Raw genomic sequence first — 53,586 nt, forward strand, 5'->3', positions numbered from 1 at the left:
TGCTGACGGGCGTTTGGTGAATGTGCCGCGGGCGGGGCACATGGTGAGTTTGGACCAGCCGGTGAATTTTTCGCGGATTGTGGCGGATGCGGCTGATGTGGTGTCGGTGCGTGAGGGTGCGTCGGTGCGTGGGCGGCGGTTGGAGCCGGGTGCTGGGGAGTTGTGAAGGTGCGGCCCGGTGCGCGGGCTCTCTTGCCTGGGTGGTGGCGCCTCTCCCCCATTTCTGCCGGGTCAGGTGTGGTCGGGGCGTTGGGGCGGGGTGTTGAGGCTGTAGCCGGGGCGGGGGCGTTGGGGCATGCGGAAGAAGATCATGGGGTTGGTGTTGCTGGTGCGGATGGGTTCGTTCAGGCCCAGTTCGGTTCTGAGGTCGATGAGGTGTTGGTGGGCGCGGGGTGCGCGGGCGGCTGAGGCGGTGAAGTAGTTGGTGGTGTTGTTGGTGAGCCATTTGAGGACGACGGCGCCTTCGGTGAAGGGCAGTGCGTAGCGCTGGTGGAAGACGTCGTGGACGCTGATGGGGATGTGGGGGTCGAGCAGGGGCAGGAGGTGGTTGATGTACCAGCGGGCGAACCAGCCGTTGTGGGCGGCGTCGAGGAAGAGGTAGTCGGTGTGGGTGGGGATGTGGGCGATCTTGGCTCGTACGTCGCCCTTGGTGAAGGTCCAGCGGTCGTGGGCGAGGTCGTCGGGCACGTGGTGGGGGGCGTGGTCGACGATGTCGAAGGAGTGGAGGTGGCCGGTGCCGTTGTGGGACAGGGCGGTGAGGATCCAGGTGGTGGACCAGCCGTAGTAGGTGCCGATCTCGACGACGTTCTGGGGTTGGTGCTGGCGTAGGAGCAGGTAGGTGATCTCTGCTTCGATGTCGTCGAGTTGGGGGGTCATGGTGGGGTCGGCGGCCAGGTGGTGGGCGCGCATGTGTTCGCGTGCTCGGGCGAGGTCGTCGCGGTGGGTGCGGTAGAGGGTGCTGATGTGGTCGAGGGTGATGGTGGGGGCTGGGGCGGTGGTCATGGTGGCCTTTCGTGGTCGGGGTGTGCGTAAACGTGTGCTGAAGGTAGCAGTGTGGTTGCTTTTTGTGGTGGCGTTGGTGGGGTGTGTCGTGGTAGCGGCTCGGGGACGGGTGTTGGTGGGGTGATGGGATGTTGTGTGTGGGGGTGAGGGGCGCGTGGGGGGTGGTGTGCTCTTAGGCTTGTGCGGGTGAGCAGGAGTCGGATGCCGCACCAGGATGCGGCCAACAGTGCAGGGGCGGGTCTGGCGCACAGTCTGCGCCGTCGCCACATGGCCTTGATCGCTATCGGGGGTTCGGTGGGTGCCGGGCTCTTCATCGGGTCGGGGGCGGTGATCCAGACCGCGGGGCCGGCGGCGGTGGTGTCCTACGTGTTGGCGGGGGCGCTGGTTTTCTTCACCTTGCGGGCGTTGGGTGAGATGGTGGTGGCTGTTCCCACCGGGGGGTCTTTCTCCGACCATGCCCGGTTGGCGTTCGGGCCGCGGGGTGGTTTCGCCATCGGGTGGTTGTACTGGTGGATGTATGCGGTGCTGGTGGCGGCCGAGTCGACGGCGGGGGCGGCGATCCTGGCGCAGTGGGTGGCGTTGCCGGGGTGGGCGCTGGCTCTGTTGGTGCTGGTGTCGATGACGGTGGCCAACTTGATCTCGGTGCGGGTGTTTGCTGAGACCGAGTCGTTCTTCTCCCTGGTCAAGGTCGCTACGATCGTGGCGTTCCTGGTGGTGGGTGTGTTGTGGTCGCTGGGGTTGTGGACGGGTTCGGATGCGCCGGGTGTGTCCAATCTGTTTGCTCAGGGCGGGTTCGTGCCCCAGGGGTGGGTGGCGGTCCTGGCGGCGACCGTGGTCGTGCTGTTTTCTTTCGGTGGCGTGGAGATCATCACTGTTGCTGCCGGGGAGAGTGCTGAGCCCGAGCGGGGTGTGGCTTCGGCGGTGACCAACGTGTTGTGGCGGATCGGGTTGTTCTATGTGGCCTCGATCCTGGTCGTGGTGATGGTGCTGCCCTGGCAGAGTGTGGATCCGGGGTACAGTCCTTTCGTTGCGGTGATGGACCGGGTGGGGATCCCGGGTGCGGCGCTGATCATGGAGATCGTGGTCTTCATTGCGGTGCTGAGTGTGTTGAATGCGGCGATGTACACCTCGTCGCGGATGTTGTTCATGCTCACGCGTCAGGGGGATGCTCCGCGGGTGTTGAGTGGTACCAACCGTCGTGGTGTGCCGGTGCGGGCGATTTTGCTGGGCACTGTGGTGGGGTATGTGGCCGTGGTGGTGGAGTATGTGTTCCCCGATCAGGTTTTTCCGTTCCTGGTGTCCTCGATCGGTGCGATTCTACTGGTGTTGTTCATCACCATTTGTGCGTCTCAGTTGGTGTTGGGGGCGCGGGTGCGCCGGTTGCAGCCGCACCGGTTGACGTTGCGGATGTGGGCGTTTCCGTATCTGACGTGGGTGGTGTTGGCCGGGCTGGTGACCATTGGTGTGTCGATGGCTTTCCTGCCGGATCAGCGTCAGGCGTTGTGGGCGACGTTGGGGTCGGTGGCTGTGGTTCTGGTGGCTTATGAGCTGCGGCGTCGTCTGGGGGCGGGCGAGCCCAGTGCGGTGGCGTTGGCGGTGCCTGGGCGGGCCAGTACTGATGTGTTGCGCCTGGGGGCCGACCCTGAGGAGGCCCGTCGGCAGGATCGGCAGGCGGGTGAGGCCGAGCAGGGCGGTGCGGGCTCGGGGTGAGCGTGTTTGTGCAGCGGGGGTGTCCGGTGGGCGCCCCCGTTTTTGTGGCGGGTTATGGAGGGGTGTCGAAGAGGGTGAGGTAGTTGCTTGCTTCGAGCAGGTGGGCGTTCTCGCGGGCGGTGGGGGTTCCGGTGTCGGGGTCGGCGCCGTGGTGGGTGAGCAGGGCCACGATGGTGCTTCGGCCTTGGAAGACGGCGCTGGAGAGGGGGGAGTGGCCGTGGTCGTTGAGGCGGTCCAGGTCGGCGCCGTGGGTGATGAGGGTGGCGACGGTGTCGGGGTGGCCGTGGTGGGCGGCGAGCATGAGCAGGGTGTTGCCCTGGTCGTTGGTGAGGTTGACCGGGAGGCCGGCGCGTAGGTGGGCGTCCAGGGTCTGGGTCTGGCCTTGGCGTGCGTGGTCGAACATGCGGGTGGCCAGTTCGGCGATGTGGGGGGTGTGGTCGGGTTGTTGGTTGCTCACGGGGGTGAGCCTAGCGGGGGTGTTGTGGCGGGGGGGGGGGGTTCGGGGTTGGCTGTTCTGCGGCGTGTGGTGTTCTGCTCGCTTTTGTCGTTAGGGTTCTGCGCAACCCCTGAGAGGAGCTCCCCCGTGCGACATGTTGTCGGCTTCTTGTCCGGTTTGCTGTTGGGTCCGTTGTTGGTCCTGATTGCCGGCTGGGCGTTCTCGCATGTGAGGAATCTGCATGCTGGCGGCGGTTCCGTGTTGGCCGGGTCCGGGCCGTTGGCTCTGGCCGGGTTGGCGGCTGCCGGTCTGATCTTGGCGCTGGTGGCTGTGCCGTCCCGTTTGACGCCCATGGTGGCCTTCGGTGCTGCTTTGACCATGGGTGGGGCCAGTGCTGTGGCGGTGGTGCGGATGCATCTGCTGGAGCGTCTGCCGATGGTGCCTGGTGCCGAGGGCGCGATGGTGCTGTTGCCGCTGGGTGTGTTCGTGCCCGTGGTGGTGGTGTTGTTGGCGCCGTTGTTCGTGGGCACGCGGTGGACGGGCCGGGAGAAGGGCGAGGTCGGTGAGGAGGAGTATTTCGAGGGTCTGTATGAGCAGGATTCCTCGCAGCTGGGGCCCAAGCACCGGTATTGACGGTGGGGTCCGGTCGGGCCCGGGCCTGGTCCCTCTCGGGGGCGGGGTCCGGGCCCGTGGTGTGTCAGTGCCGCCAGGTAGGGCCCCAGGAGTGGCTGCGGGAGACTTCCGGGGGTAGGGGCGGCAGGCCCAGGGCGGGGTGGGCGCGGCGCCGGCCGGGTTCGGTCGGCTGGGGTGCGGGCTCGTCCTGGGGTGCGTGGTCCGTCTGCGGTTGGGGGGCTGTTTCCGGTGCGGGTGTGGTGACGGGCAGGGGGGTGTGCTCGGGCTGGTCCTGGTGGGGCGGGTCCGTTTCGGCCGGGGTGGTGTGTTTCCACCACAGGTCGGCTTCGGTGGGGTCCAGTTCGCTGTCCACGATCAGCCAGCCGTGGACGTGGGGGTGGCGGCGTCCGGCGTTCCAGGAGCGCGGGGAGGGCTGGGGGTCCAGGACCAGGAGGCGTTCGCCTTCGACGGTGGGGATCTCGGCGGGTACGCCTTCGTTCCAGACGCGGGTGCCGTCGTGGGCGATCAGGTTCCACCAGCCCCACACGGTGGGGGCGTCGGGGTCGGTGGGGCCGTCGCGGAAGGAGGTGACCCAGCGGGGATCGGGTTCTGGTCCGTTGAGGCCTTGGCCTTGTTCGCCGAGGAGGGCGTCGGCGAGCAGGGTGTGGAGTTGGAAGTTGTCGCCGATGCCGTCGAAGAGGATGCGGAAGGCGCGGCCGGTGGTCCGGTGCAGGACCAGGGCGGAGGTGGCTTCGCTCATGCGCAGGAGTGCGCGGATGTCGTCGAAGTCGGTCAGGTGGGGGCTGAGTTGGTTGGCCAGGGCCATGAGGTTGGCGTGGAGGGCGGGGTCGCGGCGGATGTGGGCGCGGACGCCGGGTTCGCTGAGCATGGTGCGTGCGGCCAGGGTGTGGCGGCCCAGGGTCCACCAGCTCATGGTGGCGGTGGGGGCGGTGTGGGGGCCCAGGTGGGTGGCGACGCGGGTTTCGGCGTCGGCGGTGGTGTGGTCGGGGGCGGGTGGGGTGCCGCCGCCGGTGTGGTTCCAGGCGTGGAGGAAGGTGAGGGCGTCTTGGCCGACGGTGTGCAGGAGGTGGAGGATGTGGGGGCCGGTGGGGCCGGGGTCGGTGCCGAGTTCGACGAGGGCGCCTGCCAGGACGGTCAGGTCGGCGGTGATGCCGGGGGCCAGGTGTGTGGTGTGGAGCAGGGTGGTGAGGGCTTCGAGGGCGAGTTCGCGTTCGTGGGTGGGGACGTGGGTGGCTTGGGTGTGGACGTGGTGGACGGCGTTGGGGAAGGTGTGGGGGTCTGCTGCTACTGAGGCGTCGATGAGTTGTTGGAATGCGGTGCGGAATTGTTCAACCATGCGTCCGTCCCCTTTCTCCCCTTACTAACTTAATGTGTCGCTGGGGTGGGTTCGCACGGTCTGGTGGCGTTGCTGGTAGTTACAGGCCTAGGCGGGTGACGGCGTTGTCGTCGAGGGGGTCGGCGGTGCGGATGTAGTCGTGGACGGTGCGGGGGTTGGTCCAGCGTCCTTGGCGCATGATTTCGCGGTCGCCTGCTCCGCCGAGGGCGGCTTGGGTGGCGAAGCCGGCGCGTAGGGAGTGGCCGCCGAAGTCGGCGGGGTCCAGGCCGGCGCGGGCGGCGTAGCGTTTGACGAGTTCGGTGACGGCGCGGCCGGACATGGGGCGGGTGCCGATGCGGCCGTGGCGGTCGACGGTGGGCAGCAGGGGTGCGCTGGGTGGGAGTTGGGGTGGGTGGGTGAGCAGGGTGTGGCAGTGGTGGTGGGTGGGTGGGGGTGTGGGGGTGGTGTGTTGGAGGTGGGTGCGCAGGCTGTGGTGGCCGTGGGTGTGGTGGTGGGCGAGTAGGTGGGTCCAGTCGGTGTAGGCGCACAGGCAGCAGGTGTGGGGGTGGCGGCCGCGTGGGAGGGCGATCTGGTGGCCGCGTTGTCCTTCTTGGTCGGTTTTGGTGGCGCCCAGTTCGATGGTGAGGGTGGGGTGGCCGGTGGTGGGGTCGGTGCGCAGGTCCACGTCGGCCAGGTCCAGGGCGGCCAGTTCGCTGCGGCGTAGGGCGCCGGCGAAGCCGGTGAGCAGGAGCAGGGCGTCGCGTCGGCGGGCCACTCCCCCGGGCCAGCCGTCGTCGGGGCGTTGGGTGAGCAGGTGTTCCAGGGTGGTCAGCAGGAGGGGGTTCTTGCGTTGGGGGCGGGTGCGGCGGGTGCGGCGGATGCCGCGCAGGGTGGTGCGGACGACGTCGGTGCGGGTGGGTGAGGGCAGGCCGTGGGCGGCGTGGACGGCGGCGATGGCGGCGGCGCGTCGTTGGAGGGTGGAGGTGGCCAGGGCCCAGGTGCCGGTGGTGGTGCGGGTGTGGGCGCAGGCGGCGAGGTAGACGGCGACGTCGACGGCCTCGGCGGGCAGGCTTTGGCGGTGTTCGGCCAGGCACCAGGTGGTGAAGTGGCTCCAGTCGGTGCGGTAGGCGCGCAGGGTGTTGGGTGATTGGGCTTGGGTGAGGTAGTGGCCCAGGATGTGGGCTTGTTCGGTGTCGAAGCGTTCGCGGACGTCTTGGAGGGCTTGGGGGTCGACCAGGACGCTGTGGGTGGCGCGGTTCAGGCGTTGGGCCACGGGTGCGGGCAGGACTTGGTCGTGGCTGTCGTCGTGGGGTGGGTGCATGGTGGTTTTTCGCTGTTCAGGGGCCGCTGAAGTGGGTGGTCAGGGCGTGCCAGAGTTCTGTGGGCGGCATGAGCAGGAACAGGGGTAGGGCGGTTGCGGTCAGGGCGGCGGCGAAGCCGAAGAAGGCGATCTTGCGGCGTAGGAGGGCGGCCAGGAGGGTGGCGAGCAGGGGGACGGCCAGGGCCAGGGCCAGGAGCCAGATCAGGGCGGTGCCCAGGGCGTTGATGTGGTCGCCGGGCAGGGGGGTGCTGGGGTCGGCTCGGGTGTGGGCGAGGGTGTCCTGCAGGTCCATGAAGGTGAACAGCAGGTGTGCCAGGGCCAGGGGGGTGCCCAGGGCCCACAGCAGGGCCAGGCCGGTCCACAGGGCGGTGATGCGCCGGTCGGGTGGGTCGGGTATGACCACGGGTGCGCGGCCGGGGCGGCGGGTGGGGGCCGTTTCGGTGGTGGTGTCGTGGCCTGGTGTGGGCGGGTGGTGCTTGGGGCGTTTGTGTTTCTTGGGTGACACGCCGTGGAGCTTACCCGCCCAGGGAGAACAGGTGGATGGCCGACACGAACACCAGGGGCCAGGCCAGGAGGGTCAGGCACCACAGGGCGGCTCTGCGGTCGTCGGCGACGGTGGCGACGGCGGCGCCGAGGAAGGGTAGGCCGACGGCGGCGCCGAAGGCGATGGTGAACCATTCGGCGGCTGAGCCGGCGTGGGCGGTGGCTTGCAGGCCCCTGAGGTAGCCGGCGGGTCCCAGGGTCAGGGCCAGGGCGGCCAGGATGGTCAGGACGATGCGGATTCCGGTGGGGTGGCGGGTGTTGTGGCCACCGCCGGTGGTGGAGGGACGGTCAGACACGGGGGCCGTGGTGCCTTTCGGGTTCTGCGGCGCGGGCCATGGCGGTCGGGCTGGTGCGGGTGCCTTCGGCGGGTGGGGCGCTGGTGGGTGCCCTGCTGCTGGTGGGGCAGGTTGTGGCGCCTTGTGTGACCAACGTACTCCACGTGGGTCGGTGCCCGGAACGGCCTGGGGGTGGGGCTTTTTCGGGTGGTGTGGGTGGTGTGGGTGCGGGGTTATTCGAGTACGTGCCATTGGACGGTGCCGACGCCGGATCCGGTGCCGATGACTTGGTCGAAGGCGGCGGTGGACAGGTCCAGGCAGCGGCCGTCGATGTAGGGGCCGCGGTCGTTGATGCGTACGGTCGCGGAGCGGCCGTCGGTGGGGTTGGTGACTTCGACCATGGTGTCGAAGGGCAGGGTTTTGTGGGCGGCGGTCATGGCGTAGGTGTCGAAGGTTTCGCCGTTGGCGGTGGTGGAGCCGTGGAAGCCGTCGCCGTAGAAGGAGGCTTGGCAGGTGCCGCTTTCTCCGGTGGGTCGGCCGCTGGTCTGGTCGGTGTCGGTGGGTTGGGGGGTCTCGGGTTCGGGTTCTTGGGTCACGGTTGGGCCTTGGGCGGAGGTGGTGGGGGGTTCGTGGGGGGGGGGGTGGTCGGTGTCGGGTTCGGTGCCGGTGTCGGTGTGGAGGGGGTTGGTGGTGGCCGGGGGGATGGTTGCGGCTTGGGTGGTGTGTTCGGGTGGGGTTCTGGTGGTGATGACGGCGGCGGTGGCGGTGCCTGCGATCAGGAGTGCGGCGCCGGTGGCCGAGGCTGTGAGTAGGGCGCGTTTCTTGCGGCGGCGGGTTGCGGCTCGGCGGGGGCCGGGTGTGGTGGGTCGGGTGTGGTCGGTGTGGTGTGTGTCCATCGGGTTGTCCTCGGAAGGGGAACAGGGTGTGTGGGTGGCCCTGAGGGCGGTGCGTTCGTGGGTTGTTTGTCCTGTTGGTGTGGTTGTGCGGCAGGTGGGGCCGGGGCCGTGAGGGGGGTGGGTCCGGGCGTTGAGCCTATGGGTAACGCGGGGGTAACGGTAGCTGGAGGGCGGGGGTTGTGGAACTTCTCACGGGCTCTTGCGGATGGGGGTGGTGGGGTGTGTGGCCTGGGAAAACGCTGGGGCAGACCGGGGCTTGGGCGGGGTGGGGGGTGTGCTCCTCCCCCGCTTCTACTGGCCAGTAACATGCGGGGTATGAGCCTGCACCAGACCCGCCACGGGTACCGCTTCGACCGCGACACCGCGGTGCACCAGCACGCCGAGGGCACCTACACCGCCGCCCTGACCGATGCCTGGACGACCTTCACCACCCACCCCAACGGCGGCTATGTGCTGGGCACGGCCCTGGCCGGGCTGGGCCGGGAGCTGTCCCAGCCCGATCCTTTGGCGGTCTCGGCCTTCTTCCTGCGTCCGGCAGCGCCGGGGCAGGCTGTGGTGCGTACCGAAGTGGTGCGCCAGGGGCGGCGTACGGCCACCGGCCAGGTGGTGTTGGAGCAGGGCGGCAAGGAGGTGGTGCGGGCCGGGGCCACTTACGGTGACCTGTCCCCCGATCCCGGGGCGCGGGTGTTGAGTCTGGATCAGCCCCCGCAGTTGCCCGAGCCGGAGCGGTGCCTGGTCCCGGCCGAGTTCGAGGAGCCCGAGGGGGTCTCGATCGCTTCCAGTGTGGAGTACCGGTATGCGCAGCGGCCCGGGTGGTTGGACGGCCGGGTCGGGGGCCCTCCCTACAGCGAGTTCTGGATGCGTTTTGCCGATGGGCGGGAGGCCGATACCCGCTCGTTGGTCTCGATGGTGGATTTCGCTGTGCCGGCGGTGTTGGAGATCGGTGAGTTCTCGACGGTGACGGTGGAGTTGAGTGTGCACGTGCGGGCCCGGCCGGTGGCGGGGTGGCTGGCGTGCCGGGTTCTCACCAAGCATGTCAGTGGCGGGTTGCACGAGGAGGACATGGAGATCTGGGACCGTTCGGGGGTGCTGGTGGCCCAGGCCCGCCAGTTGGCGATGTTGGTGTGAGGGCGCTCGCGGGTTCGAGGGGGCTGCCGACGGGGCCGGCGGTCCCCTCTTGTTGTGGCCTGGTCTCAGGCCAGGGCGCGGAAGTGGGTGGTCAGGCGGTGTTGGTCGTCGAGCAGGTGGAAGGCCACGGCGGGGGGTTGGTCCGTGGCGGCGGTGTGTTCGCTGTCCCAGGGCATGGGGGCGCTGCGGATCAGGGCGGGGGCCAGTAGCAGGGGGCGTCCGGCGAAGGTGGTGGCGCCGCCGGTGTGGGTGTGGCCGACCAGGATGGCGGCCACGCGGGGGTGGGCGCCCAGGAGTCCGGCCAGGTCTTGGGTGTTGTCCAGGCGCAGGTGGTCGGCCAGGGGGTGGTGCAGGCGGATGGGCGGGTGGTGGAAGGCCAGGAGGGCAGGGGTGTTGTGGTCCAGCTCCTGCAGGGTCTGGTTGATCCACATCAGGGTGGTGGGTTGCAGGTGTCCGCCGTCGCGTCCGGGGGTGGTGGAGTCGCACACCAGGATGGCGGTGCCGTTGATGTGGTGGAGCTGGTTGAGGGGGCCGGTGGTGGGGGGCTGGTGGAGCAGGTAGCGGCTCAGGGCGGCGCGGTCGTCGTGGGTGCCGGGGCAGGTCAGGACGGGGAAGGGCAGGTCGAGCAGGTCGGCGGCTTGGCGGTAGCGGGCGGGGGTGGGGGTGTGGGCCAGGTCGCCGGTGATCAGGAGGGCGTCGGGGCGGCGGGAGAGGTGGGTGAGGTGGTTCAGGGTGCGGGTGGCGCGTTCGGTGGCGCGTGGGCCTTGGTCCAGGTGCAGGTCGCTGATGTGGGCCAGGAGTAGTGTCATCGAGGGTTCCTTCGCCGGTGGTCCGGTTGCCGGTCGGGCGGGCTGGTTTTTGCCAGAACGTTATGGGGCGTGGTGGGTGTGGGCAACCGGGGTGGCGAGGGGGTGCGGGTGGTTGGTGGCCTTCTTGCGCTGGTGTTTTGTGTGTTGTGGGTTCAGGTGTGTGCGGGGCGGGTGCGGCGGCGTCGGCGGGCGAGTAGGCCGTGGCGGGGTGAGAGCAGGTAGGCCAGGGCGAAGGCGCCGGCTTGGGCGAGCACGATGGTGCCGCCGGTGGAGATGTTGAGGTGGAAGCTGGTGAGGACTCCCAGTGCGGCGGCCGATGTTGCGATGGCGGCGGAGATGGCGAGCATGTGCTCGAAGCGGTCGGTGAGCAGGTAGGCGGTGGCGCCGGGGGTGATGACCATGGCTACGACCAGGATGATGCCTACTGCTTGCAGGGCCACTACGACGGTCACGGCGAGGAGGCCCAGCAGGAGGGTTTCCAGTCGGCGCGGGTGGAGGCCGAGGGCGTGGGCGTGGGTGGGGTCGAAGGCGTAGAGGGTCAGGTCGCGGTGTTTGTACCAGATCAGGGCCAGGACGAGGGTGGCCAGGGTCAGGATTTGGGCGATGTCGGTGTCGGAGACGCCCAGGACGTTGCCGAAGAGGATGTGGCTCAGGTCGGTTTGGGTGGGTACGCGGGAGATCAGTACCAGGCCCAGGGCGAACATGGCGGTGAAGACCACGCCGATGACGGCGTCTTCTTTGACGCGTGAGGTGCGGTTGACGGTGCCGATGAGGGCGACCGATCCGGCTCCGAAGGCCAGGGCGCCGGCGGCGAAGGGTGCTCCGAGGACGAAGGAGAGGACGACTCCGGGCAGGACGGCGTGGGAGACGGCGTCGCCCATGAGGGACCAGCCCATGAGGGTCATCCAGCAGGAGAGGACGGCGCAGACCAGGCCGGCGACCACGGCGACGAGGAGGGCGCGTTGGACGAAGGCGAATTGCAGGGGTTGGGTGAAGAAGTCGGTCAGGGTGGTCAGGGTGTCCATGTGGGGCCTTTCTGGGGTGTGGGGTTTTCGAAGGCCTGCATGAGTGTTTGGGGGCGTAGGACTTGTTCGGGGGTGCCGTGGGCGATGACGCGGCGTTGTAGGAGGAGGGCTTGGTCGCACAGGGTGGGGACTTGGGTCAGGTCGTGGGTGGAGATGAGCAGGGTGTGGCCTAGGGCGCGCATGTGTAGGAGGAGGTCGATGATGGTGGATTCGGAGTTTTTGTCGACTCCGGCGAAGGGTTCGTCCAGGAGCAGGATGTCGGCGTTTTGGGTCAGGGCGCGGGCGAGGAAGGCGCGTTTGCGTTGTCCGCCGGACAGGGCGCCGATCTGGCGGTGGGCGAGTTGGGTCAGTCCGGTTTGTTCCAGGGCTTGGTCTACGGCTTGGTGGTCGGTGGGGCGGGGGCGGCGGCGTGGGCCCATGTGGCCGTAGCGGCCCATCATGATCACGTCGCGTACGCGTAGGGGGAAGGTCCAGTCGACTTGTTCGGACTGGGGCAGGTAGGTGAGTAGTCCGCTGCGGCGGGCTTTGTTGTGGGTGTGGCCCAGGATGCGTATGTGTCCGTGGTCGGGTCGGGTCAGGCCGAGGATGGTTTTGAACAGGGTGGATTTGCCTGAGCCGTTGGTGCCCAGGAGGGCGCAGGTGGTTCCGGTTTCGACGTGGAGGTCGATGTTGTCCAGGGCCAGGACGTGGCCGTAGTGGACGGTGGTGTTGGTGACGTGGATGGCTGGGGGTGTGTTCATTCTTGGTGGTCCTCCTTCTCGTCCTGGTTGTTCGGGGGCTGGGTGGGGGTGAGGCCTTGGGTGATGGCTTGGGCGTCGTGGCGTAGCAGGTCGAGATAGGTGGGGACGGGGCCCTCGGGTGGGGAGAGGGAGTCGACGTAGAGGGGTTCGCCCATGTGTGCGCCGGTGTCGCGGGCCACGGCTTGTTGGGCGCTGTCGTTGACGGTGGTTTCGCAGAAGACGGTGGGTATGTCGTTGTCTTCGACGAATTGGGTGACTGAGGCGATTTGTTGGGGGGTGCCTTCGTTCTCGGCGTTGGTGGGCCACAGGTAGGTCTCGGTCAGGCCGGTGTCGCGGGCCAGGTAGGAGAAGGCGCCTTCGCAGGTGACCAGGGCGCGGGTGTGTTCGGGTACTTCGGTCAGGGCGTTGTGCAGGTCGGTGCCGACTTGGGTGATGTCGGTCTTGTAGTTCTGGGCGGTTTGTTCGTAGTGGTGGGCGTCTTCGGGGTCGAGTTCGGTCAGGGCTTTTTGGATGTTGTCGACGTAGGTGGGGCCGTTGTCGGGTGACATCCAGGCGTGGGGGTTGGGTTGGCCTTGGTGGTTGCCGGAGGTGATGGGGATGGTGTCGATGCCTTCGGTGAGGGTGTGGGTGGGGGCGTGGATCTGGTCGGTGAATTGGGTGAGCCAGGTTTCCAGGCCCAGGCCGTTCTGGAGGATGAGGTCGGCTTCGTTGCCGCGGACGAGGTCGTCGGGGGTGGGTTCGTAGCCGTGGATCTCGGCGCCGGGGCGGGTGAGGGAGGCGACTTGGAGGCGGTTGCCGGCGATGTTTCGGGTCATGTCGGCCAGGACGGTGAAGGTGGTCAGGACCAGGGGGCGTTCTTCGTCGTGGTGTGGGGTTCTTGGGGTGGAGCAGGCGGTCAGGGTCAGGGCCAGGGTGGTGGCCAGGGCCGTGGCGGTTGTGGCTGCGGTCCGAGGCATTGAACCGGTCCCATCTCTAAAGTTCGGCGTGCCTAACTTTTTATCATAGGCGGGCCGAACCCTGGCGGTCCTGGGCTGCGGCGACGGTGGGCGGGGCGGGCCCGGCTCCCGGGTGTTGGGCGTGTGGCATGGGAGCCGGGCCGGGCGGGGCCTAGACTCCGGTCCATGAGCACCCCTGTTGCGCCTGTGCGCACGACCGTGGAATTGCCCGAGGGGCCGCTCAGCCTCCTGAGCGCGGGAGAGCGGGGCAGCCCGGTGGTGCTGCTGGGCGGGGGCGGTGTGAACAATGCCCTGATCAGCTGGGGCCCTTTGTTGGAGGATCTGGCTGCCACGCACCGGGTGGTGGCCCTGGACTGGCCCAAGCAGGGGCGCAGCCGGCCCTGGAACGGGGTGGCCGACCACGCCGGCCTGATGGAGGTGGTGGATGCGGTCCTGGACCATTGCGGTTTCGAGCGCGCTCACCTGGTGGGTCTGTCCCAGGGCGGAGCGGTGGCGCTGGCCCAGGCCATCGCTCGTCCCGGCCGGGTGGAGCGGGTGGTGGCCCTGGCTCCGGGCGGGGTGGGTTCCTACGCGCCGGGGCTGCACCAGTTGTTGTGGTTGAGCGGGCGCAGTCGGCTGCTGCACACCAGGGTGCCTTCGTTGTTCACGCGCCGGCGTTCGCAGGTGGCGGCGCTGGCCCGCCGTGTGCTGTTCGCCGGGCCGGTGGCCGATTTCGATGAGGTGGTGTCCCTGATGTGGGAGGAGGTGCGGCAGAACGGTGCGGGGCCCTCGGACTGGCAGAAGGCTTCGTTGAACCCGTGGGGGGTGAACGTGGATCTGCGCCCGCACCTGGGCCGTGTCCTCGCGCCCACGTTGTTCTTGCAGGGTGATCGGGACGTGGTCGTCTCGCCCCGGGACACCATCGCGGCGATGCGCCGGGTGCCGGGGGCGCGGCTGCGGATGGTGCGCGGGCACGGGCATTGGTTGCAGCGCCAGTCCCCCGGTCTGGTCAATGCTCTGGTGCGGGATTTCCTGGATCAGCACAGTCCCGGGGCCGGGCCGGGGGTGCGCGGGTGCGAGAGCCCGGTCTGAGTCGGCCTTCTGCAGGGGGTGGGGGCGGTATCCTCGGAGCTGTTTGCCGCTCTTGCCTGCAGGAGGTGCGGGGTGCTCGACACCTGGACCGCGATCGATTTCGAGACCGCCAACAACGACCGTGGTAGTGCGTGCTCGGTGGGGTTGGTGCGGGTCAGTGGCGGGCGGGTGGTCGAGCGTTACAGCACGTTGATCCGTCCGCCGCGGCCGGTGGATTTCTTCAGTGCCCGCAACACGGCTGTGCACGGGATCACGGCCGCTGATGTGGCCGGTGCTCCCGGGTGGGAGCAGGTGCACCGGGACATCGTCGAGTTCTGTGGCCAGAGCCCGTTGGTGGCGCACAATGCCGCGTTCGACGTGGGGGTGTTGCGTCGGGCGTGCGCGCACAGCGGGATGGCCCATCCCGAGTGGGATTATGTGTGCACGTTGGCGTTGGCGCGGCGTACGTGGGGGCAGTTGGCCGACCACAGGTTGCCGACGGTGTGTGCCCATATCGGTCATGTCCTGGGTGCTCACCACCGGGCCGATGCCGATGCCGAGGCTGCTGCGCAGGTGGTGTTGGCGGCCATGGCCCATTACGGCACGAGTTCGTTGTTGGAGTTGTCCGGGGCCAGCGGGCTGGTGTTGTCGCATCTGCCGGCCGGGGCGGCGGTGGCTGTGCCCGAGGCCGTTCCGGTGGAGGGCGGGGACCGGTTCAGTCGTTGGCAGAGCCAGGCCCGGGCCCCGTTGCCCCGGGCCTGGAGCGGGGCCGACCCGGACGGTCCGTTGTTCGGGCAGGTGGTGTGTGTGTCCGGGGAGCTGGAGTCCATGGACAAGACCGAGGCGTGGAAGCGGGTGGCCGAGGCCGGGGGGCATCCGGCCAAGAACGTCACCAAGAAGACCGGTGTGCTGGTGGCCGGGCGCAACGACCACGGCGGTAAGAGCGCCAAGCAGCGCCAGGCCGAGGCCTATGCCGCCCAGGGTCAGCGGATCCGGGTCGTGGACGAGGCGCGGTTCTTGGCGTTGTTGGGGCTGGAGCAGGGTTGAGGCACCCCGGGGGTGCCCGTGTCGGTAGGGGCGGGCACCCCCCTTTTTTTGTGTTCGGGGTCAGTGGTTGTTGCCGGCAAAGCGCAGGAGGGCGCCGTGGTCGCTGCCGGCGGGTGCGGTGTCCTGTTCGAGTAGTTCGGTGAAGGAGGCGCCGGAGGCTGCTGCTGAGCGCAGCATCAGGGCGCTGGCCGGGGCGGTGAACACGTCGTGGTCGACCTGGCCCAGGTCGGCGGGGTCCTGGGCGACCGGGACGGGTTGGGTCAGGCTGGCGTACAGGTGGTTCTCGTTCTGGCGTTGGGCTGTGAGCAGCAGGGTCTGTACGCGTGCTTCGGTGAGCATGTGTGTGGCCTGTTCGGTGCCTTCCACGGCTTGGTCGTGGGCGAGTTTTTGCTGGTAGTCGTTGAGGGCTTGGGTGTGTTCGTCCAGGATGTGCTCGGCCAGGGCCTGTTCGGCGGCCTGGTGCAGGCGTTCCTGGGCGGCCTGTCCCCCGCGTCCGCCCGCGATGATGCGGATGGGGATGCTGAGTTGGCGCGGGCCCAGGTTCTGGCGCAGGTAGGTGATGGCTTCCTCGTCGCCGCCGACCAGGATGATCTTGGCGTCGACGGCGCGTACGGCTTCGCGTACGCGTTCGGCGAAGGCGGCGGTGTTCTCGCGCCACATCTGTTGGGCGGCGTGTTGGGCGCTGCCGCGTCCGCCCAGTCCGCGGCGTTGTCCTGGGCCGCTGCGGCCCAGGGGGCCGTCGAGGTTGTGCATGGTCTGGCCGGTGGGGTGTTCTTGCAGGGCGGGGCCTTGGGTGGGTTGGTCGGTGTAGCCCACGATCTTGGCGTTGACCCGGTCCAGGGCGACCAGGACGTAGGGGATGTGGCGTCCGCGGTCCACGACCAGGGGTAGTGGGTCGGGTACGGGCATCCAGGTGGCGTGGTCGTGTTGGGGGGGTACGGCCAGGGTGTGGGTGTCCAGGAGTTGGCCTTGGGAGGCGAACAGGGACTGGCCGTGGGTGCCGTAGGAGCGTGAGGGGCCCTGGCCCACGGCTTCTTCGAGTGCGTGGAGGGTGGCCTGGTCGGTGCCCAGTCGGGTCAGGTGTTGGCGCAGGTGGCGCCAGCGCAGTTCGATCTCCTTGTCGGAGTCGGTGCTGTGGCGGCTGGTGTCCAGGTGTACCGAGGCCACGGGGGCGTCGGTGCTGTAGAGAGGTCGCAGGAAGCCCAGGTCCATGTGCGTGCAGGGCGTGTGTCCCCCGCCCTGCCCCACCTCCTTCTTGGGGTCGGCCCTGGGGTCCATCCTGGGGTACGGGGCGCGTTGTGGACATAGGTTTGTGCAGGTGAGTGCGCTCTTTGTCCAAGGATTTGCTGTGTGCTGACCCGCCGGGTGGGTGCGGGGCGGCCGGGGCGGGGTGTGTATCGAAGTGGTGACGGGTCGTGGAGTGGGGTTGGTGGCGGGGCTGCGGGGGGTATCTGTTCTGGGTGGATGAGGGGGAAAGCGCCTGTTTGGGTGGTCCTCCTCGTGTTCTCAGTGCCCTGCCCCCAGACGATGAAGGACCCCGATGTCCACCCCTGCCCCGGCAGCTTCCCCTTCGCTGCTGCGCCGTTACCTGAACATTCCCCTGATCTGGAAGATGGCCGTGGCCCTGGTGGCGGGCGCGGTGGCGGGTCTGGTGATCAACGCCGCCGGTGTGCAGGAGCGGGCGCTGGCCGTGTTGGATCCGCTCGGTGAGATCTTCCTGAACCTGCTGCAGATGCTGATCTTCCCGCTGATCATCACCACGCTGGTCGCGGGTGTGTCCTCGATCTCCCCGCAGCGGTTGGGGCGGATCGGTGTGAAGGTGTTCGTGTTCTACCTGGTCACCTCGGCCTTTGCCATCACGGTGGGGTTGGCTCTGGCGTTGGCGGTCTCGCCCGGTGCGGGGTTGAGCATGCCCGGCGGGCAGGGCCAGGAGGGCGCCGAGGTGCCGTCGGTGACCGACACGCTGGTGCAGATCGTGCCGGCCAACCCTTTCCAGGCTCTGGTCGAGGGCAACGTGTTGGCGATCATGTTCTTGGCGTTGGTGTTCGGTCTGGCGTTGACCTTCATGATGAACAGCGACGACGAGCGCGCCCAGGAGTGGGGCCTGTTCCTGCGCAAGGGTACTGATGCCGCCGCCGACCTGGTGTTTCGGGTGGTGCGTGGTGTGCTGGAGTATGCGCCGGTGGGTGTGTTCGCGTTGATCGCGGCGGTGCTGGCCCAGACCGGGGCCGAGGCGATCGGTCCGCTCGTGCAGCTGACCGGTGTGGTCTACGGGTCGATCGTGTTGATGGTCGGGGTTTATGCGTTGATCCTGCTGCTGTTCCGTGCGCCGTTGGGTCGGTTCTTCGCTGCGGCCAAGGATCCGATGGTGACTGCGTTCGTGACCCGTTCCAGTGGCGGCACTCTGCCGGTGTCCACGGCGGCGGCCCGGCGTATGGGTGTGCGTGAGGGTGTGTACGGGTTCAGTCTGCCGTTGGGCGCGACCGTCAACATGGACGGCACTGCGATCTATGTGGGTGCGGCCACGGTGTTCGTGGCCAACATCGCCGGGCAGAGTTTGGGTGTGGTCGAGCTGGCCACGGTGGTGCTGGTGGGGGTGTTGGCTTCTGTCGGTACGGCGGGGGTGCCCGGGGCGGGGCTGGTGATGTTGACGATGGCTACCACGTCGGTGGGGTTGCCGATGGCGCCGGTGGCTCTGGTGGCCGGTATCGACGCGTTGTTGGACATGGCCCGCACGATGTGCAATGTCACCGGTGATCTGGCGGGTACGCGGGTGGTGGCGGCCACGGAGAAGGGGATGTTGCGTGAGCCGGGCCAGGAGGAGGGTCAGGGGCAGGACCTGCAGCGGCGGGGCTCGTCCTCGTCTTCTCCGGGTGTTGAGCCCGGGCAGGGGTAGGCCTTGCGTGCCGGCCGGGGTGTTGAGCCCGGGCAGGTGTTCGGGTGGGGTGCGCCCCCGCGCGGGGGCGCACCCCACAGTCAGGTCGTGTTCCGGGTCCGGGCCGGGGCCAGCACCGTCAGTCCCACCGCGGCGTAGGGCAGCATGAACAGGGTGAAGACGGCCGGGTGGCCCAGCCCGGTGATGAGGCCGGCGTAGCCGGCGTAGGTACCGATGGCCACCGCATCGGTGCCCAGGCCCGCCAGTGAGGTGACGGTGGCGCGGGCGCGGCCGGTGATGGCTTCCTGCAGGCGGGCGTCGGCCACCACGGCCAGGACCTGGTAGATGGCGAAGCCGGCGCCCAGCAGGGCCCAGCCGCCCCAGGTGCCCAGGTGCGCGCCGGTGCCTGCGGCCAGGGTCGCTGCGATCAGGGCCAGGCCCAGGAGGGGGCGGGGCCATCGGGCCGCGCGGGCGGCGGTCAGTCCGCCGATGGTGACGAAGGCCCAGACCAGGAGCATGACCGCGGGCACGGTGGCGGGGGCGACGCCGCTGTCGGAGGCCAGGAGGGGGATGTATTCCTCCAGGCTCTGCCAGAAGACGGTGGCTACCACGAGCAGGAGCAGGGCGGAGCGGACCGGGCGGCTGGTGCGGGCCTGGTGCAGGCCTGCGCGCAGGGTGGCGGTGTAGCCGGGGTCGGGGTGGGGGTTCTGGTCCGGGGTGGTTGTGGGGCGTTGTTCGGGTAGGGCCAGTGCGGTCAGGGCGCCCAGTGCGCACACTGTGACGCTGGCGGCGCCGACCGTGGTGTAGCCGCCGTGGGCCATGGCGGGTACGGCCAGCAGGGTGGCGGTTCCGGCCGAGGCCACTTCCAGGGCGCTGGTGCGTCCCATGAGGCGGGTGTAGTGGTCGGGTGCGCCGCGGTGGTCCAGTTCGGTGTGGACCAGGGCTTCCAGGGTGCCGGAGACCAGGGTGCTGCCGGTGCCCCAGAGCACGAACCCGGCGGCGAAGGCCGGGTAGGAGGGTGCCAGGAGCCACAGGGTGAAGCCGGTTCCGGTCAGTAGTGGGCCCAGGGCCAGGAGGTGGCGGCGTGGGACCAGGTCGGCCCAGGTGCCGGTGGGGAGGGCCAGCAGGACGGAGGTCAGGGACCAGATCACGAACAGGGAGCTGATCTGGGTGGTGGAGAGTCCGTGGTGTGCGAAGAGCAGGGTGTAGACCGGGTACAGGAGGATGAGTTCCTGGCACACGGCGTAGGCGTACAGGGGGCGGGTCAGGCGTTGCAGGCGTGCGTTGTTGGCGTGCGTGTACGGGGTGGGCATGGAGGTCTTTCTGGTCGCCGGCGGGCACGGGTTGGGGTGGCGGGCCCTGGTGGGGGTCCGCGTGCCCGTGGGGGCGATCGACCTCGTGTGGTGGGTTAACGGCGCTTGTGCATGGGTTCAGTGTAGGAGCGGGTGTGGGTCGGGCGCCAGGGTCGGTGCTGCTGGGGTGGCGGGTGGGGTGGGTGGTTCAGGGGGTGTCGGGGCTGATCCACAGGGCTTGGGCGGCTACCAGGCCCAGGGCTTGGGGGCGTGGGTCTGCCTGGGTGTGCACGGTGATCTCCATGGATCCGGCGAAGGGTTGGTGGCGTTCCACGCGCAGGTGCATGCCGATGCCCAGGTCGACTTCGTCGAGGTAGCGCAGCAGGTCGGGGTCGGTGTCGTTGACGCGGACGATGGTGCCGGTGGTGCCTTCGTCGGCTTGGGAGAGCAGCAGGGAGGGGCGTTGGACGATGTCGCCTTCGCGGGTGGGGATGGGGTCGCCGTGGGGGTCGACCAGGGGTTGGCCCAGGTGGTGGGCTATGCGGTCGACGAATTTGTCGGAGACCACGTGTTCGAGGATTTCGGCTTCGTCGTGGACTTCGTCCCAGGAGTAGCCGAGTTCGGCGACCAGGTAGGTCTCCAGGAGGCGGTGGCGGCGCAGGACCGACAGGGCGGCCTTGGTGCCGGCTTCGGTGAGGCTGACGGCGCCGTAGCGTTGGTGTTGGACCAGGCCGAGTTCGTTGAGTTTGCGCAGCATGCCGGAGACGGAGGAGTTGGACACCGACAGTCGTTCGGCCATGCCGGAGATGGTCACCGGTTTGGTGCCTCTTTCCTGGAGGTCGTAGATGACCTTCACGTAGTCCTCGACCGACGTGGACGGTCGTGTCGGTGCGTTGTCCATGGCCGTCACCGTACCGTGTGTGCGGTGGGGCGGCCATGTGGTGTGTGGGGCCTGTCCGGGGCGGGGCGTGGGTGTCAGGGGCGGGTGGGGGTGGCTTGGTGGAAGAAGCAGCGCCAGGTGTGGTCGCTGTCTTGGCGCCAGAGGCTGCTGCGTAGGCTCCGGTGGCCGGTGGTGCTGGTGGTGTAGGTCAGCTGCACGAGGCCGGGGGCGAGTTGGCGGCCGGCCATGTGGTGTACGTGGGGGCGGTGTCGCACCGCTGGTCCGCTGTTGTGGTGTTGGAGCAGGTCCAGGATCGCGGCGCGGTCGTAGACGGTTCCGGAGGAGCCGTATTCGGTGAAGTCCGGGGCCAGGAGGGCGCGTGCGCGGGTGGGGTCGGCGCGCAGGTCGGGTTCGAGCAGGCGCATTTCTGCGGTGATGGCTTCGTGGACGGCGCTGGTGGGGTCCATGGTTCTCGATTCTGCTGGTGCCGGGCGGGCGCGGGGTGTTCTGGTTGCCTGCCGTGGATCTGGGGCGGGGGTGGGGTTGTGCCCTGGGGTTACAGGGCGCTGAGGGGGCCGGTTGCTTTGAGGAGCATTTCTTCGTATTCGGCTTGGGGGTCGGAGTCCAGGACGATCGCTCCGCCGGCGCCGATGGTGAGTTCGCCGCCGGAGCGTACGGCGGTGCGGATGATGATGTTCAGGTCGGCGGCTCCGTTGTCGGACAGGTAGCCCAGGGCGCCGGAGTAGGGGCCGCGGGCGGAGGTTTCCAGGCGGTCGATGATGTCCATGGTGCGGAGTTTGGGGGCTCCGGTCATGGATCCTCCGGGGAAGCAGGCTCGGACGGCGTCGAGGGCGTTGTAGTCCGGGTGCAGGTGTCCGCGCACGGTGGAGACGAGTTGGTGCAGTCCGGCGTAGGTCTCGGTGTACATGAAGGCGGGTACTTCGATGCTGCCTGGTTGGCAGACCCGTCCCAGGTCGTTGCGGAGCAGGTCCACGATCATGAGGTTCTCGGCGCGGGTCTTGGGGTCGGTGGTCAGGGCGTGGGCGGCGGCGCGGTCGGTGCGGGGGTCGGGGTGGCGGGGTGCGGTGCCTTTGATGGGGCGTGATTCGGCTGTGTGGTGGGTGTCCACGCGCAGGAAACGTTCGGGTGAGCAGCTCAGGAGGGTGAGCCCGTCCAGGCGTAGCAGGGCGGCGTAGGGGGCGGGGTTGGTGCGGCGTAGTTTTCGGTAGAGCTGGAGGTCGTCGGTGTGGGGGTCGGGTGTGCGGATCCGGTTGGTCAGGCAGATTTCGTAGCTTTCGCCTTGGGTGAGTTGGGCCAGGCATTCTTTGATGTCGGCCAGGTAGTGGGTGTGGTCGCGTTCCAGGAGTGGGGTGGGGTCGGTCTGGTGGGTGGTGGGGGTGGGTTCGGGTAGGGGGGTCAGGTTGTTCAGGGTGGTGCGGGTGGTGTGGAGCCAGGTGGTGGCTTCGGGGGTGTGGTCGGTGCTGACCAGGTAGGTGCGTTGTTGGTGGTGGTCCACGGCTATGAAGCGGTCGCAGCGCATCCAGACGGCGTCGGGGGTGGTGGCGGTGTGGGTGTTGTCGGTGCCGCAGTGGGCTTTGAGTTCGTAGCCGAAGTAGCCGATGTGGCCGCCGGTGAAGTCGAAGGGAAGGTCGGGGTGGGGGTGGGTGGGGTGGTGGCGGCGTTCGAGTGCGGTGAAGATGGTGCCGTGTTCGTGGTGGGTGGTGCCGTCGGGGCGACGGATGTGTACGTGGTTCTGGTCGAGGTGGTAGGTGAGGATGTCGCCGGTGGCTGCGCCCAGGTAGGAAAAGCGTGCGGGGCCTTGGGGTAGGGAGCTGTCCAGCCAGAAGGCGGGTGTGGTGTGGGCGTAGAGGTGGTGGAAGGCGGCTTCGGTGTCGATTTCCCGGTCCAGGGTCAGGACTTGGGGGTGTGGGGTGGAGGGTTGGTGTTCGTGTGGTGTTGGTGGGGCGGGCGTGGTGGTGCGGGCGCTGCGTGCGCGGGGGCGGGCCAGATCGGCGAAGGTGGTGAGCAGGGTGTGGCCGTGTTCGCCGGCCACGGATTCGGGGTGGAACTGCAGGCCCCAGCGGGGGAGGTCGCGGTGGGTCAGGCCCATCAGGACGCCGTCTTCTGCGTGGGCGGTGGCGTGCAGGTGTTCGGGCAGGGGTTGGGTCACGGCCAGGGAGTGGTAGCGCACGGCGGTGAAGTCCTGGGGCAGGTGCGTGAACAGGCCGGTGCCGGTGTGGCGGATGCGGGAGAGGTGGCCGTGGCGGGGGCGGGGTGCGGAGTGCACGTGGGCGCCGGCCAGGTGGGCGATGGCTTGGTGGCCCAGGCATATGCCCAGGACGGGCAGGTGGGTGCGGGCCAGGAGGTCGGGTACCTGGCCCAGGTCGCGGGGGTTTTGGGGCCGGCCGGGGCCGGGTGAGATGAGTAGGGCGTCGTAGTCGGCGGTGTCCGGTGTCTGGCAGGCGGGGTCGTCGTTGGTCACGATGGTGGGCCAGTGGCCGGTGGCGTCGGCCGTCAGGTGCGCCAGGTTGTAGGTGTAGGAATCAAAGTTGTCCACCAGGAGAACGCGCATCCGGCCCTTTCTGTTGTGCGGGTTCTTCAGGTTACGGCGGTGGGTTGTTGTTCCTGGGTGGGGGCCTGGTCCGGTGCGGGGTGGGCGCTGGGGCCGGGGCGGGGTAGAACGCAAGGGTGTGGCCCTGTGGTGGGGGCTGCGGTGTGGTTGCGAAGGGTGTGTGGTTTCGGTGCTGGTTCTGTTCCTGCTTGTGACGGTGGCGGCGATCACTCAGATGTCCGGTCCGGGGCCGGGTCGGAGCCCTGGTGTGCGTGGTTCTTCGACTGGGCGCGGGTCGCGGGGGCCGGAGGTGGCCGGGGAGGGGATGGATCCGGCTCTGGCTGAGCTGCGTCTGCGCTATGCGCGCGGTGAGGTCGGTCGTGAGGAGTTCTTGCAGCGCAAGATCGATCTGGAGTGAGACCGGCGGGCTCGGACGGGGCGGTGGTTGGGGGTGGGTGCCCGGTGGGCCCGTCCGGTGGGGGGACAAAGGTGTGCCCCCAGGGCCCGCTCTGGGACCTGGGGGCGTGCCGGTTTCGGAGGGAGGGTCAGCCTTGCATCTCCTCCAGGGTCTTGCCCTTGGTCTCTGCAACGAATTTCCACACGAACAGCAGGGAGAGCAGGGCGAAGAGGGCGTAGACGAGGTAGGTCAGGCTCAGGTTCCAGTCGCTCATGGCGGGGAAGCTGACGGTGACCAGCCAGTTGGCCAGCCACTGGGTGGCGGTGGCCACGCCCATGGCGGCGGCGCGGATGCGCAGCGGGAACATCTCCCCCAGCAGGACCCAGACGACCACGCCCCAGGACAGGGCGAAGAAGAGCACGAAGGAGCTGGCTGTGATCAGGGCGACCACGCCCCAGGCGAAGGGCAGGGCCACGTCCTCGCCTTGGCCGGTGGCGTTGCTGAAGGCCAGTGCGGCGGTGGCCAGGGCCAGGGTCATGCCGGCCGAGCCGGTGAGCAGCAGGGGTTTGCGGCCGATGCGGTCCACGAGCACGATCGCGATGAGGGTGCCGATGATGTTGACCACGGAGGTGAACAGGCTCAGCAGCAGGGAGTTGCTCTCGTCGACGCCCACCGACTGCCACAGGGAGCTGGAGTAGTAGAAGATGACGTTGATGCCGACCAGCTGCTGGAAGGCGGACACGCCCATGCCGATCCAGACGATGGGCAGCAGGCCGTAGCGTCCGGCCAGGTCACGCAGTTGGGGGCGTACTTCCGTGCCCAGGGCGCGGTGGATCTCGTCGATGCGGCCGGGGACGGCTTCGGGGCCTTCGATGCGGGCCAGGACCTGGCGGGCCCGGTCGGTGTGGTCGACGCGGACCAGGTGGCGGGGGGATTCGGGGATGAAGAAGCTCAGTGCGATGTAGGCCAGGGCGGGCAGGGTCTCGATGGCCAGCATCCATTGCCAGGCCTGCAGGGGGCCCAGGGTGTTGGCGGCGCTGCCGTCGGCGATCTGGGCGATGGCGTAGTTGACCAGTTGGGAGGCGGCGATGCCCAGGACGATGGCCAGTTGTTGCAGGGAGGCCAGGCGTCCGCGGTAGGGGGCGGGTGAGACCTCGGCGATGTAGGTGGGGGCGATGACCGAGGCCAGGCCGATGGCCACGCCGCCCAGGATGCGCCAGGCGGTCAGGTCCCAGATACCGAAGGGCAGGGCCGAGCCGATGGCGCTGAGGACGAAGAGCACTCCGGCGATGCGCATGACGGGCAGGCGTCCGAGCCGGTCGGCGATCTGGCCGGTCAGGGCTGCGCCCAGTACGCAGCCCAGCAGGGCTGAGGCGACGGTGAAGCCGAGTGTGCCGGGGCCGACGTCGAAGCGGCCTTGGATGGCTTCGACGGCGCCGTTGATGACGGAGCTGTCGTAGCCGAACAGGAACCCGCCCATGGCCGCTGCGGCGGCGATCAGGGTGACGTGGGTCAGGTTTGCCCCTCCGGCGCCGGGGCGTGGGGCCCGGGCTGCGTCGGTAGAGCTCATGGTGGTTTCCTTCCCCCAGGGGTGTGGTGCCCGGTGCCCGTGGGGGGTGGGGCGGGGTGTGCCGGGCGGTGTTGTGTTTCGGTGCGGTCGGTTTGTTGCGGGCATCGGGGATGGCCGAGAGCAAACCGACTCGCAGGACCTTACTACTAATTTTTGATCTAAGTCACCCCGAAGGGTGTAGCGAGTCACCGTAACTCTGTTGGTCTGGTGCCCGGGGCGGGGAAGGCCGGTTCACTCCCCCATTTGTTGTCGGACGGCGGAGAACATGCGGGTGCAGACTTGGACGAGTTCCTTCTGTGTTTCCGGTCGGCCCCGGTGCAGCCAGTCGACCAGCAGGTGGTTGACGGCGCCGACGAGTCCGACGGTGGACAGGCGTTGGGCGGGGTCGGGGTTGGTGCGTCCGAGGTGTTCCATCCAGACGTTGAGGGCCAGTTCGGCGAAACTGCGCAGGACTGCGTGCCTGCGTTCTTCCAGTTCCCGGGAGACGCCCACGACCTCGAGCAGGACCAGGCGTGCGCGCCGGGGGTCGTGGGCCAGGTGGTCGACGAATTGCGAGAGTGCCCGTTCGATGACCTGGTCCACGTCCAGGTGGGCTGTTTGTTCGGTCGCGGCGGTGGTGCGTTCCAGTAGTTGTCGGGTCAGTTCGGTGTAGAGCTGGGTCAGGCAGGCGTGGCGGTCGCGGAAGGACTCGTAGAAGTAGCGTTCGGTGAGTTCGGCTCTGCGGCAGAGGTGTTTGACCGAGGTGGCTGCATAGCCCTGGGTGGTGAACAGGTCCAGGGCGGCTTCGAGTAGTGCCTGTCGGCGTCGGCGTGTGCGTTCTGGGGCTTCCAGTCCCGAGTAGCGGCCCTTGCTGGGTTGGGTTTGTGTTGTTCGGTCGTTCAAGCCTCTTCCTCTGTTCTGTTTGTTGTGGCACGCTGTCCGGTATCTGACACGCGTTCGTGTCAGATTTGACCCCCGGATCGGAGGAGGAGTGTGTCCCGAACACTGGTGGGCCGTGTCGTGGCGGTCACCGGAGGAGCGCGTGGGATCGGACGGGCGGTGGCGGCGCACCTGGCCGCCGGCGGCGCACACGTGGCCATCGGCGACCGTGACACCGAGCAGGCCCGGGCCGGCGCTGCGCAGCTTCCCGGGAAGGTCGAGGCCTTCGACTGCGATGTCACCGACACCTCTTCTTTCTCGGCCTTCCTCGAGGCCGTGCGGGAGCGCCTGGGCCCGATCGATGTGCTGGTCAACAATGCCGGGCTGATGTGGGTGGGCCCCTTCGAGCAGGAGCCGGAGGAGGCGGCCCGCAGGCAGATCGAGGTCAACCTCCACGGAACCATCCGGGGCGTCAAACTGGCCGCGCCGGCCATGCGTGCACGCGGGAGCGGCCACATCGTCACTATCGCCTCCGCCGCCGCCAGGCTCTCACCTGCGGGCGAATCCACCTACGCTGCCACCAAGCACGGGGTACTGGGGTATATGAGCGGGGTGCGTTCGGAGCTGCGCGGCAGCGGGGTGGAGCTGTCGGTGGTGATGCCGGGGGTGGTCGAGACCGAGCTGGCAGCCGGTACCGCCACCGGGGCCGCCCGGTTGCTCACCCCCGAGGAGGTGGCCCGGGCCGTGGCCGCTCTTGTGCGCCGCCCGCGGTTCGAGGTCAGTCTGCCCGCCTATGTGGGTCCCCTGGCCAGGTGGGCCCAGGTCCTTCCTCAGCGGCTGCGTGATGTCCTGTTGCGTTTGGCCGTGCCCGACCAGCTCGCCGCCCTGCCCGACAAGAGGGTCCGGCACAGCTATGAGGACCGCAATCTGAGCGGCCCCCGGAACACAGGAGAAGAACTATGACCCAGTCCGCTACGGCCACACGAGAGATCCCCGAGTTCGAGGGGGTGCACCGGATCTGGCCGCGGGGTGAGCGGTTGGAGGCCGTGCGCGCGGCGGCCGAACGCTATCGTGGACGTTTCCTGGCCCAGGGCCGGGTTCTGGGGGTCAAGAGTGTCGACATCGCGGCCGCCCCCTACCCCACCCGTTTCGCTTTCCAGGGCTATTCCTTGCACGTCAACCCGATGATCTCCATCATCAACCGGATGTTCGTCGTCCGGTTCGAGGGTTTCGACGGTCGGGAGAAGATCCTGGTGTGGGAGCCCACGGTGCCTGCCGGGTCGGCCCAAGCGCCCTTCTACGCCAAGTTGCAGGAGTTCGGCCGCAGGACGCGTACCGAAAAGCTCTTCGTCAAGTACTACAACGATCCCGACACCGTGCTGGCCCGGCTGGGGTTGGCCAACGAGGACGTGGACTACCTCAGCTTCGACCACCTGCACGTGCAGGACGTGCGCATGATCATGGGCAGCGAGCAGGTGATCGCCGGGGAGAGTGCCCCGCGCGAGCCCTTGTTCGCCAACGCGAAGCTGTTGGTCAACCGCAGGGAGCTGGGCACTTTCGAGTCGATGCACCCGATGCAGTGGGCCTGGTACGTGGACCACGGTATGGACGGGGTGCCTCCTGAGCGGCTCGAGGTCGTGGAGGGCGATGTCGAGCTCGGTGTGGGGGTGAGCCTGTTGTGGACGCCCGGGCACACCGACGGCAACCACTCCTTGGTCCTGAACACCTCCGACGGGGTCTGGGTCTCCTCCGAGAACGGGATGGCCGCCGACAGCTGGCAGCCCGAGTTGTCCCGGATTCCTGGTGTGCGTCGCCATGCGAGGTTCTACGGCCGGGAGGTCGTGCTCAACGCCAACACGCTCGAGGACTCCTTGGACCAGTACGACTCCATGGTCAAGGAGAAGACGATGGCCTCCCCCTCCCCCAGGGCCCCTCAGTGGCGGCAGATCATCCCCTCTTCCGAGTGCGCGCCGTGGAAGCGCCAGTGGCCGGTGCTGCCCACCCACACGCACGGCGGGCTGGACTACGGATGCCTCACCCCGCCCCGGGGGTGAGGGGCCTGTTCAGGAGGGCTGGGTGGGCCGGTCGGGTCGCAGAGGTTCCAGGTCCAGGCCGGTGGGCTCCTGCAGGGCCAGTTGGGCGGCCACTCGGCCTTGGAAGGGGCCGAAGGTCAGCCCTTGGCCGTCCAGTCCGGTGGCGACGACGAGTCCCGGGGCCTTCTGGTGCGGGCCCAGGAGTTGGTGGCCGTCGTGGGTGGCCGGGCGAAAACCCACCCGGGTCCGGTCCAGGCCGGCCCGGCCCAGGCCCGGCATGGTCGCCAGTGCGGTGTTGAGCAGGTAGGACAGTTCGGTGACGGTGGCCTGGTGGGTGAAGCCGGCTTCGGGGCGGCGGGTGCCGGAGGTGGCCACACGGTTGGGGGCGAAGGCGACCGCGTGGAAGTCGTGCGTGCCGAAGCGCACCCCGGGCCAGGTGCGGGTGTTGTGTCCGGGCAGGGCGAAGTGGGCCATCTGTCCGCGTACGGGAAACAGGGGAAGGTCCACCCCCAGGGGGGCGAGCAGCTGGGCCGACCAGGCGCCGGCGGCCACCACGGTCACCGGCGCCCGGAGGTGTTCGCCGCCCACCTGGACCCCGCTGACGCGGTCCTTCTCCCACAGCAGGCGTGCCTGGCCGGCGCGCAGGTGCAGGCCGCGTTCCTGGGCGGCCTCGAGCAGGGCGTGGCGGGCCAGAGCGCCGTCGAGGCGGGCTCCGCCCTCGATGAGGATGCCGTGGTCGTGTTCGTTCAGCAGGGGGAAGAGTTCGTGTGCTCGGCCCGGGCCCAGGCGGTGCACGCCTGCCATGGTCTCGAAGCCCTCGCGTCGGGACAGCGAGTCCATCAGGGCGAAGGCCGAGTCGGATTCTTGGGTCTCCACCGACAGGGAGCCGGTGATCTCGTAGCCGGGCGGGTGGCCGTCCTGGTCGAGTTCGTTCATCAGGTGGGGCAGGTGGGCGGCGGCTGCGAGTTTGAAGGCCCAGTCGGTGGGGGCGTCCCAGGGAAAGGGCCAGGGGTGGATGACCCCGGTGCCGGCTTGGGTGGCCTGGCCGGTGTGGTCGGTCTCCACCAGCAGGGTCGATACGCCTTTCTTGCACAGGTGGTAGGCGGTGCTGGCCCCCACGATGCCGCCGCCGACAACGATCACGTCCATGGATTGTTGTTGCCCGGGTGCGGGGGTGTGGACACCCGGAGCGGCGGGGCCCTCGACATCAGCGAGTGCGAGGCGCTCGAAGCCCGTGTGAGCTGTCTGAGTGCGGTGCCGGAGCTCGATGGGTTCTGCTCGCCGCAGAAGAGCGAGCTCTCACCGATCCCGGCCCGTCCTTTCGGGTGAGAGTGTTTCCGATCGATGGAGGATTTCGTGCTCGTGCGCAGTCAGAGCCTGACCGAACACGTGGACTATGCCTATGCGGCGGTGGCGCACACTCCCGCGCGAGTGGTGTGGACCGCGGGTGCCTGTCCGTTGGATGTGCAGGGTGCCACGGTGGCCGTTGGTGATGTGGCCGGGCAGGCCGGCCAGGTCATGGACAACCTGGCCACCGCCCTGGCCGAGGCCGGCGCGGGGCTGGCCGACGTGGTCAGGACCACGGTGTATGTGGCCAGTTCCCGCCAGGAGGATCTGGTGGCGGCCTGGGAAGTGGTGCGGGCCCGCATGGGTGAGCACGATGCACCCAGCACCCTGTTGGGGGTGGCCGCGCTGGGTTATGAGGATCAGCTCGTGGAGGTCGATGCGGTGGCGGTGCTCGCCGAGTCCTGACGTGCGGCCCGGTGCGCGGCCACCCGGGCTCGTGTGGCGCACCGGCGCGAGCAGTGGCGGCGCGGGCTGCCGCTGCCGGTGTCGATGAAGACCCGGGCGCATCCGTGGGCCGCGCACACGCCCCCGGGTGGGCGTTGGCGGTCGCTCAGCAGCAGAGCCAGGCACATGCCGGCCGAGGAGGCCGCCCATTCGGCCCAGGGGGCGTCGTCGTGGCTGTCCAGGTGCAGGTGCCAGTGGGTGGTGGCGCCGTGGTCGGTCAGGCGCGGTGGGTGGGCCGTGGTGGCCAGCAGGTGGTTGAGGCGTTCGGCGGCCTGTTCTGTGGTGGCCGCATCCAGCACGTGGCGCAGGTCAGCGGCCACTCGGTGCAGGGCTGTTGTGTCTTTCTGTGTCAGGTGGGGCTCGCTCTCGCCGTGGGCGCGCAGGACCTGCTCGAGCTGGGCGGGGCCTGTGTCCTCTTGGGCGAGGGTGTTGAGCAGGTCGGTGGTGCGCTCGGCCACGGCCCGGACCGAGGATCCGGAGGAGGTGCGTGGGAGCGGGGTGGTGTCCATACGGCCACGGTAACGCCTCTTCTGTGTTGGGGCGTTACCTTTTAGTGTCGCGGTCATGTACATGCCCCGTTCTTCGGTGCGGTATCTGATCGGCGCCGCCGGGGCCCGCACGGGTGAGGAGATGTCCGGGCCGGCTCTGCTCTTGCTCGGCCTGGCCGCGACGGGGTCGATCAGTGCCGGTTCGAGTCTGTTGGCGGCGCTGACTGCGACTTCGGTCCTGGGCGGGCCGCTGGTGGGGCTGGCTCTGGACCGCAGTGGCAGACCCACCCGGTTGTTGGCGTGGCTCTTGGTCCTGTACGGGGTCGGTCTGGTGGCGCTCACGTTCGTGTTGGGTGCCGGTCTTCCTCTGGGGTGGGCCGTGGCAACGGCGCTGGTGGTAGGGGTTCTGGGGCCGGCGCTCTCGGGCGGGTGGACGTCCCAGCTGCCCTTTCTGGTTTCAGCCGATCGGTTGGAGCGCGTCACGGTCCGGGATGCGATGACCTTCGGGGTGGCCGCCCTGCTCGGGCCCGCTCTGGCTGCGGCCGTGGCCGCCGGGGCCGGGCCGTGGGTGGCGGTGTGGGTCTCAGCGGGGTGCGTTGTGTTTGCGGCCGGCCTGGCCCGTTCCTTGCCCGTGTCGAGCCCTGTGGAAGAGCGGGTGCGGGCCGGTGCTCAACTCCTGGCGGGGGCCACCGTGTTCTTGCGCTCGCCGTCTTTGCTGCGTGCCACGGCGGTCACGTCCCTGTCGCTGGCCGGGACCGGCATGGTCGTGGTGTGTGTGCCGATGCTGGGTGAGCGTTTTCTGGGCGTAGCCACTCACGGGGCGTGGCTGTTGTCGGTGATGGCGGTGTGTTCGTTGGTGGCCAACCTGGTGTTGTCGCGGCGCATCCGGGCCCCGAGCCCGGATGCTCTGATCCTGGTGTGTGTACTGGCTCAGGCGGGCGGGACGGCTCTGGCCGCGGCTGCGTCCTCGTGGGTGTGGGTGGTCGCGGCCGCCGTGGTGTTGGGTGCGGCCGAGGGCCCGCAGTTGAGCGCGTTGTTCTCGGTGCGCCACCGCCATGCGCCGGGGTATCTGCGAGCGCAGGTCTTTACCATCGGTGCGAGCCTGAAGATCTCGGCCTTCGCCTTGGGAGCTGCTGTGGCAGGTCCTTGGGCCGAACATTCTGTGGTGCTGTGCCTGGCGCTGGCGTGTGGGGGTCAGCTTCTGGCCGCACTCACGCACGGGGTGTTGTCGCTGCGACGGCCGGGATCAGGGGCTGTTGCGGGCGTGTGAGCTCGGTCAGGTCGGCCTCGAGCGGGTAGGGGCGGGCCGTGCGTAGGGCGTGAACCAAGTGGTTCAGGACGATGCTGGCGTCGAGGAGCTCGGCGCGGGGGCAGGTCGGTGGCCAGGTCCTGGGCTCTGAACCCGCCTGCGGGCGGAACCAGCAGGCGGGACACAGGTTGGGCCCTATGCTCTGCTCCTTGCTCTGGTGGCCTTGGAGCTCACGGTAGTGACCGTTCTCCTGGATGGTCGGGTGTTCGCTGAACAGGCCCGGGGGCGGGCGCAGACCCGGACGGGCAAGTTCGGTCGCTGTGTGTGGGAACTGTGGGCGCGCGCATCGGCGGTCAACTACGCTGTGTGTTCGTTTGGTTGCTTGTTGTGAGGAAAACAGGGGGTTCGGTTGCCCGCTCAAATCCGTCCCCGTGCCCGCAATTGCGTGGACTCAGTGTGGAGCCCGCGGTCCGGTGCTGTGGCGGTGTGCCTGCCCCTCTCCCCCGGCCCCTTTTGTGCCGGGGGAGAGGGTTGACGGTGTTGACGCAGCGTTGCCGCCGTGTTCCTGCCCGTGTGCGGGCGCAGGTGTTCACCGTTGGTGCGGGGTCGAGGGGCGGGAAGGTGTTGGTGCCGGGTCGGGTCCGTTCCTTCCTCAGCGCTGCAGGACGAAGAAGAGGAAGGCGATGCGGGTCGACAGGGCGTGGAAACCCTCGGGGTACAGGTTGCGGGCGGCCGGGTCGGGCTGTGGTTCGCTGATACGGCGAAGGTGGAGGCCGGCAGTGGTGAACGCATCGGTCATCGCGTGCAGGGGCCTGCGCCAGAACTTCAGCGGCACGGCCTGCCCGCTGAAGGTGAACTCCTCGCGATAGCTGGTGGTCGCGAAGTAGTCGGGCCGGGGGTCCTGGACCGCGTAGTCGGCGAAGGGGTGCTGCACCGAGGCGATCAACCGGCCGCCGGGTCTGAGCACGCGCCGCATCTCGGCCAGCGTGGGTCCCCAGTCCCGCAGGTAGTGCAGCACCAGCGAGGCGACCACGTCGTCGAAGGCGCCGTCGGCGAAGGGCAGGGGCTCGCTCAGGTCGCCCACACGCAGATCCGCCTGATCCCCGAGCCGCTGCCGGGCCAGAGCCAGCATCTGGGCGCTGGCGTCGATACCGCTCATGTGGGCCCCGGCATCGCGCAGAGCAGCGGACAGGGACCCCGCACCGCAGCCGGCGTCCAGGATCCGGCGACCGCTCACCTGTCCGGCCAGTGCCACCATCGCGGGCCGTTCGTAGTAGGCGTTCTGGAGGTTGTTGTCGTTGTCGGCCGCGTAGGCGCGGGCGAAGCTGTCGTAGTCGTTGGCCTGGTCCGGTTCTGCGGGTTGGGCGGGGGCCGAGGGGTTGTGGGGGGTGTGGTCCATGCCCCGACCCTAGTGTGCTCCTGCTGTGCTGCACCGGTCCTGCTGTGGATCGGTGTTGGATCTTCGGGCGGGCGTGTTCTGCTGCGGTCGGCCCGGGCCGCAACTGTGCCTGTGTGCGGCCAGGAGCGGGCGGGGTGGCCACTCGCTGTGTGCGGGGAACTGCGGGCGCGGGGGCGAGCAATCGATTACGTTGAGGATTCGTTTGGATGCAGTCAGTGAGGAAGGTGGGGAGTTCGGTTGCCCGCTCAGACCCGTCCCCCGTGCCCGCAATTGCGTGGACTCAGTGTGGAGCCCACGGTCCGGCGGTTGAGTCCCGGTTACCGTCTGGCCCGGTGGGAGCGGCCCGACCTGTTGGGGCCGCAGTGCCGCGAGCGTCTGCAGGTTCTGTTGCGGTCCTTGGCCGCGCGTGCTTTCGGGGCCGACCATTCCGATTACTGGGATGCGCGTGTGGAGGGCGGGTTCTTCGACCGTATCTCCACTCTGGCTCTGATCCTGGGCCCTGACGGTGAGCCGGTGGGGTGGGGTGGTTACCACCGGCAGTGTTTCGCCGGCCGCAGGGTCGTGTATCTGGATGCGGCCGGGGTGGTGCCCGAGCACCGCCGGTTCGGGCTCTCGGCTGCTCTGGCGTTGCGTTTCATGGCGCGGGAGATCTGGTCCCACCCGTGGGCGGCCACTTATGTACTGCTGCGCACCCGCCACCCGGCCGTCTACGCGGGCTGGCGCAAGGGGCTGGGCGCGGACCGGGTCTTTCCCAACGAGTACCGGGCCGTGCCCGCTCGGGTCCGGCGTGTGGCGCAGGAGGCGGCCCACTGGTTGGGGGACGGTCCCCGTCTGGAGCCGGAGGGGTTGTTGGTGCGTGATGCCTATCGGGTGTTCGAGGGGCAGGTGTATGGGTGTGAGCCGGTGTGCGGGGATGCGCGTATCGATGGTTTCTTCGCCGAGCGGGTCGGGGGCAAGGACGCGCTCATGGTCGTGGTGCGGGTGAACGCGCCGTTGTTGGCGTGGGCCGTCGCGGTGCGGGGTCTGCGCGGGTGTGTGCGCCGGTGGTCTCGTGCGGGTGTGTTCAGGCACGGGTGAGGCCGCTCGGGTGTGCCGGTTCCGGCGGCACGGGCGTCTGTGCTGTGGTCCCGGGTGTGTACACGGGCGCCCTGTTGGTGTGCCTTCGCGTGCCTGCTGCGGCTTGGCGGCGGTCTGGCGGCAGGGGCGTCTAAGGTGGGGTGCGGGGCAGATATTCGGTTCGGCGGCCTGTGGATCGTACTGTTGCCTGCGAGAGGGGTTGCTGGCCAACCCGCGCGGCACACCGAAGGAGGAGGAATGTCGGAGACGCTCGCCCAGAAACTGGGGGTGCAGGCCGGCGACCGGCTGCTCGTCCTCAACGCTCCCGAGCGTTACTTGCGGTTGTTGGATCCGCCTTCTGATCTGCACATCGATCTGGGGCCGATCGAGGGTGCGGTCTACGACGACGTGCATCTGTTCGCTCTGGACCGGGGCACGGTCGATCGGGAGACGCCGCGGACGTTGGCGGCGGTGGGCCCCGGGACCCGGTTGTGGGTGTGTTTTCCTCAGCGTGGCGGCACCATCATCACTGATCTGACCGCGCAGAAGGGGTGGGACAGTCTGGTGGATGCGGGCTGGCACAGCACCGCCCAGGTGCCGATCGATTCGGATTGGGCGGCGCTGCGGTTCGAGCCCGTCGGTGGGTAGGGGCCCGGCGTCAGGGGCGGGTCAGTTGGACGGATCCGCTGCTGGTGTCGATGCTGATCCGTGCGGTGGCTCCCGGTGAGGTGCCGACGTCGATCCGGAAGTTGCCGAAGCTGGAGCTGTTGCTGATCTCGTAGGGCTGGTCAGGGACCTGGAGGGTGACGCTGCCGCTGGTGGTTTCCACGGTCAGTGATTCCACCTGCTGGTCGCTGTGTGCTTGCACGCCGCCGGAGGCGCTGGAGACCGTCGCGTCGGTGAAGTCGCCGATGCTGGTGCTGCCGCTGGTGCTTCGGGCCTGGACCGGGCCCTGCACGTGGGTCAGGTCCAGGGCTTCGGAGGTGGTTTCGGCTTGCATCGGTCCGTGGTGGTTGCTGGTCTCGATCCGGCCGCTGGTGGTGTGGGCCTGCACGTGGCTGTCCTGGGGCAGGGTGATGCGGTGGTCGGCGGCGCAGGTGGTGAAGAACAGGCCGGGGCCGGTGCACTGGGCCTGTAGGTGTGTGCCTTCGTCTGTTTCGTCGATGGTTTCGTCGACTTGGCGCAGGGGCTGGTGCGCAGGGTGCGTTGGATGTGGATCCGGTCCACGTCGCCGGTGGTGAGGTGGAGCGAGCCGTTGGTGCGGTTGTCGATCTCCATCTGGCCCTGGCTCTGCAGGGTCCGGGAGGTTTCCTGGTGGGTCAGGGCGAAGTTGCCCAGGACCGACAGGACCGTGGCCGCGATCAGGGCCAGGGTGTGCGGGAACTCGTCGCTGTCGGCGATGCGGTCCTTGAGCAGGTAGCCGACCTGGGCGGAGCCGGCCCCAGCAGGTCGTCGGTGTAGCGGCTGACCACGTGCTGGGACAGCAGCGCCGACACGCCGGGGTGGTGGCTGCCAGGGGGTGCGTGCAGGCCGGCTGCGGTGCTGTGGACGAGCCTGGTCCAGGACTGGGGCTCAGCAGCAGGCGCCGGGCGGCCGGGGCGGGCCGGGTGTGGGTGTGGGGTTTTCGGGGTGTTACGGGCTCTGGCCGGGGTGGGTGTTCTGGCCGGTTGTGGCCGCGGGTCTGCGGGGGTGTGAGCCGGGCCCGGTCGGGTTCGTGGGCCGCTCCGGTGGGGCCGGCCGGCCCCACCGGGTGCCTGTACCGCCGGGTGGTGGGGGGCTTGTGTGTCCTGGGCCGAAGGAGAGGCGGGTTCAGTCCTGCACGTGGGCCAGGAAGTCCAGCAGGGCTTCGTTGACCTGGTGCGGGCGTTCTTGCTGGGTCCAGTGCCCGCATCCGGGCAGGGTGTGTTGGGCGTGCAGTTTCGGGGCGATCAGGTGCAGGGATTCCCGCAGTTGGGAGACCCCGTGCAGGGCGGTGACCATGTCCTGGTCGCCGACCATGTACAGCGCCGGTACGTCGATGGTGGCTCCGGCGAAGGGCGACATCAGGTGCTGGTTGCGTTCGATGTTGCGGTACCAGTTCAGCGGCCCGGTGAAGGCCCGTGGGCCGTGGTGGGCGTAGTCGGCGGCGAAGGTTTCGATGTCTTCGTTGTCCAGCCACTGCGGCAGGGAGCCGGGCTCGGGCATGGACTCCAGTACCGGCGCGCCCTCGGGCACCACCCACGGTCGGGGCTGGGTCAGGGCGGGGTTGTCGCCGGAGGCACCCACGAGGAGGCGGCGCACCGTGGCGGCCGGGTCGGCGGCCAGTTCGGCATCGACCACCCCGGGTTCCTGGAAACGGACCTGGTAGAAATCTTCGCCGTAGAGTCGGCGGGTGAGCGAGGGCGGGGGCATGAATGCGGGTGGGGACGGGGGGACGCTGAGCCCGGCCACCGCGCGCACCATGTCCGGGCGCATCAGGGCCGCGGCCCAGGCCACGGGGGCGCCCCAGTCGTGGCCGACGACCAGTGCCTGTTGTTGTCCGAGGGCTTTGATGAGTCCGATGAGGTCGCCGACCAGGTGGGGCAGGGTGTAGTCCTCGATGTTCTGGGGGCTGTGGCTGGAGCCGTAGCCGCGCTGGTCGGGGGCCACCACCCGGTAGCCGGCCTCGGCCAGGGCGGTGAATTGGTGGCGCCAGGAGTACCAGCTCTCGGGGAAGCCGTGCAGCAGTACCACCAGAGGGCCGCTGCCCTGTTCGGCCACGTGCAGGGTGGTGGTGCCGGTGTCGATGTGGGTGTGTGTGAGGTGGCTGCTCTGGCCCGTTGCCAACGCTCGTCCTTTCGGGGGCGGTGGTGGCCGGGCCCGGCCGGGCCCGGGGTCTGTGTGTTCGAGCCTAGAGCTGCGGCTGCGGGTGGAGGGCCCGGGGCCGGCGGGTAGACAGCCACCACACCAGGGGGCGCCCCGGCCTCTCGGGGCGCCGGCAGGCAAGGGTGGCTGACCCGTGGAGGGAAAACGATGTCCGAGTTGCCGATCGGTTACTGGCTCAAGCACTTGGACCGGCTCATCGAGAGTGATTTCGACCGGATTTTGGCTGCTGAGTCGCTGCACCGGCGCCACTGGCAGGTGTTGCATTCGTTGCAGGAGGGTGCGGCCACGGTGGCTGAGTTGGATGCTCGCCTGGCTCCGTTCTTGGACGAGCAGGAGCAGAGTGTGGCTCCGGTGGTGGAGCAGCTGCGCACGCGCCGGTGGGTGCAGGGCCAGGAGCGGGTGTCGGTGAGCGGGGAGGGGGCCCGGGCCCATCAGGAGCTCTTCGAGCGGATCCAGGAGTCGCGGCGGCGTCTGAGTGAGGGCATCAGCGAGCGCGACTACCGGGCGGCGGTGCACGTGCTCGAGCAGATGTCGGCCAATTTGGAGAACCGTTGAGGCCTGCGGCGGGAGGGATCAGACGACGGGGTCGAGTTCCTTGGTCAGTTCCACAAAGGCCAGGTCCCCTCGTTTGGGCTCGCCGAAGGCCGGATCGCCGTAGGGGAAGGGTTCGGTGCGTCCGGTGCCCACGTAGCCGCGGCGTTCGTACCAGGAGATGAGTTCGGTGCGTTGTTTGATGACCTTCATCCGCATCAGCCGGGAGCGCCACAGGCGGGCGGCGGTCTGTTCGGCCTCGGCCAGTACGCGTGCGCCCAGGCCGCGCCCCTGGGCGGTGGGGCAGACCGAGAACATGCCGAAGTAGGTGCCGTTGATACCGCGTTGGAGTTCGCAGCAGGCCACCAGGGTGCGGTCGGACTCGGCGAGCAGGACGGTGGTGTCGGGGCGTTGGATCAGGGCGCGTACGGACGGGGGGTCCACGCGCTGGCCGTCGAGCAGGTCGGCCTCGGTGGTCCAGCCCTGGCGGGAGCTGTCTCCCCGGTAGCAGGAGTTGACCAGGTCGGACAGGGCCTGGGCGTCGGCTTCGGTGGCGGCGCGGTAGCTCAGTTCCGGCTGGTTCGGGCTGGTGTCGGTGGTGGTCACAGGGCGTGCCTCCCTCTCACGTCGTGGGCCACGGTACCGCTCCGGTGGGGCCGGTGCACGTCAGGGCGGTGCCGGGGTGCTCGGCCGGGGGCGGGGCGTCGTGGGTGGTGTGTTCGGCGGTGCGGGCAGGGGTGCTCCACTCCCCCATTGACCTGAATAAAGGTTGAGGTTCTACGGTTCCTGCCACGACACCGGACGAGCAACGGGATGTCTTATGAGTATGGAAAGGGCTGCGTGGAGCAGCTTGTACCACGCCACGCACGCCGAGCAGGACCACCGTCCCTTCTCGGCGGCCACGCTCCGGCGCATCGGTGCCTTCGCCCGGCCCCGGGCCCGGGCCCTGGCCTGGTTCCTGGTCCTGAGCGTGTTCACGGCCGCTCTGGCGGTGGCCTCGCCCTTGTTGGCGGGGCAGGTCGTGGACCTGATCGTGGCCGGCGGGCCGTTGCGCACGGTGGTGGCCCTTGCGGCCCTGATCGCTGGTGTGGCTGTGGCCGAGGCCGGTCTGGGGCTGCTGGTGCGCCTGCTCTCGGCCCGTGTGGGCGAGGGGTTGATCGTGGATCTACGCACCAGTGTCTACGACCACGTCCAACGCATGCCGGTGGCGTTTTTCACCCGTGCCCGCACCGGCGCTCTGGTCAGCCGCCTCAACAACGACGTCATCGGCGCCCAGCGCGCCTTCAGCGACGTGCTGTCGGGCATCGTGAGCAACGTGGTCACCTTGTTGTTGGCGCTGGGGGCGATGCTGGTCCTGTCCTGGCAGATCACCCTGGCCGCCCTGGCCCTGTTGCCGTTGTTCGTGCTGCCGGCCCGGCGCATGGGTGTGCGCCTGGCGCGGATGGAACGCGAACGCGCCGCGCACAACGCCGCCATGGGAACCCGGATGACCGAACGTTTCTCCGCGTCCGGGGCGACCTTGATCAAGCTCTCGGGCCGGCCCGGGGCCGAGTCGGCCGAGTTCGCCCGCCGCGCCGACCGGGTGGGCCGGATCGGGGTGCGCACGGCCATGGTCCAGGAGGTCTTCTTCACCGCTCTGACCCTGGTCTCGGCGCTGGCGTTGGCGCTGGTCTACGGGCTGGGTGGTTTCTACGCGCTCTCGGGTGGTGTGCAGGCGGGCACGGTGGTGTCCATGGGCATGCTGCTCACGCGCTTGTATGCGCCCCTGACCGAGTTGGCCGGGGCGCGGGTGGAGGTCATGAGCGCTCTGGTCAGTTTCAGCCGTGTCTTCGAGGTCCTGGACCTGCGGCCCCTGGTCGCGGAGGGTGAACGGGCCCGGGCCCTGCCCGAGGGGCCCTTGTCGTTGGAGTTGGAGGGGGTGGACTTCACCTACCCCGGGGCCTGGCAGGTGTCGTTGGCCTCGCTGGAGGAGGGGGCGGATCCGGAGGCCGGTGCCTCCTCCCCGGTGTTGGAGCAGGTCTCCTTCACTGTCGAGCCCGGGCAGATGGTGGCGCTGGTGGGTTCTTCGGGGGCGGGCAAGTCCACGGTCGCCGCGCTGGTCCCGCGTCTGTACGATCCCGATGCCGGCAGTGTGCGCCTGGGCGGGCAGGACGTACGTGAGCTGACTTTCGCGACGTTGCGGTCGAAGGTGGCCATGGTCACCCAGGACGGTCATCTGTTGCACGAGAGTATCCGCGCCAACCTGGCCCTTGCCGCGCCCGGGGCCAGTGACGACCAGCTCTGGCGGGCGCTGGAGCAGGCCCGTCTGGGTGAGCTGGTGGCGGCTCTGCCCCAGGGGTTGGAGACGGTGGTGGGTGAGCGGGGCCACCGTTTCTCCGGTGGTGAGCGCCAGAGGTTGGCCATCGCCCGGTTGTTGTTGGCCGAGCCGGAGGTGGTGGTTCTGGACGAGGCCACCTCGGCGCTGGACTCCACCTCCGAGGCGGCTGTGCAGCAGGCTCTGCAGGGGGCGCTGTCCGGGCGTACGTCGTTGGTGATCGCCCACCGCCTGTCCACGATCAGGGCCGCCGATGCCATCTGTGTGGTGGAGCAGGGCCGGATCGTCGAGCGCGGCACCCACGCGGAGCTGTTGGCGCGCCAGGGGCGTTATGCCCAGCTGTACCGCACCCAGTTCTCCGAGGGGGAGCAGGTGGGGGCCGGCCTCTGACAGGCCGGGACCGGGGGTGTGCGGGCACCTTCGGGCCCGCCCCTGGCCCGTGGTGTGGGCCGCACCGCGGGTCCGGGCTCCGCTTCGGCGGTGACATCCTGGAAGGTATGCAGGCCGCGAGCGAACAGATCACGCACCTGGCCGAGGTCTGGGCCCATGGGTGGGCGCTGGCCCGCGATGTCGGGGCCCCCACACGCCTGGAGCAGGCCCACCGTCTGGAGGTGGGTCTGCCCCAGCACCGTGTGCGCTATGTGGTGGCCTCGGCCCGGGCCCTGGCCCGGCACGTGCCTGCCTGGCGCGGGCCGGGCACGGTCGTGAAGGTCTTCGGGCCGCGCCCGGAGGCGGTGGCGGCGTTGGGGCCCGGGTGGCGGGTGGGCCGGGGCGAGGTGTTGATGACCGCGCCGTTGGGGCGCGGGGGCGATCCGGCCCCTGAGCCCTACCGGTTGCAGATCCAGTCGCAAGGGGGTACTCACCGGGCGCTGGCGGTGACCGGGCAGGGCGAGCCGGCCGCTGAGGCGTGGGCGGCCCTGCACGGCAGGCATGCCGTCTTCGACCGGGTCTGTACCGCTCCGGCGCACCGGCGCCGCGGGCTGGGCCGGGCCCTGATGGGCGCGTTGGGCCGTATCAGTGCGGGCCAGGGCGCCGAGCGGGGGGTGTTGGTGGCCACCGAGGCCGGGCGTGGCCTGTACGGCTCGCTGGGCTGGCGTGAGCACTGCGAGGTCACCCCGGCCCTGTGCCCGGAGGGCGGGCTCACAAGGCCTTGACCACGCGGGCGGGGTTGCCCACGGCCACCGTGTCGGCCGGCAGGTCCTTGGCCACCACCGATCCGGCGCCCACGACGGTGTTGTCGCCGATGCTGACGCCGGGGCAGACGATGGCCCCGCCGCCCAGCCAGACGTTGTCGCCGATGGTGATGGGCTGGGCCCCTTCCCAGCCTTCCTTGCGCTGGAGGGGGTCCAGGGGGTGGGTGGGGGTGAGCAGCTGCACGCCGGGGCCGATCTGGGTGTGGTCGCCGATGGTGATGGGTGCCACGTCCAGCATGACGGCGCCGGTGCCCACGAAGGTGTGGGCGCCCAGGCTGATGCGGTAGCCGTAGTCGACCGCCAGGGGCGGGCGCACGTAGGCGCCTTCGCCCACGCTGCCCAGCAGCTCGCCCAGGGCATTTTGGCGCGAGTCGGTGTTGACGGGGGTGGCGTTGAAGGCCAGGGCCAGGTTCTCGGCCCGTTCCAGGTCGGCCTGGAGTTCGGGGTCGTCGGCCTTGTAGAGCTGCCCGGCGAGCATGCGTTCCTTCTGGGTGGCCATGGGCTCCTCCTGGGGTCGGTGGTGCGGGTTCTGACGTTAGCGGCCCGTGTCCGGCCGGCGCAGGTGGTCGGTCCAGATCGCAGGGCCCAGCGCCCGGGGCGGGTGCCGGTCTTCCCGTAGCGCGGCGGCGCCCTGGTCCACCCGGTGCGCCAGAAGTACCTGATGTTTGTGGGCTGGGTGAGGGGCCACACCGATTCACCCAGCCCTGGCGGGCGGTCGGGTCCGGCAGGTCCGATCGCCCGTGCGGGTCAGCGCTGGTTCACGGCCCGCTCCACGGCGGCGGTGTAGTCGTGGGGAGATCGGGGTGGGAAAGAGCCCTTGCGCGCGCGCCTGGTCGAGCCGTATGGCTTTGGTGAATTTGATGCCGCTCATGTGTTTGCGGGGGCGCTGGACCGGGCCTGACGAAAAACCGGTTCCGGGTGTTGCGAGGGGAACATCGAGTGTATGATTCACGATGTCGCCTTCCTGGTAGTGCAGGGAGGTGGGAAGTCGGGTCCTGCAGCAGCAGGGCCCGACCGGACCCCGAAACGGTCTCAACGCCGTTCCGGGGTTTTTGTTTACGCAGCTCAAGCTAGCGCGCCGAACACCAGTTCGCTGGGTTTTTCGGAAAACCCCGAAGACTCAAGCAGAAAATCCACTTCAAATAGAATGGCCGCTGTTGTCCGGGTTATTCTGTTTTCGGTCGCCTCCGCACTCCAGGCGAGGAGCCTCGGCGTGCCCGCCTCGGCCGGGCTGCCCTCGAAGGCCACCCTCCCGCCGTCCGGACCCGGGTCGATGACGTGGTCGGCGATGGCGATCGTCTCGGATTCGTGCTCGACCACCAGCACGATGCTGCCCTTGTCGCGCAGTTTCCTGTTGGCATCGAGAGCAGCCCGGAGCCGACGAAGACCTGCCAGCACCAGTTCCCGACCGCATGTCCCGGAACGGTGATGGCGCCCCCGGCCAACGACAGCTCGCGGTCGAGGAGCTGGTCGATGTCCGTGGTGTTGGTGTGCCCAGGTCCCTCGCATCGGGGACACATGACCTCGGAGTCGTTGAAGGTGAAGGCGCTGGAGGGCTCCGAGCGGGACGAGCCGGCGCGGCTGAAAAGGAGGCGCAGCATCGCTGCGGAGCCGGTGGCGGTTCCCACGGTCGAGCAGGAGCTGGATCCCATGCGTTCTTGGTCCACGACAATGGCCGCGCTCAGATGGCGCAAGTCCACGTCGGGACGGTCGGTCGAGGGCATGAACGACGGCACGGAGTGCGTGCAGGTCTCGTTGACCAGACGCCGGGACCCGGCGGCGATGGTGCCGAAGACCAGGAAGGACTGGCCCGACCCGGACAGCCCGGTGAAGACGGTCGAGCGCCGCTCGGGGGCGAGGAGGACGACTGCACGTGGCGGTAGAGCCGTTGACGTCGCCGTGCCCCTCAGCTCCGTGACCAGGACCACCTCGACCGCACCGAGGCCTTCAGAGCCCGATCTGTTCAGCGAGTCGGTCGGCGACGCTGCGGGGTTCACGGCCCAGGAGTTCGGCCAGCAAAGGGTCCTGCTGCGCGAAGTACCCCTCGCGGGTCGCGCGGAACATGGTGAGCGTGAAGCGGGCCGCGGGCTCGGGAACACCGTCCGCCACCTGGTCGGCGACCCACTGTTCGTCGTCCACGACGACGCGTTCGATGGTCCGGTCGCTGAGTGCGGAGGCGATCCCGGCGAAGTCTTCGAGTGTGAGGGCCTCGTCGGCGATCAGGGTGATGGCGCCGTCGAAAGAGCGGTCGCCGGACAGGACGACCGCCGTGGCCTCGGACAGGTCATCGGGGGCGGTCCACGGGACGGGACCGTCCTTCGGGGCGGCGATCACCCCGCTCTCCTGCCAGGGCCCGAGCAGGGGAGCGAAGCTGTGGGCGAAGAAGCCGTAGCGCAGGGAGGTCCATGCGACCCCTGAAGCTGCGAGGATCTCCTCGGTGGCGGCGTGAATCGCCGCTGGTGGGTAGGGTCCCCCGTGCGCAGCGCCCTGCTGGCTCGTGTACAGGATCCGCCGGACACCGGCCGCGACGGCCGCGTCGATCGCGTTGCGGTGCAGGCCCACCATGTCGGCCGCCGGGTCGTTCCCGGACACCAGGAGCACCTGGTCGGCGCCCTCGAAGGACGCGCGCAGGGCAGCCGGGTCCTCGTAGGAGCCCTGCCGCACGCGCACGCCCCGGTCCGCGAAGTGCCGGGCCTTGGCGACATCGCGCACGCTGACGCCGACCCGGTCGGCCGGAAGGCGTGCGAGGAGGTGTTCGACGGTGGCCCCGTTGAGCGCGCCGGTGGCTCCGGTGACGACGATCATGTGCGTGTTCCTTCCCTGCGTGCCGACCGGCGTTCGACCTGGTGGCACACCGGAGCTTAAGTTGACCAATAGGGTCATTTTCGTGTCCGCCGTCGACTGTAGATAAACTGACCATACGAGCCAATTCAAGGTTGCGGCAGCGAGAGGCAGTAAGGACCATGGCTGGTACGACCCCCGCGAAGCCCAGGCTGCGCGCCGATGCCCGGCGCAACACCGAGCAGATCCGCCGCGCCGCGATCGAAGCCTTCCAGGGGCGGGGTTTGGCCGTGCCGCTGGAAGAGGTGGCCAAGGCCGCAGGGGTGAGCAAGGCCACGATCTTCAACCGGTTCGGGGGCCGGGTCGGCCTCATCGAGGCCGTCATCGAAGAAGCCGTCGCGAACGAGCTCTACGCCGTCATCGACCGCACGCGTGCCCTGCAGGGTGCCGGAGAACGGATCTCCTACTACCTCACCGCGATCCGCGACCTCCAGTACCGGCAGCCCGCCGCCAACGACATCCTGTTGCAGGAGTACCCCCACTCCCGACAGCTCATGGACATCTGTCGGGCCGCGGGCGCGATCAACGACGAACTCGTCGCCGCGGGCCACATCTCCTCGGCCCTGCGACCCGAGTTCACGGTGGAGGACCTGCACGCGCTCATCGTGGACAACGCACTCGCCCTCAAGCACGGCGGCCACCCGCCACGGGAGGCCTACGACCGCCGCACCGCCTTCCTCCTCCACGGCATCCGTGGGCACCAGGCGTCTCCCCCTGAATGAAGGCCGGCAGAGTGGGCGACAGACGTACCCAGATGGACCTGGGATACCGCATCCTTCGGACAGAGCGGATGCGTTCGGGAGCAAAAGAACCCGTATCCCTGCAGCCGAGCCGGTCGGCACGGGCGTTTTATGGTCCTGGCACGGAGAAGCACAGCACACCGGGGCGGCCTGTCCACCCGTGACCGGCACGGTTTCGAGTCCAGCACCGTGCTCGGCCGGGACCGGCCGGCGGGCCCGGTCCGCCGAGCCAGGTTTTCGGGGCCGGGGCCTTCAGAACACCCCGCACGCGCGCAGTGCCAGCAGCAGGACCGCGGTCAGGGCGATCGAGACCAGCAACGAGCCCGCGCACCCCATACGGCTGTTGTAGAAGAAGAACACGTGCGCCTCCCGTTCCCAGTGCCGGGGCCTTGTGGGTCCAGTATGCCCGCCCGGCCCCGGATCCCTACCCGGACCCGCTCAGATGGCCCGGGCCAGGGTGATGATCTCCGGACAGGTACCGGTGAGTGCACTGCGGTCCCAGTCCCCGTACTGCGCCTGCACCGCAAAACCCGCCTGGGTCAGTAGCGCCTCGACCGTGCCCGCATCGGCAAAACGCAGCGTACTGCGACTGTGGCCCGGCTCCTGCCGTCCCTGGACCGTGTAGGCGGCGCTGAAGGTGACCAGTTCCCCCTCCACACGCTCCAGGGTGTGCACTTCTGTGGCCGTGCGTCCGTCGGGCGCGATAGCCCTGTGTTCGTGTTCAGGCGTCCATTTCTGCCATCCGCGCGCGGCCGGGTTACGTGTTTCGAAGGCCAGCAGAGCGCCGGTGCGCAGCGCACGCCGCGCCCCCGCCAGATTGGCACGGGCCTCCTGGTCGGTGAGCCAGATCTGGAAGGCATGGCCGGACATCGTGAGCAGGTCGAACTCTGCCTCGAAGGGACCGCCGGCCTGTCCGTGGCAGGGCCCCCGGACCAGATCGCCCAGCACCCACTCGACGTCGCCGCGCTCCACCTGCAGCATCGCCTGGGCCGGGTCCAGACCCACCAGGCGCCCGCGGTGCCCGCGCTCGCGTGCGATGCGGTGCAGTTTGCCGGTTCCGCGCCCCACGTCCAAGGCGTCCTGGGCAGCCATGACCAGTTCCAGGTGGAAGGGGTTCTGGGGCGAGGACTCCCAGGTGTTGAAGAGGTCGTAGAGCGCGGCCAGGTCCGGTTCGCTGTAGTGGGCATCGACCATCGCTCCAGGACGGCAGCCCGGACGGGCCCTCTCACCAGGTTTTGGAGCCCTGGCCCGGGCCCGCCGTGTGAGCAGGGGCCACGGGCTCACGGCCCAGTTCCACGGCGGTGTCGGTGATCAGCTCCAGCGCTCGGCCCGCCACCGGTAGAGTGCGCCCGTCCCGCCGGGGGCGGTCAACAGCCGCCGCACCGGCGTCGGCTCCCCGCGCAACGGGATGCGCGTGATGGTCGCGTCCTCGGTCAGCGGCGCCGGCCGGGCACCAGGACGATACCGAAACCCAATGCGACCAGGCTCGTTCCGGTGTGCCACTCGTCGGCGTAGTGGGCCGACCGCGTCCGGGCTGTTCCTGGCGCTGGTCCCGGACTTGTCGGAAAGGGCGGCCGGGGCCCCGGTCCAGTGGCCGCAGCCGGGGCCCCGGCTGCGGCCACTGGACCGGGCACGGGAAGGGTGCCGAAGAACTCCGGCACCCCGCCCCCGGCAGCGAATCTCAGATCAGGCCCTGGGCCAGCATCGCGTCACCGACCCGCTCGAAACCGGCCACGTTGGCCCCCAGCACGTAGTCGCCCGGGCTGCCGTAGCGCTCGGCCGCCTCCTCGCACCGGTCGTGGATGCCGGCCATCGTCTCGGCCAGCTCCTGCTCGGCGTGGTCGAAGGACCAGGAGGTGCGGCGCGCGTTCTGGCGCATCTCCAGCACGCTGGTGGCCACACCGCCGGCGTTGGCGGCCTTGCCCGGGCCGAACAGCACCCCGGCCCGGCGCAGCAACGAGGTGGCCTCGGGGGTGGTCGGCATGTTCGCCCCCTCGGCGACCGCGATCACCCCGTTGTCGATCAGGGTGCGGGCCGCGTCGGCGTCCAGCTCGTTCTGGGTGGCCGAGGGCAGGGCCACATCACAGGGCACGTCCCACACGCTGCCGTCCCGGACATAGTGCGCGCTCTGGCCGCGCCGCTCGGCGTAGACGTCGATGCACTTGCGCTCGACCTCCTTGACCTGCTTGAGCAGCTCCAGGTCCAGACCCTTGTCGTCGACCACGTATCCGGTGGAGTCGGAGCAGGCCACCACGTTGGCCCCCAACTGCTGGGCGCGCTCGATGGAGTACAGGGCCACGTTGCCCGCCCCGGACACGACCACGCGCCGCCCGTCCAGTTCCTTGCCGTTGCGCTCGAGCATGCGCTGGGTGAACAGCACCGTGCCGTAGCCGGTGGCCTCTGTGCGTACACGCGAGCCGCCCCAGTTCAGGCCCTTGCCGGTCATCACCCCGGCCTCCCACCGGTTGGCCAGGCGCCGGTACTGGCCGAACATGTAACCGATCTCGCGGGCGCCCACCCCGATGTCGCCGGCCGGTACGTCGGTGTGCTCGCCCAGGTGCTGGTGCAGTTCGGTCATGAACGACTGGCAGAAGCGTTCGATCTCCGCCTCGGAGCGGCCCTTGGGGTCGAAGTCGCTGCCGCCCTTGGCACCGCCGATACTCATCCCGGTCAGCGCGTTCTTGAAGATCTGCTCGAAGCCGAGGAACTTGATCACGCCCAGGTTCACGCTCGGGTGGAAGCGCATGCCGCCCTTGTAGGGGCCCAGGGCGCTGTTGAACTGGACGCGGAAGCCCCGGTTGACGTGTACGCCGCCGTTGTCGTCGCGCCAGGGCACGCGGAACATGATCTGGCGTTCGGGCTCGCACAAGCGCTGCAGGATCCGCTGGTCGTCGTACTCGGGGTGGCGTGTCAGTGCCGGCGAGAGGTTGTCGAGTACCTCCAGCACTGCCTGCTGGAACTCGGGCTCGTAGGGGTTGCGCCGCACCACGTGTTTGTAGGCCGAACGCACACCGGGGTGGTGGTTGTGGAGGTCGGACTCGCTGGCCATGGAGGTACCAGGTCCCTTCTTGTGGCTGTTCTGCTGTGCACCACGCCGTTGTGGCCGACCCGAAACACACACGCGTGTCCGAGGGTGTTTCGGGATATTTCCCGGAAGCCACCTGTCTACTCGGTGGCCTTCGGGCCCATCCGGTTGTTGACCAGGCTTTCGGTCCTCACTGACCTGCGTTCTTGCCGAGTCGTTCCCCCGGACCGGCATACCCCAGGGGGATTTGCCATCACCTGTGCCCTACGTGGGGGGCAGGTGAGATGGACCATACGGAGCCCCGCCCCCTGAGAACCCTCCAGGGTGCGGTACCAGGGCCGGGGGCCGGCAAGCCGCGCCGACGACCGGCCGTGCCGGCGAGGGCCGTGTGAAGGCACCGGCTGCGCCGCCTGCTACCCAACCCCCAACGCCTCACTTCCTGCACGCCCGCCACCGCAACCACCGCCCCCCGGCGGTTCCGGACCCGAACGCTTCGAAGCCCCGTGGGAGGAGGACAGCACGGTGCGCCCCACGACGCCGATCGGGCCGCCGCACTCGTCTGCAGGGCCCTGGAGCTGTGGGAAGGCCCGCCCCTCGAGGGTACCGATGCGCTCCAGGTGCTCGACACCGCCCCACAGGTGCTTCCCGCGGGAGCCGCGCCAGCGCCTGGCACACGGGCCGGGCGCGCGGCGTGCGGCCCCGCGCCCGGAGTCCGGGCCCCGTGGGCGGAAGAAGGGTCAGTGCACGTGCGCGAGCAGCTCGCGCAGCTGGGCGGCGCCCTCCTCCAGCTCCCGACGCGGGGCCTGTGCCCTGGGCCCCTGCAGGGGGAAGGAGTCCCCGGTAAAACGCGGGATCACGTGCAGGTGCGCGTGGAAGACCGTCTGGAAGGCAGCTGCCCCGTCGGCCAGGAACAGGTTCACGCCCTCGCAGCGCACGGGGCTCGCGCGCAGGGCCCCGCCCAGCCGCCGCCCCAGGCTCCACATGCGTGCACCCACCTGGTCGGGGACCTCGCCCAGACCGGTCGCGTGCATGCGCGGCACGACGAGTACGTGGCCGGGGTTGATGGGCATCAGGTCCATGAACGCCAGCACCAGATCGTCCTGGTGCACCACGCTGGCCCGGGCCGACCCGCCCCGGACCCGGCAGAACACACATGCGTGCACGCGCGGCTCCTTCACCTGCGGGGTAGGGGCCCATCGTGGCACCCGTCCGCCGGAGCGGGCCATCCCCGCCCCGGCGGACGGGCCGGCCTTCCGGCCTGCGCGCCGCGCAGGCCGCCGGAGAGCGCCCGTCCTTGTGGGCGCTCTAGGCTTCGGCCATGTCCACACACGAGAACGAACTCACCGAGCCCGTGGCCCTGTGCACGCCCGAGGGGCGTTTGAACCCCGAGGCGGTGGGCTGGTCGCGTACCCCGCTGCACACCACCGCGCTGCCCGGGTGGGGCCGGACCAAGCGCTGGGAGTACTGGTTGGTCTCCACCCCCACGCACTCGATCGCGCTGACCGTGGCCGACATCGACTACCTGGGCCTGACCAGCGTCTATCTGCTCGAACACGACAGCGGACGCGACCTCGCCCGTACCGCTCTACGTCCTCTGGCCCACGGGGTGCGTGTGCCCCGGAGCCTGGGGTCGGGGCCGGTGACCGCTCTGGGGCCGGTACGCGCCCGTGTGCACGACACGGCCGAGGGGACCCGCCTGCGGTTCTCCTGCACCACTTCCGAGGGGCCGCTCAGCGCTGACCTGACCGTCACCCTGCCCCCGGGACACCAGAGCATGAACGTGGTCATCCCCTGGAGCTCCACCCGGTTCCAGTACACCTCCAAGCACACCGCCCGTCCCGCCCACGGCACCGTGCGCCTGGCCGGGCAGGACATCGACTTCACCGATGCCTGGGGCGTGCTCGACCACGGGCGCGGGCGCTGGCCCTACGAGACCACCTGGAACTGGGGTGCGGGGGCCGGCCGCGCCGACGGCCACACCCTGGGCCTGCAGCTGGGTGGCAAATGGACCGAAGGTACCGGTCTGACCGAGAACGCCTTGTGCGTGGACGGGCACCTGACCAAGATCGGGCAGGAGCTGCGGTGGGACTACGACCGGGCCGCGCCCCTGCGTCCCTGGCGGATGCACACCCCCGGCTCGGCGCAGGTGGATCTGACCTTCACGCCTTTCCACGAGCGGGCCGACCGTGCCGACGTCGGGCTGGTCCTCAACGACACCACCCAGTGTTTCGGCCATTACGAGGGCACCGTGGTCACCGACCGGGGCCGCACCATCGCCGTGCACGCCCTGCCGGGTTTTGCCGAGCACGTGCACATGCGGTGGTGAGGCCCGCCGTGGTGCGGTAGGGGGCTGCGGGGGTGTTTCCGGCTCCGACGCGCGCGGGCCCTGGTGCCGGGGTCCGTGCACGGCGTTGCTTCGGGAGCGATCCTGAGCACAGGCCACAAGGACCAAGGAGTGGAGTGATCATGAGCGAGTCGATCGCGGGGGTGTCCATCCCCGACAGTGCTCTGGCACGGGAGGCGACCGAACTGGTCCGGCAGGAAGCGCCGGGGGTGCTGTTCGACCATTCCCGGCGTGTGTTCCTGTGGGCCTCGTTGCGCGGGCAGGAGCAAGGGTCGGGGTTCGACCCGGAACTGCTCTACGTCGCGGCGATGTTCCACGACCTGGGGCTGACGGGACGTTTCGGCCGTACCGATCAGCGTTTCGAGATCGACGGTGCCGACGAGGCGCGGCGTTTCCTGCACGCCCACGACGTCTCCGGCCCGCAGGCCGAGCGGGTCTGGACGGCCATCGCCCTGCACACCACACCGGAGATCCCGCTGCACATGGATTCCGAGATCGCTCTGCTGACCCGCGGGGTGGAACTGGATGTGATGGGGGTCGGGTACCATGCGCTCTCCGAGCAGCAGCGCGAGGCCGTGGTGGCGGCCCATCCCCGGCCGGATTTCAAGAACCGGATCCTGGGTGCTTTCACCGAAGGCATCAGGGACCGTCCCCAGACCACGTTCGGCAACGTCAAGGCCGATGTGCTCGCCCACTGTGTGCCCGGGTTCGTGCGCGGCGACTTCGTGGAGGCCATCAAGGCCTCCCCCTGGCCCGAGTAAGGGCCGTTGCGCCGGTTCCGGGGCGGGGCGCCAGAAGCGCTCCCCGCTCCGGAACCGGGTCCTTCGCCCGGGGCAAGATCCTCTACATGCGGACCGCAAGGAAGGCTTTCTGTTTCGGTGCAGAAGGCCGGTGCTTGGACACCTGATCACCAAAAGCACCCAGTTGCGCGACATCCTGATCACCCTGCATGCGCGACCGTGCTCATCAGCGCAACTCCTGCTAGCGTGCGGCTCGCGAACTACGGGATGATTTAGGAGACCTGAACATGGTCCAACAGACTCGCGAGCAGTGGGGAACGCGCGCGGGCTTTCTGATGGCCGCCATCGGCTCGGCCGTCGGACTGGGAAATATTTGGCGATTTCCCTACGTCGCCTACGACAACGGGGGCGGGGCCTTCCTCCTGCCCTACCTGATCGCCCTGTTGAGCGCGGGCATCCCGCTGCTGATCCTCGAATACACCATCGGGCACCGCTACCGCTCCTCGGCACCGCTGTCCTACCGGCGCATCAAACGCCCCGCCGAGGCGATCGGCTGGTGGCAGGTGGCGATCTGCTTCGTCATCGCCGTCTACTACGCCGTCATCGTGGCCTGGGCCGTGCGCTACACCTGGTTCTCCCTCGGCCAGCAGTGGGGCGATGACCCCGACGGGTTCTTCAACTCCGAGTTCCTGCAGGTGGCCGAGGCGCCCGGCATGATCTCCGGTTACGTCTCCGGTGTGGCCTGGCCTCTGATCGGGGTGTGGGTCGTGGTGCTGGTGGTGCTGGGCCTGGGTGTGCGCAACGGCATCGAGAAGGCCAACAAGGTCTTCATCCCGGTGCTGGTGGTGCTCTTCCTGGTCATGGTGGTGCAGGCGCTGACCCTGGAGGGTGCCGCCGCGGGCCTGGACGCCCTGTTCACGCCCGACTGGGGTGCCATGCTCGACGGCGGGGTCTGGATCGCCGCCTACGGACAGATCTTCTTCTCCCTGTCCATCGGCTTCGGCATCATGGTCACCTACGCCTCCTACCTCAAGCGCAAGACCGACCTGACCGGCACCGCCGTCACGGCCGCCTTCGCCAACAGCTCCTTCGAGCTGCTGGCCGGCATCGGGGTCTTCTCTGCCCTGGGCTTCATGGCCACCACCGCCGGCACCAGCGTGGACAATGTCGTGGCCGACGGTATCGGGCTGGCCTTCGTGGCCTTCCCCCAGATCATCTCCAGCCTGCCCGTGGGCGGTGCGCTGTTCGGGGTGCTGTTCTTCCTCTCGCTGTCCATCGCCGGCCTGACCTCGATGATCAGCATCGTGCAGGTGGTCGTCTCGGCGGTGCAGGACCGCACCCGCCTGGGGCGCGTGCAGTCCGTGGCGCTGGTGGGCGGGGCCACCGCTCTGGCCTCGATCCTGCTCTTTCCCACGCACGAAGGCCTCTACATCCTGGATTCCTTCGACCACTTCATCAACCAGTACGGCATCGCCCTGGCCGGGCTCGTGCTCATCATCGTCCTCGGTTGGGTGCTGCGCCGCCTGCCCTACTTCCAGCGCCACGCCAACGAGGTCTCCCTCCTGCGGCTGGGCACCTGGTGGCGGGTGGCGCTGGGTGTGGTCACCCCGCTGCTGCTGGGCTTCATGATGTTCGACAGCCTGCGCGCCGAACTCACCGAGAACTACGAGGGCTACCCCGACACCTTCCTGTTGATCGCCGGGTGGGGCGTGGCCCTGGGCGCGGTCGCCTTCGGCGTCGTCATGGCCCTGCTGCCCTGGAAGCGGGCCGACCGCATCGCCCAGGCCGATGCGCGGGAAGAGCCGCACGACCACGACCAGGATGCGAAGGAGCGCCGATGAGTACCAGCGCGATCGTCATGATGGCCATCTCCATCGCCCTGCTGTGGGGCGGGCTGGCGGCTGCTGTGACCCACCTGCTGCGCAACCCCGAAGAGGCGGAGAAGGACTGACCCGCACCACCGCGAGCCGCCCGCGCGCCACCCGCCGCGGGCGGCTCCATACCGGGGGCGGTATGTTGGGCCGGGGAAGGAGTCAATCCATGCAGATGAGACCCGAGATGGCCGGCAACGCCCTCACCCGCCTGCGCCGTGCCCAAGGCCAGCTCTCGGCGGTGATCCACATGATCGAACAGGGCGAGGAGTGCTCGGAGGTCCTCACCCAGCTCGCTGCGGTCTCCCGAGCCCTGGACCGCGCCGGATTCAAGATCGTCTCCGGTGGTATGCGCGACTGCACCGCTGCTCGCGCCAATGGCGAGGAACCCCCCATGAGTGAGCAGGAACTGGAAAAACTCTTTCTGGCCCTGGCCTGATCCCTCTGACACACCGAGGCCCGGCCCGTGCTGCGTGCACCGGCCGGGCCGAGTGCTTTCTCAGGCGCCCGCGAACTCGTCCACGATACGTTCGCAGAACGCCGGCAGGTCGTCGGGGTTGCGGCTGGTGGTCATCCCCTGGTCGGTGACCACCTCCTGATCCACCACCGTGCCGCCCGCGTTCGTGAGGTCGGTGCGGACACTGGGGTAGGAGGTCACGGTGCGGCCGCGCACCACGTCGGCCTCCACCAGGATCCACGGTCCGTGGCAGATCGCCGCCACGGGTTTGTCGGCCTGCACGAAGTCGCGCACGAAGCCGACCGCGTCCTGGTTCACCCGCAGCTGGTCGGGGTTGATCGTGCCGCCGGGCACCACCAACGCGTCGTAGTCGCCGGCCCCCACCCGGGAGACCTCCCGGTCCACGTCGAAGCGGTCGCCCTTGTCGATGTCGCCGTTCATCGACTGGATCTGTCCCCCGTGTGTGGAGACCAGCTCCACCTGGGCGCCGGCTTCCTCCAGCGCCTGCCGGGGCTGGACGAGCTCGACCCGCTCGACCCCGTCCGCCGCCAGGACAGCGACCTTGCGTCCACTCAGTTGGCCAGCCATGAGAGCCCCCTTCTTCCGCGAGCGTGCGCTCTCACCTTCGCCCCTACCCCACCAGTGCACCCGCCTCACACCCGGCCACGGCCCGTGCGGCGGTGAGGTGGCCCACCTGGCCAGCACGGGCTGCAACGGCTCCGGCCGGCGGGCCCGAACCGGAGCCACTATTTCCCCTCGCTCACCCACAGCCACAGAAAACACAAAAACAAAACCCTGCACCCGCGCCATTTTTTGCAATATTTATTGACAATCCAACATTCCTGTGCCTGCGAGAAGAATGGCTTCTTCGATCCAATGGCGGGCCATGAAAAAATCAATACGCTCCGTTTGCAGGGGCGCCGCCCCGGGGAAAAAGAAAACAGCGGCCCCCCAAGCCCGCGCCGAAAGGAGGGAAATAATGGCATACCGTTCTTTTTGCATCGAGGTCATCAACCTCACCGGGCTCGACCTCGAGCTCACGGAGAAGAGCCTCAGCCACGGAATCTGGGGCAACAACGACCAGGACACGCCCCCCGAAAGGATCCCCGGCATGAGTAAGGGGATCGTCCACGCAGAATCCCAGGGGTTCGGCACCGGAACCGAAGGGAACGTCGTCTACCGCAGCTCGCACGGCGAATTCAAGATCTACTGGGACAACCCGGGCGTAGGGTCGAACGCGTTCGGCGTCCAGGTCCCCGAAGGATACGACAAGACCTACAGCGACATCCACGGGAACAACGCCCATGTGAAGCTGAACCTGCATCCGAAGATGTAGCGGACCCGTGGAAACGGTGAGCACC

The 53,586-nt window shown here is 69.1% G+C and carries 58 protein-coding genes (1 of these 58 running past the window's edge); 26 read left to right on the forward strand and 32 right to left on the reverse strand.

Annotated features, from left to right (window positions below):
• Positions 1 to 166, forward strand: the end of a protein-coding gene (locus tag D456_RS0108255; RefSeq protein ID WP_026115688.1) for an alpha/beta fold hydrolase. Its footprint begins 596 nt before the window's first position; only the last 166 of its 762 coding nucleotides appear in the window; its start codon lies off the left edge, out of view; it ends in the stop codon at positions 164 to 166.
• Between the two features lie 65 nt (positions 167 to 231).
• On the opposite strand, the gene D456_RS0108260 is transcribed toward D456_RS0108255, so the two are convergent.
• Entirely contained in the window at positions 232 to 1,002 is a 771-nt protein-coding gene (locus D456_RS0108260) for a class I SAM-dependent methyltransferase (protein ID WP_017575700.1), read from the reverse strand.
• 267 nt (positions 1,003 to 1,269) lie between these two features.
• Between D456_RS0108260 and D456_RS23840 the strand changes: the two genes are divergently transcribed.
• Positions 1,270 to 2,712 carry an amino acid permease gene (locus D456_RS23840; protein ID WP_230479908.1) on the forward strand — a complete coding sequence of 481 codons (1,443 nt, stop codon included), beginning with the start codon at positions 1,270 to 1,272 and terminating at the stop codon, positions 2,710 to 2,712.
• Between the two features lie 52 nt (positions 2,713 to 2,764).
• On the opposite strand, the gene D456_RS0108270 is transcribed toward D456_RS23840, so the two are convergent.
• A complete protein-coding gene (locus tag D456_RS0108270; protein WP_017575702.1) occupies positions 2,765 to 3,169 on the reverse strand; it encodes an ankyrin repeat domain-containing protein in 405 nt (134 codons plus the stop codon).
• Between the two features lie 126 nt (positions 3,170 to 3,295).
• Here D456_RS0108270 and D456_RS0108275 point away from each other — a divergent pair, with 126 nt between their 5' ends.
• Positions 3,296 to 3,781, forward strand: coding sequence for a hypothetical protein (locus D456_RS0108275; protein ID WP_017575703.1), 486 nt, complete (start codon positions 3,296 to 3,298; stop codon positions 3,779 to 3,781).
• A 64-nt stretch (positions 3,782 to 3,845) separates the two neighbouring features.
• Here the strand turns inward: D456_RS0108275 and D456_RS0108280 are convergent, their stop codons facing one another.
• The 5 genes from D456_RS0108280 to D456_RS27755 all read right to left on the reverse strand — a co-directional run bounded on the left by D456_RS0108280 (position 3,846) and on the right by D456_RS27755 (position 8,131).
• Complete coding sequence (locus D456_RS0108280) at positions 3,846 to 5,117, reverse strand: hypothetical protein (RefSeq protein ID WP_017575704.1); 1,272 nt, start codon at positions 5,115 to 5,117, stop codon at positions 3,846 to 3,848.
• Positions 5,118 to 5,196: 79 nt separating this feature from the next.
• Entirely contained in the window at positions 5,197 to 6,417 is a 1,221-nt protein-coding gene (locus D456_RS0108285) for a site-specific integrase (RefSeq protein WP_017575705.1), read from the reverse strand.
• Between the two features lie 16 nt (positions 6,418 to 6,433).
• On the reverse strand, positions 6,434 to 6,922 hold the full coding sequence (locus D456_RS0108290; protein WP_017575706.1) for a hypothetical protein: 489 nt from the start codon (positions 6,920 to 6,922) through the stop codon (positions 6,434 to 6,436).
• A gap of 10 nt (positions 6,923 to 6,932) precedes the next feature.
• Positions 6,933 to 7,256, reverse strand: a complete 324-nt coding sequence (locus D456_RS0108295; protein WP_017575707.1) for a hypothetical protein — start codon at positions 7,254 to 7,256, stop codon at positions 6,933 to 6,935.
• A gap of 212 nt (positions 7,257 to 7,468) precedes the next feature.
• A complete protein-coding gene (locus D456_RS27755; protein ID WP_017575708.1) occupies positions 7,469 to 8,131 on the reverse strand; it encodes a septal ring lytic transglycosylase RlpA family protein in 663 nt (220 codons plus the stop codon).
• Between the two features lie 315 nt (positions 8,132 to 8,446).
• Here D456_RS27755 and D456_RS0108305 point away from each other — a divergent pair, with 315 nt between their 5' ends.
• On the forward strand, positions 8,447 to 9,259 hold the full coding sequence (locus D456_RS0108305) for a thioesterase family protein (RefSeq protein ID WP_017575709.1): 813 nt from the start codon (positions 8,447 to 8,449) through the stop codon (positions 9,257 to 9,259).
• Positions 9,260 to 9,324: 65 nt separating this feature from the next.
• Here the strand turns inward: D456_RS0108305 and D456_RS0108310 are convergent, their stop codons facing one another.
• The 4 genes from D456_RS0108310 to D456_RS0108325 form a co-directional block, all read right to left on the reverse strand.
• Positions 9,325 to 10,068, reverse strand: a complete 744-nt coding sequence (locus D456_RS0108310) for a metallophosphoesterase (RefSeq protein WP_017575710.1) — start codon at positions 10,066 to 10,068, stop codon at positions 9,325 to 9,327.
• A 152-nt stretch (positions 10,069 to 10,220) separates the two neighbouring features.
• Positions 10,221 to 11,093, reverse strand: coding sequence for a metal ABC transporter permease (locus D456_RS0108315; RefSeq protein ID WP_017575711.1), 873 nt, complete (start codon positions 11,091 to 11,093; stop codon positions 10,221 to 10,223).
• Positions 11,081 to 11,833, reverse strand: coding sequence for a metal ABC transporter ATP-binding protein (locus tag D456_RS0108320; RefSeq protein WP_017575712.1), 753 nt, complete (start codon positions 11,831 to 11,833; stop codon positions 11,081 to 11,083). Before D456_RS0108320 ends, D456_RS0108315 begins: the two co-directional genes overlap by 13 nt.
• Positions 11,830 to 12,789, reverse strand: a complete 960-nt coding sequence (locus D456_RS0108325; protein WP_017575713.1) for a metal ABC transporter substrate-binding protein — start codon at positions 12,787 to 12,789, stop codon at positions 11,830 to 11,832. The genes D456_RS0108320 and D456_RS0108325 overlap by 4 nt, the downstream gene beginning before the upstream one ends.
• Positions 12,790 to 12,954: 165 nt before the next feature.
• Here D456_RS0108325 and D456_RS0108330 point away from each other — a divergent pair, with 165 nt between their 5' ends.
• Both D456_RS0108330 and D456_RS0108335 read left to right on the forward strand, forming a co-directional pair.
• Positions 12,955 to 13,860, forward strand: coding sequence for an alpha/beta fold hydrolase (locus D456_RS0108330; RefSeq protein ID WP_026115689.1), 906 nt, complete (start codon positions 12,955 to 12,957; stop codon positions 13,858 to 13,860).
• A gap of 72 nt (positions 13,861 to 13,932) precedes the next feature.
• On the forward strand, positions 13,933 to 14,886 hold the full coding sequence (locus D456_RS0108335; protein WP_017575715.1) for an exonuclease domain-containing protein: 954 nt from the start codon (positions 13,933 to 13,935) through the stop codon (positions 14,884 to 14,886).
• Positions 14,887 to 14,946: 60 nt separating this feature from the next.
• Here the strand turns inward: D456_RS0108335 and D456_RS0108340 are convergent, their stop codons facing one another.
• Positions 14,947 to 16,098, reverse strand: a complete 1,152-nt coding sequence (locus D456_RS0108340; RefSeq protein ID WP_026115690.1) for a baeRF2 domain-containing protein — start codon at positions 16,096 to 16,098, stop codon at positions 14,947 to 14,949.
• Between the two features lie 328 nt (positions 16,099 to 16,426).
• Here D456_RS0108340 and D456_RS0108345 point away from each other — a divergent pair, with 328 nt between their 5' ends.
• The gene (locus D456_RS0108345) at positions 16,427 to 17,782 is read left to right on the forward strand and encodes a dicarboxylate/amino acid:cation symporter (protein ID WP_017575717.1); all 1,356 of its coding nucleotides are present in this window, start codon (positions 16,427 to 16,429) and stop codon (positions 17,780 to 17,782) included.
• Positions 17,783 to 17,862: 80 nt separating this feature from the next.
• Here D456_RS0108345 and D456_RS0108350 read toward each other — a convergent pair whose 3' ends face one another.
• The 4 genes from D456_RS0108350 to pabB form a co-directional block, all read right to left on the reverse strand.
• Positions 17,863 to 19,074, reverse strand: coding sequence for an MFS transporter (locus tag D456_RS0108350; protein ID WP_017575718.1), 1,212 nt, complete (start codon positions 19,072 to 19,074; stop codon positions 17,863 to 17,865).
• Between the two features lie 187 nt (positions 19,075 to 19,261).
• On the reverse strand, positions 19,262 to 19,954 hold the full coding sequence (locus D456_RS0108355) for a metal-dependent transcriptional regulator (protein WP_017575719.1): 693 nt from the start codon (positions 19,952 to 19,954) through the stop codon (positions 19,262 to 19,264).
• Between the two features lie 74 nt (positions 19,955 to 20,028).
• Positions 20,029 to 20,400, reverse strand: coding sequence for a nuclear transport factor 2 family protein (locus tag D456_RS0108360; RefSeq protein WP_017575720.1), 372 nt, complete (start codon positions 20,398 to 20,400; stop codon positions 20,029 to 20,031).
• A gap of 89 nt (positions 20,401 to 20,489) precedes the next feature.
• A complete protein-coding gene (gene pabB, locus D456_RS0108365; RefSeq protein ID WP_017575721.1) occupies positions 20,490 to 22,505 on the reverse strand; it encodes an aminodeoxychorismate synthase component I in 2,016 nt (671 codons plus the stop codon).
• Positions 22,506 to 22,719: 214 nt separating this feature from the next.
• Here pabB and D456_RS0108370 point away from each other — a divergent pair, with 214 nt between their 5' ends.
• Positions 22,720 to 22,902 (forward strand): SHOCT domain-containing protein, encoded by a 183-nt coding sequence (locus D456_RS0108370; protein WP_239643791.1) that lies wholly within the window; start codon positions 22,720 to 22,722, stop codon positions 22,900 to 22,902.
• 127 nt (positions 22,903 to 23,029) lie between these two features.
• Here D456_RS0108370 and D456_RS0108375 read toward each other — a convergent pair whose 3' ends face one another.
• The gene (locus D456_RS0108375; RefSeq protein WP_017575723.1) at positions 23,030 to 24,451 is read right to left on the reverse strand and encodes a sugar porter family MFS transporter; all 1,422 of its coding nucleotides are present in this window, start codon (positions 24,449 to 24,451) and stop codon (positions 23,030 to 23,032) included.
• Between the two features lie 231 nt (positions 24,452 to 24,682).
• Positions 24,683 to 25,333, reverse strand: coding sequence for a TetR/AcrR family transcriptional regulator (locus D456_RS0108380; RefSeq protein ID WP_017575724.1), 651 nt, complete (start codon positions 25,331 to 25,333; stop codon positions 24,683 to 24,685).
• A 90-nt stretch (positions 25,334 to 25,423) separates the two neighbouring features.
• On the opposite strand from D456_RS0108380, the gene D456_RS0108385 reads away from it, so the two are divergent.
• The gene (locus tag D456_RS0108385) at positions 25,424 to 26,272 is read left to right on the forward strand and encodes an SDR family oxidoreductase (protein ID WP_026115692.1); all 849 of its coding nucleotides are present in this window, start codon (positions 25,424 to 25,426) and stop codon (positions 26,270 to 26,272) included.
• The gene (locus D456_RS23850) at positions 26,269 to 27,363 is read left to right on the forward strand and encodes an MBL fold metallo-hydrolase (protein WP_017575726.1); all 1,095 of its coding nucleotides are present in this window, start codon (positions 26,269 to 26,271) and stop codon (positions 27,361 to 27,363) included. Before D456_RS0108385 ends, D456_RS23850 begins: the two co-directional genes overlap by 4 nt.
• A 9-nt stretch (positions 27,364 to 27,372) precedes the next feature.
• On the opposite strand, the gene D456_RS0108395 is transcribed toward D456_RS23850, so the two are convergent.
• Positions 27,373 to 28,491, reverse strand: coding sequence for an NAD(P)/FAD-dependent oxidoreductase (locus D456_RS0108395; protein WP_017575727.1), 1,119 nt, complete (start codon positions 28,489 to 28,491; stop codon positions 27,373 to 27,375).
• A gap of 27 nt (positions 28,492 to 28,518) precedes the next feature.
• On the opposite strand from D456_RS0108395, the gene D456_RS26830 reads away from it, so the two are divergent.
• Positions 28,519 to 28,671: a hypothetical protein gene (locus D456_RS26830; RefSeq protein ID WP_017575728.1), complete on the forward strand. Its 153-nt coding sequence runs from the start codon at positions 28,519 to 28,521 to the stop codon at positions 28,669 to 28,671.
• A gap of 15 nt (positions 28,672 to 28,686) precedes the next feature.
• Complete coding sequence (locus D456_RS0108405) at positions 28,687 to 29,094, forward strand: RidA family protein (RefSeq protein ID WP_017575729.1); 408 nt, start codon at positions 28,687 to 28,689, stop codon at positions 29,092 to 29,094.
• Here D456_RS0108405 and D456_RS0108410 read toward each other — a convergent pair.
• Positions 29,049 to 29,642 (reverse strand): CGNR zinc finger domain-containing protein, encoded by a 594-nt coding sequence (locus D456_RS0108410; RefSeq protein WP_017575730.1) that lies wholly within the window; start codon positions 29,640 to 29,642, stop codon positions 29,049 to 29,051. The genes D456_RS0108405 and D456_RS0108410 overlap by 46 nt on opposite strands.
• Before the next feature lie 55 nt (positions 29,643 to 29,697).
• On the opposite strand from D456_RS0108410, the gene D456_RS0108415 reads away from it, so the two are divergent.
• Positions 29,698 to 30,891 (forward strand): MFS transporter, encoded by a 1,194-nt coding sequence (locus D456_RS0108415; RefSeq protein WP_026115693.1) that lies wholly within the window; start codon positions 29,698 to 29,700, stop codon positions 30,889 to 30,891.
• Between the two features lie 631 nt (positions 30,892 to 31,522).
• Here the strand turns inward: D456_RS0108415 and D456_RS0108420 are convergent.
• Entirely contained in the window at positions 31,523 to 32,269 is a 747-nt protein-coding gene (locus D456_RS0108420; protein WP_017575732.1) for a class I SAM-dependent methyltransferase, read from the reverse strand.
• A 237-nt stretch (positions 32,270 to 32,506) separates the two neighbouring features.
• Between D456_RS0108420 and D456_RS23855 the strand changes: the two genes are divergently transcribed.
• Positions 32,507 to 33,346, forward strand: coding sequence for a GNAT family N-acetyltransferase (locus tag D456_RS23855; RefSeq protein WP_239643789.1), 840 nt, complete (start codon positions 32,507 to 32,509; stop codon positions 33,344 to 33,346).
• 237 nt (positions 33,347 to 33,583) lie between these two features.
• Complete coding sequence (locus D456_RS0108430; protein ID WP_017575734.1) at positions 33,584 to 33,973, forward strand: hypothetical protein; 390 nt, start codon at positions 33,584 to 33,586, stop codon at positions 33,971 to 33,973.
• Between the two features lie 10 nt (positions 33,974 to 33,983).
• Here the strand turns inward: D456_RS0108430 and D456_RS0108435 are convergent, their stop codons facing one another.
• Positions 33,984 to 34,379: a DUF4097 family beta strand repeat-containing protein gene (locus tag D456_RS0108435; RefSeq protein WP_017575735.1), complete on the reverse strand. Its 396-nt coding sequence runs from the start codon at positions 34,377 to 34,379 to the stop codon at positions 33,984 to 33,986.
• A 158-nt stretch (positions 34,380 to 34,537) separates the two neighbouring features.
• On the opposite strand from D456_RS0108435, the gene D456_RS26835 reads away from it, so the two are divergent.
• The gene (locus D456_RS26835) at positions 34,538 to 34,786 is read left to right on the forward strand and encodes a hypothetical protein (RefSeq protein ID WP_160166722.1); all 249 of its coding nucleotides are present in this window, start codon (positions 34,538 to 34,540) and stop codon (positions 34,784 to 34,786) included.
• A 348-nt stretch (positions 34,787 to 35,134) separates the two neighbouring features.
• On the opposite strand, the gene D456_RS0108450 is transcribed toward D456_RS26835, so the two are convergent.
• Complete coding sequence (locus D456_RS0108450; RefSeq protein ID WP_017575738.1) at positions 35,135 to 36,130, reverse strand: alpha/beta fold hydrolase; 996 nt, start codon at positions 36,128 to 36,130, stop codon at positions 35,135 to 35,137.
• Positions 36,131 to 36,316: 186 nt separating this feature from the next.
• On the opposite strand from D456_RS0108450, the gene D456_RS0108455 reads away from it, so the two are divergent.
• Complete coding sequence (locus tag D456_RS0108455; RefSeq protein WP_017575739.1) at positions 36,317 to 36,724, forward strand: helix-turn-helix domain-containing protein; 408 nt, start codon at positions 36,317 to 36,319, stop codon at positions 36,722 to 36,724.
• 18 nt (positions 36,725 to 36,742) lie between these two features.
• On the opposite strand, the gene D456_RS0108460 is transcribed toward D456_RS0108455, so the two are convergent.
• Both D456_RS0108460 and D456_RS27760 read right to left on the reverse strand, forming a co-directional pair.
• Positions 36,743 to 37,306 (reverse strand): GNAT family N-acetyltransferase, encoded by a 564-nt coding sequence (locus D456_RS0108460; RefSeq protein WP_017575740.1) that lies wholly within the window; start codon positions 37,304 to 37,306, stop codon positions 36,743 to 36,745.
• A 16-nt stretch (positions 37,307 to 37,322) separates the two neighbouring features.
• A complete protein-coding gene (locus D456_RS27760) occupies positions 37,323 to 37,454 on the reverse strand; it encodes a hypothetical protein (RefSeq protein WP_017575741.1) in 132 nt (43 codons plus the stop codon).
• A 66-nt stretch (positions 37,455 to 37,520) separates the two neighbouring features.
• Here D456_RS27760 and D456_RS0108470 point away from each other — a divergent pair, with 66 nt between their 5' ends.
• The gene (locus D456_RS0108470; RefSeq protein WP_026115695.1) at positions 37,521 to 39,404 is read left to right on the forward strand and encodes an ABC transporter ATP-binding protein; all 1,884 of its coding nucleotides are present in this window, start codon (positions 37,521 to 37,523) and stop codon (positions 39,402 to 39,404) included.
• Positions 39,405 to 39,511: 107 nt separating this feature from the next.
• Complete coding sequence (locus D456_RS0108475) at positions 39,512 to 40,168, forward strand: GNAT family N-acetyltransferase (RefSeq protein WP_017575743.1); 657 nt, start codon at positions 39,512 to 39,514, stop codon at positions 40,166 to 40,168.
• Here the strand turns inward: D456_RS0108475 and D456_RS0108480 are convergent.
• From D456_RS0108480 to D456_RS0108490, 3 genes are all read right to left on the reverse strand, one after another.
• Positions 40,155 to 40,706, reverse strand: coding sequence for a sugar O-acetyltransferase (locus D456_RS0108480; protein WP_017575744.1), 552 nt, complete (start codon positions 40,704 to 40,706; stop codon positions 40,155 to 40,157). The genes D456_RS0108475 and D456_RS0108480 overlap by 14 nt on opposite strands.
• Before the next feature lie 566 nt (positions 40,707 to 41,272).
• Positions 41,273 to 41,605, reverse strand: a complete 333-nt coding sequence (locus D456_RS27905) for a hypothetical protein (protein WP_160166723.1) — start codon at positions 41,603 to 41,605, stop codon at positions 41,273 to 41,275.
• A 549-nt stretch (positions 41,606 to 42,154) separates the two neighbouring features.
• Entirely contained in the window at positions 42,155 to 43,012 is an 858-nt protein-coding gene (locus D456_RS0108490; protein WP_017575746.1) for an SDR family oxidoreductase, read from the reverse strand.
• Between the two features lie 158 nt (positions 43,013 to 43,170).
• Here D456_RS0108490 and D456_RS0108495 point away from each other — a divergent pair, with 158 nt between their 5' ends.
• A complete protein-coding gene (locus tag D456_RS0108495; protein WP_017575747.1) occupies positions 43,171 to 43,770 on the forward strand; it encodes a TetR/AcrR family transcriptional regulator in 600 nt (199 codons plus the stop codon).
• 456 nt (positions 43,771 to 44,226) lie between these two features.
• Here D456_RS0108495 and D456_RS0108505 read toward each other — a convergent pair whose 3' ends face one another.
• The 3 genes from D456_RS0108505 to D456_RS0108515 all read right to left on the reverse strand — a co-directional run bounded on the left by D456_RS0108505 (position 44,227) and on the right by D456_RS0108515 (position 47,976).
• A complete protein-coding gene (locus tag D456_RS0108505) occupies positions 44,227 to 44,982 on the reverse strand; it encodes a class I SAM-dependent methyltransferase (protein ID WP_017575749.1) in 756 nt (251 codons plus the stop codon).
• Between the two features lie 487 nt (positions 44,983 to 45,469).
• Entirely contained in the window at positions 45,470 to 46,837 is a 1,368-nt protein-coding gene (gene gdhA / locus D456_RS0108510; RefSeq protein WP_017575750.1) for an NADP-specific glutamate dehydrogenase, read from the reverse strand.
• Positions 46,838 to 47,550: 713 nt separating this feature from the next.
• Complete coding sequence (locus D456_RS0108515; protein WP_040698938.1) at positions 47,551 to 47,976, reverse strand: HIT family protein; 426 nt, start codon at positions 47,974 to 47,976, stop codon at positions 47,551 to 47,553.
• A 155-nt stretch (positions 47,977 to 48,131) separates the two neighbouring features.
• Between D456_RS0108515 and D456_RS0108520 the strand changes: the two genes are divergently transcribed.
• The 5 genes from D456_RS0108520 to D456_RS0108540 all read left to right on the forward strand — a co-directional run bounded on the left by D456_RS0108520 (position 48,132) and on the right by D456_RS0108540 (position 52,207).
• Positions 48,132 to 49,139, forward strand: coding sequence for a DUF2804 domain-containing protein (locus D456_RS0108520; protein WP_017575752.1), 1,008 nt, complete (start codon positions 48,132 to 48,134; stop codon positions 49,137 to 49,139).
• Positions 49,140 to 49,279: 140 nt separating this feature from the next.
• Positions 49,280 to 49,918 (forward strand): HD domain-containing protein, encoded by a 639-nt coding sequence (locus D456_RS0108525; RefSeq protein ID WP_026115696.1) that lies wholly within the window; start codon positions 49,280 to 49,282, stop codon positions 49,916 to 49,918.
• Between the two features lie 266 nt (positions 49,919 to 50,184).
• The gene (locus tag D456_RS0108530) at positions 50,185 to 51,738 is read left to right on the forward strand and encodes a sodium-dependent transporter (protein ID WP_026115697.1); all 1,554 of its coding nucleotides are present in this window, start codon (positions 50,185 to 50,187) and stop codon (positions 51,736 to 51,738) included.
• Complete coding sequence (locus D456_RS25560) at positions 51,735 to 51,848, forward strand: methionine/alanine import family NSS transporter small subunit (RefSeq protein ID WP_017575755.1); 114 nt, start codon at positions 51,735 to 51,737, stop codon at positions 51,846 to 51,848. Before D456_RS0108530 ends, D456_RS25560 begins: the two co-directional genes overlap by 4 nt.
• A gap of 89 nt (positions 51,849 to 51,937) precedes the next feature.
• Complete coding sequence (locus D456_RS0108540; protein ID WP_017575756.1) at positions 51,938 to 52,207, forward strand: metal-sensitive transcriptional regulator; 270 nt, start codon at positions 51,938 to 51,940, stop codon at positions 52,205 to 52,207.
• Between the two features lie 60 nt (positions 52,208 to 52,267).
• Here the strand turns inward: D456_RS0108540 and D456_RS0108545 are convergent, their stop codons facing one another.
• Positions 52,268 to 52,813, reverse strand: a complete 546-nt coding sequence (locus D456_RS0108545; protein ID WP_017575757.1) for a type 1 glutamine amidotransferase domain-containing protein — start codon at positions 52,811 to 52,813, stop codon at positions 52,268 to 52,270.
• Between the two features lie 391 nt (positions 52,814 to 53,204).
• Here D456_RS0108545 and D456_RS0108550 point away from each other — a divergent pair, with 391 nt between their 5' ends.
• Entirely contained in the window at positions 53,205 to 53,561 is a 357-nt protein-coding gene (locus tag D456_RS0108550) for an aegerolysin family protein (protein ID WP_017575758.1), read from the forward strand.
• The last annotated feature ends 25 nt before the right edge of the window (positions 53,562 to 53,586 follow it).

Source organism: Nocardiopsis kunsanensis DSM 44524 (assembly GCF_000340965.1).
Lineage (GTDB): Bacteria > Actinomycetota > Actinomycetes > Streptosporangiales > Streptosporangiaceae > Nocardiopsis > Nocardiopsis kunsanensis.

Excerpts from the sequence above, each read along its gene's own strand:
- D456_RS0108260 (WP_017575700.1), bottom strand. The coding sequence starts at position 1,002 with ATGACCACCGCCCCAGCCCCCACCATCACCCTCGACCACATCAGCACC.
- D456_RS0108310 (WP_017575710.1), bottom strand. The coding sequence starts at position 10,068 with ATGACACTACTCCTGGCCCACATCAGCGACCTGCACCTGGACCAAGGC.
- D456_RS25560 (WP_017575755.1), top strand. The coding sequence starts at position 51,735 with ATGAGTACCAGCGCGATCGTCATGATGGCCATCTCCATCGCCCTGCTG.
- D456_RS0108280 (WP_017575704.1), bottom strand. The coding sequence starts at position 5,117 with ATGGTTGAACAATTCCGCACCGCATTCCAACAACTCATCGACGCCTCA.
- D456_RS0108410 (WP_017575730.1), bottom strand. The coding sequence starts at position 29,642 with ATGGACACCACCCCGCTCCCACGCACCTCCTCCGGATCCTCGGTCCGG.
- D456_RS0108470 (WP_026115695.1), top strand. The coding sequence starts at position 37,521 with ATGAGTATGGAAAGGGCTGCGTGGAGCAGCTTGTACCACGCCACGCAC.
- D456_RS27760 (WP_017575741.1), bottom strand. The coding sequence starts at position 37,454 with ATGGGGGAGTGGAGCACCCCTGCCCGCACCGCCGAACACACCACCCAC.
- pabB (WP_017575721.1), bottom strand. The coding sequence starts at position 22,505 with ATGCGCGTTCTCCTGGTGGACAACTTTGATTCCTACACCTACAACCTG.
- D456_RS23840 (WP_230479908.1), top strand. The coding sequence starts at position 1,270 with ATGGCCTTGATCGCTATCGGGGGTTCGGTGGGTGCCGGGCTCTTCATC.
- D456_RS0108415 (WP_026115693.1), top strand. The coding sequence starts at position 29,698 with ATGTACATGCCCCGTTCTTCGGTGCGGTATCTGATCGGCGCCGCCGGG.
- D456_RS0108315 (WP_017575711.1), bottom strand. The coding sequence starts at position 11,093 with ATGGACACCCTGACCACCCTGACCGACTTCTTCACCCAACCCCTGCAA.
- D456_RS0108360 (WP_017575720.1), bottom strand. The coding sequence starts at position 20,400 with ATGGACCCCACCAGCGCCGTCCACGAAGCCATCACCGCAGAAATGCGC.
- D456_RS0108405 (WP_017575729.1), top strand. The coding sequence starts at position 28,687 with ATGGAGGATTTCGTGCTCGTGCGCAGTCAGAGCCTGACCGAACACGTG.
- D456_RS0108455 (WP_017575739.1), top strand. The coding sequence starts at position 36,317 with ATGTCCGAGTTGCCGATCGGTTACTGGCTCAAGCACTTGGACCGGCTC.
- D456_RS27755 (WP_017575708.1), bottom strand. The coding sequence starts at position 8,131 with ATGGACACACACCACACCGACCACACCCGACCCACCACACCCGGCCCC.
- D456_RS0108375 (WP_017575723.1), bottom strand. The coding sequence starts at position 24,451 with ATGAGCTCTACCGACGCAGCCCGGGCCCCACGCCCCGGCGCCGGAGGG.
- D456_RS0108520 (WP_017575752.1), top strand. The coding sequence starts at position 48,132 with ATGTCCACACACGAGAACGAACTCACCGAGCCCGTGGCCCTGTGCACG.
- D456_RS0108550 (WP_017575758.1), top strand. The coding sequence starts at position 53,205 with ATGGCATACCGTTCTTTTTGCATCGAGGTCATCAACCTCACCGGGCTC.
- D456_RS0108345 (WP_017575717.1), top strand. The coding sequence starts at position 16,427 with ATGTCCACCCCTGCCCCGGCAGCTTCCCCTTCGCTGCTGCGCCGTTAC.
- D456_RS0108430 (WP_017575734.1), top strand. The coding sequence starts at position 33,584 with ATGTCGGAGACGCTCGCCCAGAAACTGGGGGTGCAGGCCGGCGACCGG.
- D456_RS0108325 (WP_017575713.1), bottom strand. The coding sequence starts at position 12,789 with ATGCCTCGGACCGCAGCCACAACCGCCACGGCCCTGGCCACCACCCTG.
- D456_RS0108340 (WP_026115690.1), bottom strand. The coding sequence starts at position 16,098 with ATGGACCTGGGCTTCCTGCGACCTCTCTACAGCACCGACGCCCCCGTG.
- D456_RS0108475 (WP_017575743.1), top strand. The coding sequence starts at position 39,512 with ATGCAGGCCGCGAGCGAACAGATCACGCACCTGGCCGAGGTCTGGGCC.
- D456_RS0108420 (WP_017575732.1), bottom strand. The coding sequence starts at position 32,269 with ATGGACCACACCCCCCACAACCCCTCGGCCCCCGCCCAACCCGCAGAA.
- D456_RS0108530 (WP_026115697.1), top strand. The coding sequence starts at position 50,185 with ATGGTCCAACAGACTCGCGAGCAGTGGGGAACGCGCGCGGGCTTTCTG.
- D456_RS0108305 (WP_017575709.1), top strand. The coding sequence starts at position 8,447 with ATGAGCCTGCACCAGACCCGCCACGGGTACCGCTTCGACCGCGACACC.
- D456_RS0108525 (WP_026115696.1), top strand. The coding sequence starts at position 49,280 with ATGAGCGAGTCGATCGCGGGGGTGTCCATCCCCGACAGTGCTCTGGCA.
- D456_RS0108370 (WP_239643791.1), top strand. The coding sequence starts at position 22,720 with ATGTCCGGTCCGGGGCCGGGTCGGAGCCCTGGTGTGCGTGGTTCTTCG.
- D456_RS23850 (WP_017575726.1), top strand. The coding sequence starts at position 26,269 with ATGACCCAGTCCGCTACGGCCACACGAGAGATCCCCGAGTTCGAGGGG.
- D456_RS0108505 (WP_017575749.1), bottom strand. The coding sequence starts at position 44,982 with ATGGTCGATGCCCACTACAGCGAACCGGACCTGGCCGCGCTCTACGAC.
- D456_RS0108540 (WP_017575756.1), top strand. The coding sequence starts at position 51,938 with ATGCAGATGAGACCCGAGATGGCCGGCAACGCCCTCACCCGCCTGCGC.
- D456_RS0108490 (WP_017575746.1), bottom strand. The coding sequence starts at position 43,012 with ATGATCGTCGTCACCGGAGCCACCGGCGCGCTCAACGGGGCCACCGTC.
- D456_RS0108355 (WP_017575719.1), bottom strand. The coding sequence starts at position 19,954 with ATGGACAACGCACCGACACGACCGTCCACGTCGGTCGAGGACTACGTG.
- D456_RS0108545 (WP_017575757.1), bottom strand. The coding sequence starts at position 52,813 with ATGGCTGGCCAACTGAGTGGACGCAAGGTCGCTGTCCTGGCGGCGGAC.
- gdhA (WP_017575750.1), bottom strand. The coding sequence starts at position 46,837 with ATGGCCAGCGAGTCCGACCTCCACAACCACCACCCCGGTGTGCGTTCG.
- D456_RS0108480 (WP_017575744.1), bottom strand. The coding sequence starts at position 40,706 with ATGGCCACCCAGAAGGAACGCATGCTCGCCGGGCAGCTCTACAAGGCC.
- D456_RS0108285 (WP_017575705.1), bottom strand. The coding sequence starts at position 6,417 with ATGCACCCACCCCACGACGACAGCCACGACCAAGTCCTGCCCGCACCC.
- D456_RS0108320 (WP_017575712.1), bottom strand. The coding sequence starts at position 11,833 with ATGAACACACCCCCAGCCATCCACGTCACCAACACCACCGTCCACTAC.
- D456_RS0108350 (WP_017575718.1), bottom strand. The coding sequence starts at position 19,074 with ATGCCCACCCCGTACACGCACGCCAACAACGCACGCCTGCAACGCCTG.
- D456_RS0108495 (WP_017575747.1), top strand. The coding sequence starts at position 43,171 with ATGGCTGGTACGACCCCCGCGAAGCCCAGGCTGCGCGCCGATGCCCGG.
- D456_RS0108330 (WP_026115689.1), top strand. The coding sequence starts at position 12,955 with ATGAGCACCCCTGTTGCGCCTGTGCGCACGACCGTGGAATTGCCCGAG.
- D456_RS0108395 (WP_017575727.1), bottom strand. The coding sequence starts at position 28,491 with ATGGACGTGATCGTTGTCGGCGGCGGCATCGTGGGGGCCAGCACCGCC.